This is a genomic window from Actinomyces sp. Z5 (genome assembly GCF_003287795.1).
Lineage (GTDB): Bacteria > Actinomycetota > Actinomycetes > Actinomycetales > Actinomycetaceae > Actinomyces > Actinomyces glycerinitolerans.
Genome location: NZ_QMIN01000071.1, coordinates 1 through 46,083, shown reverse-complemented (window position 1 = coordinate 46,083; position 46,083 = coordinate 1). Strand labels below are relative to the sequence as shown.

The following is a 46,083-nucleotide window of genomic DNA, read 5'->3' as shown; positions in this document are numbered from 1 at the left end:
GACATCCGCCTGGCCGTGTTCACGACGGACGACGTCGACCCCTACGCCAGCTCCGACACCGTCTTCAACGACGCCGTCCTCGGCTACGCGCTGAATCGGCAGCCGTCGTGGATCTCCACCGCGGACCCCGACGTCTGGGCCGACGGGCTGGTGATACTCGCGGTGTCCCCGCAGGGGCGGTGGGTCGGCTGCTACTTCGGCGAGGACGTCAAGGTCGGCAAGTACACCGAGGGAAAGATCCAGGACGCCGCGAGGGGCTCCTTCCGCATGTCGCAGTGGGAGGCCGGCCTGGAGGCCATGGCCCAGCGCACCGCCGAATCGCTCGGCAAACCCATCACCTCGGCGCGGGCGGCGGTACTCGTGACCTGCCTGAGCATTGCCGCCGCCCTCGCCCTGCTGGGACTGATCTTCTTCTGCCGCAACGCGGCGCGCGATTCCCTGCGGCAGGCCCGGCGGTGCTTCGCCCAAGTAACCGCGGACTACGACGCCACCCAGATCCGTGCCGGCACCGTCCCCGCCGACAACGCATACGGCGCCCAGGTGCTCGCCCGCTTCGCCTGGTTCGAGGAACGGTACGTGCAGTTGGTGCGTCTGTTCCGTGAGTTCGGCGAGCCCCGTGGGGCTCAGTGGTTCGCCCTGGGCTGCTTCAGGGATGCCGCGGAGTTGGAGGACAGGGCGAAGGAACTGGACCGGCTCGACGACGTCATCGCCGCGGCCTCTACCTTCCTCACCCTGGGCCCCGGCTGGGAGGAGGTGTGGGAGAACGAGCAGGGGCCGGTGCGCGAGGATCTCGGCTCCTACGCCGCGCTGTGCGCCTCCGTCGCCTTCAGCACGCAACGGGCCAAGGTGAGTTTCGATGTCGCGCCGGACCGCGATCTGGTCCGGGAACGCCGTGACCGGCTGGCGGCCATGACGAGCGAGCTGGTCTCCGGGGCCCTGACGCCGTTGGCGGCCCTGGACGAGCTCGACGCCATGGACTTGGACGTTCACCACCGCTGCGGCGACCTGGCCTGGCGGGCGCTGGCGGCGGACACCTCCAGTACGGGCCGCAAGCGGCTGGCCCGCTATGAGAAGGACTACGCGCAAGGCAAGTACGCCGGCGAGAGCGCCGACTATCAGGGCTGGTGGTCCTCCTCGGCGCGCAGCGAGCGCCACCACTACGACCTGGCCACCACCATCCGCATCAACTCCAAGTCGGTGGGCCTGGACGCCCCGGGCCTGTACGACGCGGCTGTGCGCCGATCAGGTGCCCATGACGCGGGGGCGTACGGCGCGAACTGGCCGTACTCGGGGTCCGGCGCCTCCGGCGTCGGCGCGGTGCCGCTGTTCTCCCGGCCCGTCGACGGCCTGGTCACCGGCTACAGCAATATCGCATCCCCCTCGTCCAGTTCCTCCTCCGGCGGGTCCGGCTCCTCGAGCGGCTTCGGCGGCGGCAGCTTCTCCGGTTCCGGCTCCAGCTCTCACTTCTGAGGCGAACGACGGCGCTGTGCGGTCGGCCGGGGGCGCGTGGAGCCGGCCGCCTTCGGTACAGGCGCAGTCCGCGACCGGCGGTTGCCTCGGCGCGCCGCGGTCCGCCGCCCGTGGCTGGTCCCACCCGGTAGGCTGGCGCGCATGTCGAAGAAGAACCGCCAGCGGCGTCGCGACGGCGACCGCAAGGCCGCCAAGAAGCAGCAGATCCCCTTCGTGGCTCGCCCCTTCGCCGGGCTGCCCGCCGAGCCGGACCTGGTGGCGATGATGCAGATCATCCCCGCCGCCTCCATGACGGTGCGCCTGGACGCCGACCACGGCGGCCAGGAGGTCCAGCTGGTCACGCTCCTGCCCGAACTGGCCCGCTCCCTCAAGCGCGCCGACGGCCGGGTGCTCGTGGCCATGCAGAGCACCGTCCGCTCCGGGGACGCCAGCCGAGACGTGGCCGCCGCCCTGCTGGAGGCGCTCGATCTCGAACCCGGCACCGGCCTCGCGCCCAGCGGCCTGCCCGAGCCGGGTGAGCGCCTCCAGGACATCCTCGACCCCGACTTCACCCCCAGCATCGACGTGCGCGAGTCCTTCGACTTCTGGCTCACCGCCGAGCAGGCCGAGGAACCCGAGGCGCTCCGGATCGTGGAGGACGCCAAGGAGGGGATCGCCCCCACCGTGCCGGTGCCCGGCGTCGAGCACGCCTACTGGTGCCGCATGAACGGCAAGGAGTTCGTCCGCTGGGTGCGCGGCGAGGACGAGGACGCCTTCTTCAACGCCTTCGCCCGCATCCACGCCGCCCGCGAGTCCGACCTGGAGGAGGGCGCCCGCTTCCTCGGCGCCTTCCGCGCCTGCGGCCTGGCCATCCCCGTGTGGGAGCTCGTGCCCGGCACCGAGGCCGAGGAACTCACCGAGCCCATGCGGGCCATGGCGCAGCGGCTCGAGGCCGCCCTCGCCGACGACGCCCCGCTCGACGCCGAGGCCCGCCGCGCCAAGGCCGGCATCATCTCCCGTCAGGTGAACCTGTAGGGCGAGGGCGCCCCGCCGGCCGGACGCCCCGCCGTCGTGAGGGCCGGCCGCAACGGCCGACGGCGCTCACGAGCCTGCGGCGGGGTGCCCAGAGCCGCGACGACTGGGCGTCAGCGCTTGCGCCGAGGCCCGGCGTCGGGTCAGGCGTAGCGGCGGGCGAGTGCCACCGCCTGGGGCCCGTAGCCGCCCCCGAACAGGAACACGTGAATCATCAGCAGGTGCAACTGGTGCAGCCCCACGCGCTCGCGCCAGCCTTCCGCCAGCGGTGAGACCTCGTTGTAGCCGGCCACGATCCGCTCCAGATACGGCTGCCCGAACACGCCCAAGGCCGCCAGGTCGGTCTCCGCGTGCGCACCCTGGGCGAGCGGGTCGATCAGCACGCCCACGGTTCCGCCCGCCCCGCGGTCCGCGCCGGCGGGAGTCCAGTCGGCCACTTCCGCCGTCGGCACCCACAAGACGTTGCCGGTCCACAGGTCGCCGTGCGTACGCGCCACGGCGACGCCGTCGCCCCGCTCGGCGGCGGCGCGGCGGGTGAGGCGGGGCTGGGCGGAGTCGAAGTCGCCGTCGGCCAGGCGCGCGCAGACCCGCTCCAGCAGGGCGGCATCGGCGGCGGAGAGCGTGCCCGCATCCCGCCCCGGCCCGATGTAGGGGGCGATGCGGTCCGCGGCGTAGAACTCACCCCAGCGGCGCGGCGTGCCGGACTCGGCCGCGTGCGGGCGCAGGCGGATGTTGCTGCGCCCCATCTGGGTACGCCCGTCCCAGCCGGGCGGGGCGCACCCGAAGGCCGGCGCCCCGGCGGCGTGGGTGACGGCCAGAGCCCGCCCGAAGGCCTCGGCCGCCGCCGGTGTCACCCGAGAATCGGCGAGCCGCGGCTCCTCCAGCCAGCCGTCGCCGGCGCGCGCGGGAACCACGCACGCGCCGCCGTCGGCCATGGCCTGGCCGAGCCAGGCCAGTCCCTGCGCCTCCAGACGGGTGGCGCCGGGCAGATCGTCCTGCTTGCGGAATACGGGTCGGATACTCACCCGCCCAGCATTCCACGCGGTCGCGCTCAGGTGGTCGAGGCCCGGTACACCTCGGCGATCGAGGCCTCCAGAGCGGCGTCGAACTCCGCCTGGGTCTGCGAGACGTCCAGACCCTCCAGCAGGGCGCGGGAGAAGCTGGCGATCAGGCCGCGGTTGCGGGCCAGGCGCCGGACGGCCTCGGCGCGGGTGTAACCGCCGGACAGGGCGGCCACACGGGCGACGCGCGGGTGGCGCATGAGTGCGTGGTAGAAGTCGGTCACCGAGGGGATGGTCAGCTTGAGCACCACATCGCGGCCTTCAGGCAGGTCGTCCAGGTGGGCGTTGAGCGAGGCGAGCAGGAGCAGCTCGATGCCGGTCTTGTCCGGGGCGTGGATGTCCACCTCGGGCTCTATGATGGGGGTGAGCCCGGCGTCGAGGATCTTCTCCGCGATCTCGAACTGCTGATCGACGACGGCGGCGACGCCCTGAGTGTCGGCGTGCAGGATGACCGAGCGCATCTTCGTGCCGAAGACATGCTTGTCCACGGCCTTGGCCAGGGTGTCGTCCAGGCCCGGGATGGGCTTCATGACGCGGGCGCCGTGAGCCTCCTCGGCCAGGCCCTTGTCCACCTTCAGGAAGGGAACGATGCCCTTGACATCCCACAGGTAGTCGGCAGTGGGGCGGCCCTCGACCTCGGAGTCGAGGGTGCGCTCGAACAGGATGGCGGCGAGGATCCGCTCGGAGGTGAAGGCGGGGCTGGTCATGACGCGGGTGCGCATGGCGTGGACCAGATCGAACATCTCCTCCTCGCTGCTCCACGCGTCGGGTTCGATGCCGTATGCCTTCAGCGCGCGCGGGGTAGAACCGCCGGACTGGTCGAGGGCGGCAATGAAGCCGGCGCCGTGCCGGATCCGGTCCATCTGGGCGCGCTGGTCGGGGCGCGATTGGGTGGGCATGATGTGCCTCCTGGCTGGATTGTGCGAGTGCTCGGGACGACGTTGTCGCGGCGTTGGCGGCTGGGCCAGCTCGGGCACAAACAATTATATGCGAGAACGGTTCTCATAAAAAGAGTCGATTGCGGGCAATAGTGGTCGGCGTGGCACCGGCGGCGCGGCGGCGTGGTGCCGCGTTTGAGTCGGTCCGCCGGGACTCCGCCCCTGCCGACCCCGACGGCTTGCCGCGCCCGGCACCGCGCGCCGGGAGTGCCGGGCTGCCGTGCGACGTCGTCTAGGCCGCAGCCGACACGGTGCGGTCGGGTAGTACCTCGGCGGCGAAGATCTCCCCCGGATGTCCGAGCGCGCCGTCGCGCCCGCAAGCGCCCAGCGTGAACCAGATGGCCTCCACCGCGTCAGCCAGCTGCTCGCTTGCGGAGGATTGCTCGGAGTCCCGGGAGGCGCGCGCCGCACGCCGCCAAGCCAGATACTCGGCGGGCTCACCGTTGGGACCACCGAGAAGATCTGGTGCGTGCTCCTCCGGGGTCTGTCGCACGGCGTCCTCGATGCCGTTCCACGCGCCCGTCGTGCTCTGGCTGCTCGCCCTGCCCCCCTGCGTGGGCTCCCAGTAGGCGCCCAGGGCGGACACGAATCGCGGCACGGCTGGATCGGTGTTGATCCGACTCAGTCCGCGCCCGGCGGCGCGCGTGAGTCCGTGGGGAGCCAGGCTGAGGAAGTCGAAGACCGCGTCGTGCATGGACAACAGATCGAGGCGGGTCTCCGGGTAGGTACTGCCGGTATCACCCGGTTGCGGCGCCCACCGCCCGTACAGGTTCAGATTGCGCAGGCCCAGGACGATCTCGTACAGGCGGCCGAGCCCGACCGCGAGTGTGGTGGTCACCGAATCGCGGTTGACCTCCGACAGGCCGCCACTGCGCGCTACGCGTACTCCGGTGGCCAGCAAGTCGCGCACTACTGCCGATCGGTAGCGGAGCTCGAGGTCTTGCTGCCGGGAGAGCGCCGAGTTGAACATGACCCAAATGTTATCGGCCCGATGCGAAACCGTGGCGAGGCGCGCTGGGTGACGGCACGTTGGCGCGGGAGCAGTGCCGTGAACCGGCGCGGCGCATGCACTTTGCGGCCCGACTCATGCGCTTTACGACCTTGGGGTACGAAATACGACCCCGGGGTGGTCGTGAAACGCACCCCGGGGTCGTAAATCGCAGGCTGAGTGGCACGACGACGGCGGCTACCCCTATGCCGGCTCCGCCGCGGCCTTTGCCCGGACCTCGCTGCCCTCCCGCAAACGATCGTTGGCGCGCTCCACGTCCAGCCGCGAGAGCAGGAACAGGATGATGCCGTTGACGATCGCCGGGATCCACAGGTACATGAAGTACAGCATGTTGATCGCCGAGTCGGGCTGGACCGGCGCGTTGGCGATGTAACCGCTCGCGGCCAGCAGCCAGCCCGCGAGCGCTGTGCCGAGACCGCCGCCGATCTTCACCCCCAGCGAGGTGCAGGAGAACATCAGTCCATCGATCCGCTTGCCCGAGCGCAGGAGGGTGTGCTCGGAGGCCTCCGCGATCAGCGCGTTGACCGTGCCCTGCAGTGGGCTCATACCGATGGAGGCGATCCCGGAGCAGATCAGCATCAGTGGCAGGCTGCCCGCGTAGGCCGCCGCGACCACCCCCAGCCGCCCGAGGACCGCGATGATGTAGCCGACGATGTTCACCCGGTACATGCCGCCCACCCGGGAAACCACCCAGGGGGTGGCCAGCAGGCCCGCTATCAGCGGGATGTTGATGGCCCAGGCGAACACACCCAAAAGGTTCGCGTTGCCCAGGATGTAGGTCATGAAGTAGATGCCCATGTTCAGCGTGGCGGTGAAGATCTGGGTCATCAGGAAGACCACCAGGATGATCAGGTAGTACTTGTTGGCCAGCAGCAGCTGCATGGACTCCTTGAACGGCAGCTTCTCGTCGGCCCCGCCTGAAGCCGCGGCGTCGGCGGCCGCGGCGCGCTCGGCGTCCTCGGCGGGCATGTCGGAGCGGTCGGCGAGCTCCTCGGGGGACAGCTCCCGCACGGACATCACCGACAGGGTGTTCACGGCCAGGCCGATGAGCGCGTAGATGATGGCGATCGTCCGCCAGCCCTCGGCGCCTCCACCCAGCAGCTCCACACCCTTAACCGTGAAGGTCTGGATCAGCAGGCTGGTGCCGAAGGCGAACATGAAGCGGATGGAGCCCATCTGCACCCGCTCGGCGCTGTTCTTGGTGATCAGCGCGGTCAGCGAGGAGTAGGCGATGTTGTTGGCCGTGTAGAACACCGAGTTCAGCAGCGTGTAGGCGATGAAGAACCAGGCGTACTGGGCGGTCTCGCCCAGGCTGGGGGGAATGGCGAAGACGGCGATGATCATCGCCGCACAGCCCACGAAGCCCCACAGCATCCAGGGTCGGGCCTTGCCCATACGGGTGCGGGTGCGGTCCAGCAGGGTGCCGAAGAGGATGTCGGAGAAGCCGTCGAAGAACTTCGACAGCATCATGAGCGTGCCGATCACGCCGGAGTTCAGCCCGACCGTGTCGGTCAGGTAGATCATGACGAACGCGGACAGCAGCGCGTACACCACGTTCCCGGCCACGTCACCGGAGCCGTATCCGACCTTGTTGTACCACTTGAGGTACTTCTTCTCTTGCATCAGTTGACCTCGCTGTGAGTCGAGCCCGCGAGTACGGAATCGCCGCGGGCGGGGGTGATGGATGGGAGGAGGAAGAGACGAATGCCCAGGTCGGTCAGGCGCCCCGGGACCACCCGGTAGATGTCCCGCAGGGCGGGGCCGCAGGAGGCGGAGCCGATCCCGGCCATGGCCCGGTCCAGGCACAGCACCGTGGCGCCGCACGGCCGCAGCTCGACGTCGTGGCGGGCGCGGGTGAGCTCCTCCTGGGTGTACCGGGAGGCGTTGAAGGACAGTGGTCCGAAACCGGCCGCGGTCAGGGAGGCGACGTCGTCGCTGACGGTGACGTAATCGCAGTCGGCGTGGGAGCCGCCCTCCTGCGGACGCAGGTAGGGCACGTGTAGGGCGTCGACGTCGCTGCGGAAGGTGCCGTGGTAGCCGGCGCGGTGCTTGTCCACGTAGCTCTCGTGCGGGCCGAGCCCGTGGTAGGCGACAGCAGTCATGGACGGCGGCAGGAACAGGCGCAGGCCCAGGCGCGGCAGCGGCGGGAAGTCCGGGTCGAGCATGACCCGCGCGTCCAGCTCGATCAGCCCGGAGGGGGTGATGGTCCACGTGCCCGCCGCCCGCAGCACCGGCTGCACCGCGGGCGCCCCGACCGACAGCTCCGTGTGCACGACGACGGCGTCCGCGCGCTCCTCGGCCTCCACCCGGTAGGCGCGGGTGGTGGTGCGGTGGTATTGGGCGGTCTCCCAGTCCTTGCGCACCTCGGCGTCGTTGTCCGTGGGGGCCCGCCAGGTGTTGATCTCCATGGGGCGGGTCAGCAGGCTGCGGCCGCCGACGACGAGCCGGCTGAGCAGGCCGGTGCGGGTGTCGAACTCATAGTTGAAGGACTCCCCGGCCACCACCAGCCCGGTCGGGCCCGCCGTCGTGACCGTGGGCGTGGCCGCCGTCGTGCCCGACGACGGCGCACCGGCCAGTGCGGCCAGCCGGTCCAGTACGTGGTGGCGCGAGTGGGCGTTGCGCAGCGGCACCTCGTCAAAGCCCAGCTCGTGCCCGGCCTCCAGCAGCGGCGCCGCGGCCTTGAGCCGGTAGGAGACCAGTAGGTGGCAGCGGCCGGACTCGGGCACCCTCGCGGCGCAGGGGATGGTGACGGCGGTGTGCGGCGGCACCGAATCCGGCAGCACCAGCTCACCCGAGTCGACGACGACGCCGTCGCGCCGAACCTCGTAGCGGACCTCCAGGTAGCCGGCCAGGTCGGTGGCGTCCAGGTCGTTGCGCAGCGTGAGGGTGCCAGCGTCGGCGTCGAAGGCGAGCACGCGCGCGGGCCGCTGCACGTTCTTCAGCTCCAGCAGGCCGGTGTGGGGGACGCGGTCGGGGGACACCAGACCGTCCACGCAGAAGTTCCCGTCGTGCAGTAGCTCCCCGCTGTCTCCGCCGTACAGGTAGACGGGGCGACCGTCGTCGGCGGTCCCGGCACGGATGGCGTGGTCGCACCACTCCCACACGAAGCCGCCGCACATGCGCGGCTCGGCGAGGATCAGCTCCCAGTACTCCTCCAGGTCGCCGGGGCCGTTGCCCATGGCGTGGCAGTACTCCACCAGCAGGAAGGGCTTGTCCGGATCGGCGTCCAGGTAGGCGTGCACCTCGTCCAGCCCCGGGTACATGCGCCCGTACAGGTCGATGTCGGAGTAGTCGTAGGCGCGCTTGGAGTCGCGGTAGAAGGCGCTCTCGTAGTGAGTCACCCGGGTGGGGTCGGCGGCCTTGATCCAGGCCAGCGCCGCCTCGAAGGTGCAGCCGTAGGCGCACTCGTTGCCGGCCGACCAGGAGATGACGCTGGGCCGGTTCTTCTCCCGCTCGACCATGGCGCGCACCCGGTCCAGGGTGGGCTCGGTCCACTCGGGGTTGTCGGCGATGGGCTCGTTCCAATGCTCCACCTGGCTGTCCCAGGAGGAGTCGGCCAGCACCCGCACCTGGGTGCCGTGGGACTCGACGTCCGCCTCGGACATGACGAAGAACCCATAGGCGTCGCACAGTTGGTAGAAGCGCGGATCGTTGGGATAGTGGGCCGTGCGCACCGCATTGATGTTGTGCTGCTTCATTAGGCGCAGGTCGCGCAGCATGTGCTCGACGTCGATCGTCGGCCCGGTGACCGGATCGGACTCGTGCCGGTTTACGCCGCGTAGGGTGGCCGGGGCGCCGTTGACGTACAGGACGGCGCCCGCGGTGGTGACCTCGCGCAGGCCGACCTGCTCGGTGATGACCTCTCCGGGGGTGGTCAGGTGCAGCGTGTACAGGTAGGGGTCCTCCGCGCACCACAGGTGCGGGGAGGCGACGCGCAGGGCGGCGGCGTGGGTGTACGGGGAGCCGGTGTCGGCGGGTTCCAGCTCGCCGTCGGCGACGACGGCGCCGGCGGCATCGCGCAACTCGAGGCGGGTGGGGACCGGCTGGCCGCGGAAACCGGCGCGGACGGTGACGGTGGCGGCGTCGTCGACTGCGGTGGTGATGGCGTAGTCGAACAGGCAGTCCTGCGGGCGGTCCAACAGGTAGACGTCCCGGAAGATGCCGGAGGTGCGGAACTTGTCCTGATCCTCCAGGTAGGTGCCGTCGCACCACTTGAGCACGAGCACGGCCAGCCGGTTGGTGCCCGGGATCAGGAAGTCGGTGACGTCGAACTCGCTGGTGGCGTGGGAGACCTGGCTGTAGCCGAGATAGCGGCCGTTGAGCCACACGTAGAAGCAGGAGTCGACGCCCTCGAACACCAGGTGGGTGCACGGCGCCGCGGCCGGGGCGGCGTGCTCGAAGTCGAGCAGGTAGGTGCCGCAGGGGTTGTCCTGCGGAACATAGGGCGGGTCCAGGGGGATGGGGTAGCGGTAGTTCGTGTACTGGTGGTGGTCGTATCCCTGGTGCTGCCAGCTGGAGGGGACCGGGATGCGAGCCAGGTCGGTGGTGGGGGCCGCTGGCGCCCAGAAGTCCTCGGGTACGGCGTATGGGCCCGGGTAGTAGGCGAAGGCCCAGTCGCCGTTGAGCAGCTGAAAGCGGTCTGAGGTCTCTCGCTGCCAGGGCGCACCGTGGGTGGGCGCGGAGGCGGGGACGTAGTAGGCGCGGTGGGGGAGGGTGCCCTCGTGCAGGACGGTGAGGTCCTCGTGGTGCCCGGGAAGGATCATCGTTGACTCTCCTGTGTGCGGTAGCGGACCGGGCGGGTCCGCCTGGGTTCGGGGCCGGACGACGCCGGTGGCGCCGGCGCGAAGTGCCTGGGCGGCGGGGCTCTGGCGCCCCACACATGTCGACGTTAACATAAGGGGGTACGGCTTGAGAAGGTGCGAGTTAGTTCAGTAATTGGTGGGGTAACTCGAAGGTGTCATTGAGGAGGCGTACATCTGCTATGATGACGTTATCACTGCCGTGGGCGTGGATTGGGCTGCCGCTTGCGCCCGGACGGGCTGCTAGGCTCACGAAGGTGGCTGGGAGAAAACGCGATCGAGGTGCACCGTCGGTCGCCGACGTTGCCCGCCTGGCGGGCGTCTCCTCCCAGACCGTGTCCCGTGTCTCGGCCGGCGCCACGAACGTGCGCCCGGACACCCGGGAGCGGGTGCTGCATGCCATGCAGCAGCTCGGCTACGCGCCCAACCGTGCCGCCCAGGCCCTGCGCAGCGGATCCTTCAAGGCCATCGGTGTGCTCACCCAGCAGATCCTGCGCACCGGCGAGGCTCAGACCACTAATGGCGTGTTACAGGCCGCCTGGGAAGCCGGATACACCGTGTCGATGGTGCAGGTGGACCGCCCCCAGTCCGAGGACATGGGGGCGGCCGTCCACCGGTTGGCCGCGCAGGCGGTGGACGGGCTCGTCGTCGTCCAGGCGGGGCGGGCGGGCCGTGAGCACCTGGCGCTGCCCGCCGGTATGCCGGTGGCCGTATCCGACTCGGCGCTCGTGGGCTATTACCCGTCGGCGTCGGCCGATCAGGTCGGGGGTGTGCGCGCCGCGGTGGGACACCTGCTCCAGCTCGGGCACCGCACCGTCCATCACATCACCGGGCCGGCCGACTCGCAGTCGGCGCTGATCCGATCGGCCGCCTGGGCGTCCTGCTTGGAGGAGGCCGGCCGGGAGGTGCCCGAGGCCATCTCCGGTGACTGGGACGCCGCCGCGGGCTATGCCGCCGGGCGGAAGCTGGCCGCCGACCCGGAGGTGACGGCCGTGTTCTGCGCCAACGACGAGGTGGCCATCGGCCTGATCCGCTCCCTCCATGAGCAGGGGCGGCGCGTGCCCGAGGACGTGTCCGTGGTCGGCTTCGACGGTCTGGAGCTGGGCGAGTACTGCTTCCCACCGCTGACCACCATTCGCCAGGACTTCCACCGGGCGGGCGTGGAGATGGTCAACCTGGTCCTCGAGCAGGTGGCCTCCGGCGTGCAGGACGGCAGCAGGCGCATCGTCATCCCCACCGAGCTGGTCGTGCGCGGCTCCACCGCCCCGCCCGCTCGCTGACGTCCGGCTCCGGCCCCACTTCGCCTGCTTGGACCGCCGGGCTGCACTTGGACCGCCCCAGACGCGCTTGGTTTCCAAATCGGCCCTAGGTCCTATTGTGTAAGTGCTTGGGTGGCGGTGTGTGGATGTTGAGCCTGTCGGTTGGACCCCTGTTCCCCCGTTGGACCCCTGTTCCCCCGTTGGACCGCCGTAGCCGCCGGTTACAGCGGTCCATCGGGGCGTGGGCGGTCCATCGGGGCGTGGGCGGTCCAACGGGGCGGTGCAAGACCCACTCGCCCCCTTCGACGGGCGCACACCAAGCCCACTCAAGCTGGGGCCCCGTAGCCACCAGATACGACGAACTCGCCATCCGCTACCAGACCACCACCCACATCGCCAGCACCGACCCACCAGCACACACGACTTACACAACACGACCTAGCCCTCGCCGGTGACGGCCTTTGTGCCGAATTCGGAGCATCATTCCGTCCCACGGCGGGGCGCCCGGGCACACACCAGCCACACCCAACAATCGGAAGAGCCCCTAAAGCACCGTGCTCACACCGATGCTCCAAAGAAGTCACGTGGCGAAAGCGAACGTAGTTTCGGCGTCGGCCAGCCGCTGCGCCCGACGAAGAGGAAGCGGAGTCCGACGTCGTCATTGCGCTGGGGATGGAGAATCAGCCTCGGTCATAGACGTGGTCGCGGTTGCCGACATCAAGCGCAAGCACCACCAGCCGGGAGTCCTGGATGTCGCAGATCACGCGGTAATCGCCTATTCGATACCGCCACAGTCCTGCCAGCCGCCCGGTTAACGCCTTGCCGCGGATGCGTGGATCTCCGGTGCGTACCACCGCCGTGAGGGCATCGCGGATACGGCGCGCCACCTGTGGGTCCGTTTTCCGCAGCCAGCGGACGACGTCGGGATCGTACTCGAGCCGCCAGTTCGTCATGAGATCGTGTCGATGGCGTCAGCGGCGGGGTCGCCCTCAAGCCCCAGTTGTTGATCGACTTCCTCGGCGGAAATGGCGGTTGCCCTCCCGGCGCGGTGCGCGGCCGCGCGATCCGAGATGCGCTGTTCCCATTCCAACGCGGCGAGATCGCGTTCGAGAACCTCACGCACGATATCGCCCTGGCTCCTGCGCGTCGTGCGGGCCAGGGCGGCTACGCGGTCACGTAGGTCTTTAGGGAGCCTGACGGAGATCGGGCTGCCGAGTGTCGAAGACATGCCTACATCGTATGCATTGTTTACAACGTAAACAACGTATACAACGTAGGTAGTTCGGTATCCGTGATCGCCCCTGATTCGTGCTGGACCACTGCTAGCCGACGGAACGGCCAGTGATGACCTTGCTCATGAAGCCGATGGGAGGGGCCTCGACACCCACGGGGTGCATGCCCCGCGCGGTGCGCGGCCGCGCGATCCGAGATGCGCTGCTCCCGGTGTCACATGGTCAACCGCTCGTCGAGCAGGTGTCGGGCGGGCACTCCCAACGCCCGGAGCGTGTGCCGCATCGCCAGTACCGCCGGTGCGGGGCCGACGACGACGAAGCGCCCGTGGGCGAGCAGATCGGCGTCCAGGAGCGCGGCGAGATCGGCGCGCGTGTAGCGATGCCTGTGATGGTTGTAGTGGAAGGTGGGGTTGTGTCGGGCCAGGGAGCTAAGCACGTCGTCGTAGTACAGGTCCTCCGGGCGGGAGACGGAGTGCAGCACCATCACCCGCCGGGAGGCGGCGTAGGCCTGGGCGAGTCCCACTAGGGGCGCGATGCCGGTGCCCATTCCCAGCAGGACCAGGGAACGATCCTCGGCGGCGATGACCCGGTTGAAACGGCCGAAGGGGCCCTCGAGCGTGACGTCTGCGCCGACCGGCAGCCGCGACAATTGGGAGGTGAAGTCGCCCGCCTCCCGGATTGTCAGGACCAGGGGCGCGGGGCTTGCGGTCGTCGGACTCTCCGCGGCCGCCGAGGCCCGGGCGTACTCCGGGGCGAAGGTGACCGAGAAGGGGTGGGCCTGGGCGGGCAGTCCGGGGGTGTGGAAGGTGACGAAGCAGAAGTCGCCGGGCTCGTACGCCGTCGCGCCCGCTGCCGGCGCGATCACTACCTGGCGGGTGGTGTCGTTCAGGGCGGTGTTGGCGATTACGGTGCCTTGTCGGCTCGGCGCCGCCGGGGCGATCAGCTTGCCCCACAGGTATACGGCCAGTGCGGCGAGGGTGTACAGGTCGAGGGCGATGACGAAGCCGGTCGCGGCGCTTACCCGCGGAATGACGTGGACGTGCAGCACCACCAGGCCGATCATCACGAAGTTGAGCCGGTGGATCCACACCGAGGCCTCATGGGTGAGGAAACGCCCGAGCCGTCTCTTCACGGCCGCCGCTAGGGGCAGGCGATCCACCAGCCAACCGCTCATGAGCAATGCCGCGTATACGACGCCGAAGATGGCCAGATACCAGGCCACGCGACCCGACCAGTAGATGATCGGGTGCATGGTGAACAGGCTGAGTACGTGGGCGGAGGCGAGCAGCAGGGCGAGCACACCGAGCACCCCGTGCAACTGGTAGAGGGCCGGCAGTCCGATGCGCCGATCCAGGGCCCGCGGGCGCGTGCTGAGAGCGACCGAAACCAGCCACCAGGTGTAGGCGGCCACGCCGCAGTCGTACAGGACCAGGTCCCGGGTGGGCGCCAGCAGCTGCGTGTTGAGCAGGAGGATGAGCGGCGCCGGCGCCGCCAGGCTGACCGCCCAGGCGGCCCACCAGGACGGTGGGCGCAGCGCGTCGCGCCGTCCCCGCCGACCGCGCGGCCGCGTCCGTTTCGGCGCGCCATCCTCCTGCCTCGGCGGTGTCATCGCGGCAGCCGGGCGTACGGGGCGAGTCTTCACAGACCGAGGTTTTCGAGCCACGCATCCACATCCGGCTGGGCGTCGGCCGCCTGACTGCCCCGTACCGCCAGGCCGTCCAGCACGGTGGCCTGCGGGTACTGGGCCTCAAGCTGCTGTTGGGTGTTGCCCAGGCCGGAGCCCTCGTGGGTGGTGAAGGGGATGACGGTCTTGCCGTTCAGGTCGACGGCGTCTAGGAAGGTGCGCACCACCATCGGGTACTCGCCCCACCAGATGGGGGCGCCGACGAACACCGTGTCATAGCCGGACACGTCCGGCAGCGGGTCGCGGATCTCGGGGCGGGCGTCGGCGTCGAGCTCCTCCTGGGCGACCTCGGTGGTCTCCTGGTAGTCACTCGGGTAGTCCGCGAGCGGGACGATCTCGTAGGAGTCGGCACCGGTGCGGTCCTGGATCATCTGGGCGATGCGGGCCGTGTTGCCGACGGTCAGGTCGCCCCCGTAGACGCCCTCGGTGCGGGAGAAGTAGACGACCAGGATCGAGCTGTCGCCCGCCGGGGTGTTCTCGGCGTCGGCGGTCGGCCGCTGGGAGGGCGCCGCCGGGGCCGCCGAGCGCGATGCGGATGTAGACGTCGTCGCCGAGGGCCTTACTGCCAGCTCATAGCCGACGACGGCGGCCACGACCACGGCAAGGGCGCTAACAAGCGCGACGATGCGGGCGCGCTGGGACATGGAATCACTCTCCGGTGGTGTTGTAGGAATGCCCATGGCCAGAGGGCCTATGAATGAAGACTATTGAGGGCCGGCCCAGTCAGGGAGGGCCGGTGAGGGCCTGGATGACCTGCATGACCCGCGCGGTGAAGCGCCCCTTGAACGCAGTTCTGCCGAACGCGCAGGGGCCGCGTCGCGACAGCGCCTTTTCGACGTCGGCGTCTTAGGCTGGCCCCATGAGCGAGTACTTCGGGGGCAAGCGGGGCCAGGCCGCGCCACGGGGACTCCCGGAGAGCGGGCGGTCAGAACCCTGGACTCCCTTCCCGGGGCGCCGACCGGATACGGTTTCCAGCGCCGACATTCCGGGCCGGTCCCGGCCGCGGGAGCGCTCGCACGGCCGTCATGTGGCACCGCCGGCGCCCGAGCACGTGCGCTTCGGGCTGCCGTTCAACGACATCCTGCCCCTGTGGCACGACGGCGCCGACATCACCTGGCACCGTCCCGCCGATGCCGTCGACTTCGCCTCCATCCTCGGCCTGGGGTACGTGCAGACCGAACCCGGCCCCACGGCGACGCCCAACGGCTGGCAGGAACTCGTCGAGACCGCCACCCTGCTGCCGGCCGCTCCCGACTCCGACGACGGCCCGGTGCTGCAGTTGCGTGCGGCCACGCCGGCGGGCCGCCGCGCCATCAACGACCCGGGTGACGGCGCCCCCATCCGCCTGTCGCCGGCGCTGCCGGCCCAGGAGGCCATGGGAGTGGCGAGCGGCCTTGACCACACCCGCTTCGCCGTCCACATCGGTCGCCTCATGCTGCGGGCGGCGCGCGACGGCGCGATCCTGCTGTTCACGCTGCGCGCCCCCCGCGATCCCGAGGCTCACCACCTGCTGTCCGTGCCCAGCGAGGTGGATGCGCGCCAGGTCATGCATTTCCACCTGGGTACCTTGTTGGACATGGACGACGGCGCCTGGGCGCACGCCAAGCGGGCCGACAACATGACCCTGCTGGATCTGGACATCCCCTACCAGAGCCTGCTGTCCAAGAGCGGTCAAGGGGGCCAGGGGCTGGAACTCGAGCGCCTGACCGACATGGCCCGTCCGGTCGTCGAGTGTCTGCTGCGCCCGGGCTTCCCCTTCGCGCTGGGGTTCTCCGTGATCCTGCCGATGGGGCGCTGACGGGTCTCGTAGCCGACCCCGCGCCCGCCAGGTGGAGCGACGTTGCAATTCCCCGCCTGCTCCACCAGGCTCGTGCTTATGAATACACATCCCGGCCCCGCAACGCGTGCCGGTAGCCCATTGGACTCTGACCCGGCTGACGCCGCACGACGTCTGCCTGTGCCGCGCGATCCGGCTGCCGCCTACCAAGTGGTGATGGTGTGTACCGGCAATATCTGCCGCTCCGCCATGGCCGAGGTCGTGCTCCTCGACCGGCTGCTCGCGGCCGACGTCCCCACCGGCGGGCCCGGCAGCGTCGTCGTCACCTCGGCGGGCGTCTCCGACGAGGAGTCCGGTAACCCCATGGACCCCCGCGCCCGGCGCATCCTGACCGAAAGTGGCTACGGCGTCGGCGCCGATCCGGCCGCGCGCGCCACCGCGGCCGCAATCGCCGAGCACGCCGCCCACCGCATCGCCGACGCCGAACTGCGCCGGGCCGACCTCATACTGGCCATGACCAGCGCCCACCGGCGTGTCTTGAGGCGCCGCAGCGAGCGCCTCGGCGTCGATCCCGCACGCATCCGCATGTTCCGCGAGTACGACCCGACGGCGGCGGCAGGCACGCCCGGCGCACCCGAACACGCGGCAAACCTGGACGTGCCCGACCCCTGGTACGGCACCATGGCCGACTTCGTCGACACCCTCGCCGTCGTCGAACGCGTCAGCGACGCCCTGGCCCCCGCACTCGCGGAGCTGGTGGGAGCGGCCGGGGCACGGTGAGCGGCCCCGCTGTGCGCTGGCCGGCCGGGCGCTCAGCCCAGCCGCTCGGACAGCCAGCCGGTGAGCGTGGACAGGTACTCCTCGCGCACGGGGGAGGGTGACAACACCAGGTCGTGCACGCCGCCGGGGATCTGCACCACGGTGACGTCCTCGCCCAGGAACCGCGACCGCTCCACGATCTGCTCCACCGACAGCACCGTGTCGCACCGCAGCGCCTCCTGGCGCGAAATACCCGGGCCGCCCGACGCCGTCGAGCAGCACACCAGCACCGGCACGTCGATACCGAGCCCGTGGTGCACTTCCCGCTGCAGGCGGCGGATACCGGCCAGGAATCCCGCCCGCACCGGGAACGACGGCGAGGGCTTCAGTGACAGGTCCCAGTCCCACTCCCCGCCCCAGCGGCGGTGCAGGGTGCGGGCGTAGATGTCCACCTCGATGGGGCCCGGATCCGTATCCACGGGGACGGTGGTGGCGGCGTCGGTGCCGGCCTGTTGTGGAGAGGCCGCCGGTGCGCCCTCGGTGCGCGACTCGGATGGGGCGGCTCCGGCCGGTTCGAGCGCCTTGAGCTCCGCGGGGTTGTCGATGATGCGGTCGGGGTCGCGGCGCGAGAGCAGATCGACGAGGGCCGAGCCGTAGGAGCGCACCAGGCCGGAGGAGTTCAGTTGCAGCCACGGGGAGTTCAGCGTGACCGCCTCGACCGACCCGGGGTGGTCTCCGGCCCAGATGACGGCTTGCAGCCCGCCGGTGGAATGCCCATTGAGCACCACCGTGGAGTGCCCGTGCTCGCTGCGGATGATCCGCAGTGCCTCGGCGATCTCCTCGTCGTGCACGCGCAGGTCGCGCACGTCGTGAGGGGACCAGTAGCCCACGCCCGCCCGACCGCAGGCGCGCAGGTCCAATGCGTAGAACTCGTATCCGGCGTCAAAAAACGCGTCGGCCAGCCAGGTTTGGAAGAAATAGTCGTTGCGACCGTGCAGGTACAGCACTGCGCGCTCATGCCGGGGTGTGCCCGGCCGCCCGTCGGGGCCCGGAGCCGGCACGGCCCCCCGTTGGTGGACGAGCACGGCGTGGTCCGCGCCCGGGGCGGCGGGGGAGTCGGTGACGGGAATGGTGCGCGCGACCCACGGCTCGCCCAGGATGTCGGGCACCGTCTCCGGCAACGGTTCCGGAGCCGACGCGGCTCCGGCAGGTGATGGGTGGCCGAGCGGGTCCGGCGTCGTTGTGGATGCCATGGCTGCATCCTGTCACGGACGGCGACGATCGGTGGCACACGAGTTCGTCTCGGATACACGAGTTTTGGAGGTTTGCACGTGTCCTGCACCTGCAAACCTCCAAGACTCGTGTTCATGGCACAAACTCGTGTACGCGCAGTGATGCGCGCATCGTTTTCGGCCGTCGGCTTGCTCCGGGCCCCGCCCGCCGCCTAACGTAGGCACCGACCATCCAGAGCAACCGAGAGACCTGGCTCATCGACGTTGCAGCAACCCCCGTTCGCGGTGAGGGTGCTACCGCCAGGACCGATGGAGGACCACGTGACGCAATCACCCGCATCCGCGCCACCCGCTTCGGTGGGGGCCGACGGCGCGCAGTCGCCAGCCGGCGCCGTACAGGCAGCGCCCGCGGAACCCATGATCTCCCTGCGCGACGTGCACAAGGTGTACAAGCTCCCGGGCGGGAACACGGTGCGCGCCCTCGATGGGGTGAACCTGGACGTGCATGCCGGCTCCATCCACGGCATCGTCGGAACCTCCGGCGCCGGCAAGTCCACGCTGGTGCGCTGCCTGACCAGCCTGGAGCGCCCCACCTTCGGGGAGGTGCGCGTCGCCGGCAAGAACATGACCGACCTGTCCGCCCGCGACCTGCGCGAGGCCCGCCGCGCCATCGGCATGGTCTTCCAGCACGCCAACCTGCTCGACTCGCGCACCACCGCCCAGAACGTCGCCTACCCGCTGGCACTGGCCGGCGTGCCCAAGGGGCAGCGCCACGACACCGTAGCCCGCATGCTCGACCTGGTGGGTCTGGCCGACCGCGGCTCCTCCTACCCCTCCCAGCTCTCCGGCGGCCAGCAGCAACGCGTCGGCATCGCCCGCGCGCTCGCGGACCAGCCCTCCGTGCTGCTGTGCGACGAGCCCACCAGCGCCCTGGACCCGGAGACGACCCGCCAGATCCTGGGCCTGATCCGGGACGTGCGCGACCGCCTCGGCGTCACCGTCGTGATCATCACCCACGAGATGAGCGTGGTGCGGCAGATCTGCGACTCCGTGAGCCTGCTTCAGGCCGGTCGCGTCGTCGAGTCCGGGCCGATTGAGAAGGTCGTCTCCGACGTCGACTCCCGGCTCTCCCACGAACTCGTCCCCACTCCGGAGATCCCCGACGGGGAGCTCGCCGACGGCGCTGTGGTCATCGACGTCGCGCTCACCTCCCACCCCGGCCAGCCCGCCGCCGCGCAGGTGCTCTCGCTCGCCGCCGAGCGGGGCGCCGACGTCGCCGGCGGTCTGTTCGAGACCCTCGGCACCGCCCAGGTCGGCCGCCTGGCGCTCACCATCCCCGCCGACCAGGCGCCGGGCGTGCTAACCGCCCTGCGTGAGGCGGGCGTCACCGCGGAGGTGCGCGCATGAACAGCCTGATCGCTGCCGCCGGGACTCTCTCCGCGACCGCCCGCGCCGGCGCCCTCGCCCTGGCCTCCAGCGGCGACGACACCTGGTTCAACAACCCCGCCATCCAGCGCAAGCTCGGCCCGGCCACGCTGGAGACCTTCCAGATGCTGGGCGTATCCGGCGCCCTGACGATCGTCATCGGCCTGCTGCTGGGACTGGCGCTGGTCACCACCGGCAAGCGAGGCCAGCACGCCAACCGGGCCGTCTACGAGGTGCTCTCCCAGATCGTCAACATCGGCCGTTCCATGCCGTTCATCATCCTGATGGTGGCGCTCATCCCCTTCACCCGCGCGCTCGTGGGCACCTCTCTGGGCTGGGGTGCGGCCTGCGTGCCCCTGACCATCGGCGCCATCCCCTTCTACGCCCGCCTGGTGGAGACCGCCATCAACGACGTCGACCACGGCAAGGTCGAAGCCGCCCTGATGATGGGCGCCTCCGGCCGCCAGATCACCTGGGGCGTGCTGGTGCGCGAGGCCATGCCCACGCTCATCCAGTCCGCCACGGTCACCCTGATCACTCTGCTCGGCTACACCGCCATGGCCGGCACGGTGGGAGGCGGTGGCCTGGGCGACCTGGCCATCCAGCACGGCTACCGGCAGAACGACCCCGACGTCATGGTGATAGTCGTCGTGCTGATCGTGCTCATCGTCGCCGTCATCCAGGTGTGTGGCGACATGCTCAGCCGGCTGGTCGACCACCGCTGAGCCTCGACCAGCCGGAGTCCTCGGAGCCCCCATGGCCCCAACGGCTCGGCTGCCCCATCCCGGGCCGGTCCCGCGGCGGCACGAGCCGTCCGCCGGCACCCACGTACCCAACCAACCGCAAGCCTTGCAGACACCTGCAGGCACCTTCACGGACAAGGAATCGCATCATGACCTCCACCATCACCCGCCGCAGCGTCCTGGCCGGTGGCCTCGCCTCCGCCGTCGCCCTCACCCTGGCCGCCTGCGGCGGCTCCTCCAGTGACACCTCCACCGACGGATCCGGCACCACGGCCGCCGTCGACGGCATCAAAGTCGACGGCGACACGGCCACCATCACCATCGGTGCCACCCCGCAGCCGCACGTCACCATCCTCCAGTGGGTGCAGGACAACCTGGCCGCCGACGCCGGGCTCAACCTCGACATCGTCGAGATCGACGACTACCAGACGCCCAACACCTCCCTGGACGACGGCTCCCTGGCGGCGAACTTCTATCAGACGCCGAATTTCCTAGAGCAGCAGATCGAGGAGAAGGGCTACGACTTCGTCGCCATCGCCGACGTCCACATCGAGCCCATGGGCATCTACACGGACAAGGGCTACAGCTCGGTCGACGAGGCCGCCGAAGGCGGAACCATCCTGCTCAACAACGACCCCGCCAACACTGCCCGCGGGCTGCAGCTGCTCGAGACCGCCGGGCTGATCACGCTCGCCCCCGACGTCGAGATCCCCACCACCCTGGACGTGACCGACAACCCGAAGAACTTCGATCTGGTGACGGTCGACGGCGCCCAGGTGGCCGCGTCGATGGCCGACGCCGAGCTGGCCGTCATCAACGGCAACTACGCGCTCGACGCCAATCTCAAGCCCAGCGAGGACGCGCTCGTCCTGGAGCAGGGTGAGGGCTCCCCGTACGCCAACCAGTTGGTCGTGCGCACCGCCGACAAGGACAACGAGTACCTGGTCAAGCTCGCCGAACTGCTGAACTCCGACGAACTGCGTACCTACATCGAGGAGACCTGGACCGACGAGTCCGTCATCCCCGCCTTCTGACGCCTCCGCGCCGACGCGACCGCTGCCGGGCCGCTCCGCTCCACGCCCGCAAGGGGTGGGCGGGGCAGCCCGTTCAGTCCACGATGCCGTACAGGCGGTCGCCGGCGTCACCCAGGCCGGGCACGATATAGGCGTGCTCGTTCAGGCGCTCGTCGCGGGCGGCGGTGACGACGGTGACGTCGGCGCGGTCGCCGACGGCTGCCTCCAGGGTCGCCAGCCCCTCCGGGGCGGCGATCAGGCAGATGGCGGTCACGTCGCGGGCGCCGCGCTCCAGCAGATAGTTGATGGCGGCCACGAGGGTGTGGCCGGTGGCGAGCATGGGGTCGACGACGAAGCACTGGCGGCCGGACAGGTCATCCGGCAGCCGATTGGCGTAGGTCTCCACCTCCAGGGTGTCCTCGTTGCGCTTCATGCCCAGGAAGCCGACCTCGGCGGTGGGCAGCAGCCGGGTCATGCCCTCGAGCATCCCCAGGCCGGCGCGCAGGATCGGCACCACGATCGGCCGCGGCTCGGCCAGGTGCCGGCCGGTCGTGGCGGCTACCGGCGTCTGGATGCGGATCTCCTCGGTGCGCACGTCGCGCGTGGCCTCGTAGGCGAGAAGGGTGACCAGCTCGTCAACGAGTTGACGGAAGACGGCCGAGGGGGTCTTCTCGTCGCGCAGGACGGAGAGCTTGTGGTCAATGAGCGGGTGGTCGGCAACGTGCAGGCGCATGGGCCAAGCCTACGACGCCCAAAACGAGCTGAGGGTGGAATAGGCCGGAGCCGGGCGGCGGAGTGTGGTCCCATCCGGATGCCGACAGCCTCACAACACTGGACACGAACGCGTTAGAGGATGAAATCTATGTGTAGTATTAGTGTCGGCTCGACGTCTCGTGAGCGAATTAAGAGACCGTTCGGAAGCCGCGCCATATTCGCATGATATGATGTATCCCACGAAGTGGTGGCGAGTAGTCCTCTCATCCGGAGAGACTCTGTTACGCAGGCCGCTGCGATATTCCCCCTTGGAGGTCGAAGATGAGTCCAACAGGGAAGGCGGCAGCGCGTGTACTAGGCGTGGTCGCGATAATTGCCCTTGCGCTGGCGGTGGCTCCTCAGCTGCATCAATCAGCGGCGCCCCAGTCTGCTGTGGATGCGGACGCGATTGTTGCAGCAATCGAGGAGTACCAGGATGGTTTGGACGATATGTGGACAGATCCGGAGGCCCCGACGGGCTCTGTTTTGACATCCGTGCAGTCCAGCATAATTGAAGTGCGAGACGGGATGAGTGATGACGGAACTCCGGTCACCTCCGCGGCCAGCGAGGTGACTCTGCTTCAGGCGACGGCTCAAGACGATGGTACGGTCCTGGCGGAGGTGAATGTATCCACAACCTTCACCTATGAGGGAGTGGATGATCCTGAGGCGCCCGGTGTTTAGAGTGACCGGCACTTCATCCAACTGACGGTCGATGATGCTGGTAATTGCAGCGTGGTCGAGGACGTTGTTGAAAGCACCGAAGTAGGTGCGGAAACGGGGGATATCCCAGACGACTACTCCCCGGAGCGCTCCTCGGATGCGCGCAGTAGCTCCGCCTCCATGGGAGGCGGTTCGGATACGGTGCCGGCCATGGCGCAGCCTTGGCTTCGGCCTCAGACGGTCTCGGCGGCGCCCAGGTACTCCAGCCAGCGCTCGTAGTGATCCAGGACGTCGTGGGCGACCTGCTCGCGCGACCAGTCCATCACGTCGTAGCCCTGACCGCCGCCGCGGGGACGCACCTCCAGGCGGACGGTGAGGTCGTCGGCCTCGTGGACCACCACGCCGAAGGCCGGCACCGGTGCCTGCACCATGCGCACCGCGTACCGGAAGTGGGAGCCGGTGCGACGCTCGCCCTGAGTCTCGGTCGCCTGCACCAGCGTGGGCGGGGGCGTGACCACGAGGGTGGCGGAGCCCAGGAAGTTGCGCTCGTCGTCGGGATCCTGCGCCTCGGGGCCGGCGACGACGACCTCGGCCACCATATCCTCCTTGCGCAGCTCGTCGGCGACCGCCTCCAGGGCCGGCACGACGCGGTTGGACATGGCGCGCTGGGCGCGGGCCGGGGAGACGACGTCGAAGGTGTGCGACAGCCGGTCGCGCCAGGGGATCCGGTTCATGCCGGCGGCGGTGCCCGTGGCCCCCAGCAGCCGGTTGCGGTTGGCGATGCCGCGGGCCTGCTCGCGGGTGGCCTCGGTGCGCATGGCGCGCCACAGCCCCGCCATGACGGCGATGATCACGAAGGAGAACGGCAGAGCCATGACGATGGTGGCCTGCTGCAGAATGGGGATGCCACCGGCCACGAGCATGGCGATGGTGAGCACCCCGGTCAGGGCGGCCCAGAAGATGCGCAGCCAGGCGGGGGCGTCCTGCGGGTCGCCGTGGTAGGTCGGCAGGGCGCGGCTGGACAGGTTGGCCATGACCAGGGCACCGGAGTCTGCGCTGGTGACGTAGAACAGGATGCCGATGAACAGGGACAGGGCGATCAGGAACTTCCCGCCTGGCAGGTAGCCGAGCAGCGTGTACAGCCCATGTTCCGGCTGCTCCACTGTCAGCTCGGCGAAGTCGAGGTTGCCCGAGCGGATCAGGTCCAAGGCGCTGTTGCCGAAGATCGACACCCACATGGTGACGTAGGAGAAGGGCAGCACCAGGGAGCCGACCACGAACTCGCGCACGGTACGGCCACGCGAGATGCGCGCCAGGAACATGCCGACGAAGGCGGCCCAGGTGATCCACCAGGCCCAGAAGAACAGTGTCCAGCTGTTGAGCCACTCGGTGGGACGGTCGTAGGCGTAGGTCTCCAGGGTCAGGCCGGGGAAGTGGGTCACGAAGTCGCCGATATTGCCGACCAGGGCGTCGATCAGGAAGGCGGTGTTTCCGGTCAGCAGCACCCACAGGGCCAGTCCGACTGCGAGCAGCACGTTGATATTGGACAGCACGCGCACGCCCCGGTCCACACCGGAAACGGCGGAGACGGTGGCCATGATGACGCTCAGTGCGATCAGGCCGATCTGGGTGGCGGTCCCCTGCGGGAGGCCGAACAGGATGGTGAGGGCGACGTTCAACTGGACGACGCCCACACCGAGCGAGGCGGAGATGCCGACTGCCCCACCCACCAGGGCGGCGGCGTCGACGACGTCGCCGAGCAGGCCGTCCACGCGGTCGCCGAGCAGCGGCCGCAGGGTGGAACGGACGGCCAGCGGCTGGTGCCTCCGGTAGGCGAAGTAGCCCAGTGCCATACCGAGGATCGAGTACAGGCCCCAGCCGCTGATGCCGTAGTGGAGCAGGGTCAGCACGATGCCGTTGCGCGCCGCCTCGACGGTCTGGGCGTCACCGGTCGGCGGACTCATGTATTGGGCCACCGGCTCCGCGACCGCGTAGAACATGATTCCCGTCCCCACACCCGCGGCGAAGAGCATGGCGGCCCAGGAGAAGGTGGAGAAGTCCGGGGTGGAGTTGTCCGGTCCCAGGCGGATCTTCCCGAACTTCGACAGCGCCAGGACGATCACGAACACCAGCGCAACTGTCACCAGCAGGATGTAGAAGGAGCCGAACCAGCGTCCTGCCCAGGACACGGCGGCATTGAAGGCGGCGGAGACCGTCTCCGGAGCGACGATGGCGGCGCCGGTGATGGAGGCGATAATGGCCGCCGAGACGGCGAAGACCACCGTGTTCAGACGGCGTTGTTCAGGGGCTTCGGATGTTGCTGGTGTCGTCTGATTGCTGAGTGAATCAGGCACTGGCACTCCTCGATGCATTGGGGATGCACTGGTGATGCATGGGCGCACACGTGGCCGCGTGCAAAAGGCCGTGGTGGCGTTTACAGGATTGTGAATCTTTCAGGGATCTCGCGGATTGGCAAGCGAAAGCGGTCGAAATGCGGGTGGCGGGGGGACTTGACGGCCGCATGAGGTCGGGGATGAACGGGTGTCGGCGAGATTCTTCCCACATTTCCCTTCCGCGCCTCGCAAGCCGCCCGATGTTGCGGTGTTTTCGGGCCGTCGGGTAGGACTTTGGTCCGACTGTGGGGTGGGTGGGTGAACTGTGGCAGGGTGGGTGCGTGAGTCTTTCCGGTCTGCTCCGCGAGCGCTACGACGCCGCCATGTGCCGCGCACTAGAACTCGCGCGGCATGCGGGCGCGTCCGGGGAGGTGCCGGTGGGCGCCGTCGTCCTGTCCGGGGAGGGCACGGTAATTGCCGAGGCCGCCAACGCGCGAGAGGCGGAGCATGATCCGACGGCGCATGCCGAGATCCGGGCCCTGCGGGCGGCGGGCGCGGCGCTGGGACAATCCCACCTGGACGGCTGCACTCTGGTGGTGACCCTTGAGCCGTGCACCATGTGTGCGGGGGCCGCGCAGTTGGCCCGCCTGGAGCGGGTGGTGCTGGGGGCCTGGGAGCCGAAGACCGGGGCGTGCGGAAGCGTGCGCGATGTCCTGCGCGATCCGCGCACCAACCACCAGGTGGAGGTGGTGGCGGGACTGCGTGAGCAGGAGGCGCAGGCGCTACTGCGGGAGTTCTTCGCTATCCGGCGGCCCGGCCAGTCGGAGTAGGTGAGCGCCTCCGCGCCGCCGTGAGCGACCTCGCAGGCCGCGGGGGCTGGGCATCGAGCGGCACGGCGTGTAACCTGTCCATCTGCTAGGTAGCGTGTCCGAGCGGCCGAAGGTGCAGATCTCGAAAGTCTGTGTGGTTCATAGCCACCCTGGGTTCGAATCCCAGCGCTACCGCCAAGCCGATCCCCGGAATCCAGACGAGAAGTCGGAGTCCGGGGATTCTTCCATGTAGCGCTTCCCCGCCGTGGGGTCCCAGTGGGTACAGCGGAACGAGCGTCGCCCGGGTGCGGGCCTGGGCCCGCGCGGTGGGCGGCGTGACCGCTAGTGCCCTGGAGCCACGCACACGCGTTTGCGTCAGGAACACGAGTTTCGGAGCTTTGCACGTGCCCTGCACCCACCAACCTCCAAGACTCGTGTCTTTGCGGGGAACTCGTGTACGAGCCGCGGTGTACCAGACGCACGCCCGGGAGCGGACTCGCGAGGGCCGACCTCGCCCACGCCGACCGTTGTCCGCACAACCTCGGGTGTCCTGCCAGGGCCTGGTTCGGCGTCGTCGTCAAGCCATAAAGTCCGGACTATGCCTGCGATGAAACCGCCCGTGCACCCGGCCGACTCCGAAGACGCGTCGATCCGGCTGTACCGCCTACTCTGCGATGCGATGGTTGCGGCGGACACGGCCGCCATCGACGCCCTGCTCACCGAGGACTGCGTCCTGACCCATATGACCGGCTACCCCCAGCCCAAGGTCGAGTGGTTGTCCGACATCCGCGATGGAACCCTGACCTACCACTCCTCGCAGCTCGTCTCCGCCGAGCCCGACACCATCGACGGCTTCCCCGTGGTGCGCGGCCGCTCCCGCACCAACGCAACGGTTTGGGGCACGCGCGGCACCTGGAATCTGCAAATCGTCGGGTACGTCGTCCCGGATCCCGCCGCCAGCACCGCGCGCAACCCAACCGGTTGGCGCTTCAGCCGCCTGGACGCCAGCCGCTTCTAGACGGTGTCATGAAATGCACCGCTTTACGCCCAGCCGTTGCCGCATCTGCCGACTCGCTCGCGGCGACACGCGGTTAGGCGTCACTTGACGGCGGTCGGCGCTCGGAAAGTGGTGCATTTGGTGACAAGGGCCAGGTCCAGAAACGAAGGGACGCCGCTAGTTCGGGCGTCGCCCGGTGCCGCGGATGGCCGGCGCCGTCCACGGGTCCTCCGGCCACGCGTGCTTGGGGTAGCGTCCGCGCAACTCGGCCCGCACCTGTGGGTAGCCCTGCTGCCAGAAGGAGCGCAGTTCATCGGTGATCGCCACCGGCCGCCGCGCCGGCGACAGCAGGTGGATGACCACACTCACGCGCCCGTCGACGATCCGCGGGGTGTCCGCCCAGCCGAAGCACTCCTGCACCCGCACCGCCAGCACCGGACGTTCCAGCGCCTCGCCCCGCTCACCCACATAGTCCACGCGCACGTGCGAGCCCGACGGCACCTGCAGCCGCTCCGGCACCAACTCGTCCAGTCGCGTCGCCGCCGGCCAGGGCAGCAGGGCGCGCAGGCACGCCGTCATGTCCAGTCGACTCAGGTCGAAGCGCCCGCCGGACCTGGCCGCCAGCGCCTTTACGGCCGGAATCAGCCACTCGTCGGCGCGCCACAGGAGCGCGGCGTCGTCGACCGCGGGCCAGGGCTCGCCCAGTGTCCGGTGCAGTAGCGCCAACCGCGCCCGCAGCTCGGCGGCACCACGCCAGGGCAGCACTCCGAGCCCTTCGCCGCGGCACCGCTCGACGACGGCGTCCGCCACCTGCGCCGGTGTCGGCGCCCCATCGGAAACGGATGCCAGCTGAATCGCGCCCAGACGGCGCACCCGTTCCACCCGCAGCCGGTCTCCGTCCCAGCGGGTGTGCGCGTCCTCGGACAGCCAGGCGTCGGCCACCGCCAGCGCGAGCGCTTCGTCGATCGGTGCGGCCGCCCGGATCGTCGCCTCGGCGGTTCCCGGGGCGCGGTCTACGTCGGACACCGCCAGCCACTCCGCCGCGGCCAACGGTGAGTCCGCGGGCAGTCGCAGCCCGGTCCCGCCGACGCTGGCGTAGCTGGCCGGACGCCCCGCGCCGGGCACGGGGCCGCGACGGCGGGCGATCCACTCCGGGTGGGCCAATGCCGCAACCAGCCCGACGGCGTCAGCCGCACTCGGACCGACCAAGCCGCCTAAGCCGGTGGCGGGGTCGTCGGCCGGCTTCGTGCCGGCCCCGCTGCGGTCGGCGCCGGGCTGGGTGGTGGTGGCATGCGGGGCGGCGTGTCTCCCGGCCGGGTGTCGGCGTGCAGCCTGCTCCAGACGTCGGGCCTCAACCCGCCAGGCCCGCTCCTGCGGGCCACGGCGGACGCTGCGCGTCAGCGCGGCCAGGTCGGCCTGGGGCGCACGCAGGTCGGCGGTCAGCAGCGCGGTCGCCTCGGCGGCACGGCGCAGGCCGATCACCTCGGCGGCGCCCAGCAGGGCGCGGGCCGGACGCACTTCGGCGGGGACGGCGGCCACGGCGCGGCCCAGCCCGGTAACGGCGTCGCCGTCGAGCAGACCCAGGCGTTCAAGCGAGTCGGTGGCGGCCGCCAGCGCGGGGCCGGGCGGCGGGTCGATCCAGGCCAGGCCTTCGCCGCCGGGCACGCCCCAGGCGGCCAGCTCCAACGCGGTGCGGGTCAGGTCCGCGATGAGGATCTCCGGGGTCGGTGCTGGGGTGGCCCGCGCCCAGTCCACCTGCGTGCAACAGCGGTAGACGACGCCCGGCCCGGTGCGCGCCGCCCGCCCGGCCCGCTGGGTCCCGGCCGCCCGGGACTCGCCGACCGTCACCAGCCCGGACATGCCGCGCGCCACGTCTAGGCGCGGCTCCCGGGCGAGGGTGGCGTCCACGACGATGCGTACGCCCGGCACCGTCAGGGAGGACTCGGCCACGTCGGTGGACACAATCACCCGCCGCACACCGGTCGACGGCGTCAGTGCGGCGTCCTGCGCCGGGCTGGGTAGACGCCCGTGCAGCGGCAGCACCTGAACGGCGGCCGCCGAGCTCCCGGCCCCGGGCCCGCCGCCCTGGACGGCCTCGCGCAGCCGGGTGACGACGTCGTCGACCTCGCGGGCACCGGGCAGAAAGACCAGCACGTCCCCCTCCCGCTCGGCCAGTGCGCGCATCACCGTGGCGGCCACGTGCGCGAGGAACTGGCGCGGCACCCCGCGCGGGCCGAGCCGGGAGGTGCCCGACGGCGGTGGCGCCCAGATCTCCTCGAGCGGGTACAGCACTCCGGGCACCTCAACCACCGGTGCCGGAGTGGTGGCGCCGCCGAGCAGGCCGGGCAGGCGCGTCAGGTCGGGAGTGGCGGACATGGCGACCACCGCCAGGTCCTCCCGCAGGGCGGCGCGCGCGTCCAGCAGGAGCGCCAGCAGCAGGTCCGACTCCAGGGAGCGCTCGTGCACCTCGTCCAGGACCACCGCGGCCACACCGGGCAGCTCCGGGTCGCCTTGCAGGCGGCGCAGCAGCAATCCGGCGGTGACCACCTCGATGCGGGTACGGGCCGAGCTCCGGTGCTCCCCGCGCACCGCGTAGCCGACCGTCTCGCCGACCTCCTCGCCCAACAGTGATGCGAGGCGGCGGGCGGCGGCCCGGGCGGCCACGCGCCGCGGTTGGGTGACGATCACGCGCCCGGGGGAGGGGGCGGCGTCAGGATGGGCGAGGACGTCGGCGACCAGCAGTGGCACCAGTGTGGTCTTGCCGGTTCCCGGCGGGGCGGTGACCACAACAGTCGGCGCGTGTGGGGGTTCGCCGGGGGAGACGTTGGCGGTGGCCTGTGCGACGTCGGCGTCAGAGGCGGCGTCGGTGCCGGGGCGCTCCCCCAGCAGGAGTGCGCGGAGCCCGGGCATTGCGGCGACGACGGGCAGGTCCGGCGGGTCGGCCAGGAGTCGGGCGACGGGGTCCGCGGTCTGCTTCACCCGCCCATCATGCCCGCACCGCGTTACCCACATGCCCTCACGCTCGGCCCGCCTACCCACCGCCCACGGGATAGCGGGTACTGGGGCGGGACGCGCCCGGGGCGTCCAGATGTGGCGGCGCCCGCCGTCTACTACGCCGGTCGGACGTTAACAACGCTACTTAACGGTCTGCTGTATACCCCAGGAGCCTTCAGCAAACCGTTAACAGGCGTTGTTAACCCCGAAGTGGCGTTGCAGACGCTGAAGTGGCGTAGCAGGCGGCCCCGCCTCCGGGCGAGGGGATGCCGGCAACCGCCTCGGGCGCGGGTATGCCGGCGGCGACTCGGGCACGGCGAACCAGTACGGCATGGGAGGTAAGCAAACTTGACGCGACCGCGGATGTAAAGCATGCTAGTCATGTCAAGGGTGCCGGACATTGGGTGTCGACTTTGACCGCGCGAGCGTGATGTCAGGCCCAAACGTATGAAAACCGATCCGAACGGAGACCCGCATGAACAGGTTGACTTCGCAAACGATGAGGACCCGTATGGCAGTGATCTTCGCCGCGGTGTTCCTGGTGGGCGTCGTCATTGCCGGCGCTTTCCCCGCTTCTCGCTCCTCCTTGCTCGGGATCTTCTTCGGACTGGTCGCAGGTAGTGCGGCGGTGGCAGCGGCCTATGGGCTTGTCCGCCGCCGGGTGCGGCACGGTGCGGGCGGTGCACCGTTGTCCATGGAGAGCCCCGCGATGGTTGGTCTATGGACATCCCTGCTCCCGATTGGCATGGGCCTGAGCGTGGTGGCTCAGAGGATTGACTCGGATGCCGGGGGGTTGGTGCTCGGGGCCGCGGCAATCGTGGTGCTTCTTGCCAGCGTCGCCGGCAATGCGACAGTCATTGCCGCCCGGGGCCGGGCGGCCGGAAAAGGGGAGGCGTGAACCAGTTTTGCCGCGGTAGGGTCGACCGCTCCCGCGGCGGCCGGCCGCGATCCCGGACCACGGTGAGTCCCGTCGTGCGCGATGCCGTCCACCACCGGGCTCTTCGCTACCATCGTGCTGGAGCTAAAGAGGAGTTAACGATGGAGAACGACGTGCGCGCCCTGCGTGAGGCCAAGGGTCTCACCCAGGCGCAGCTGGGCGAGGCCGTCGGCGTGTCCCGCCAGTCCATCAACTCCATTGAGAAGGGCCGCTATGACCCGTCCCTGCCGCTGGCCATTGCGATCGCCCGCTACTTCGACAAAACAGTCGAGGAGGTTTTCCATGCCTGATACGCCCGAGAACCCCTACACGCCGACGTGGCGGTAGCTCCTACTCACGCGCGCTCGACGGCACCCAGGACGAGCGCGACGAGCTCATCTGGAAGTCCGCGTGGGCGCTGACCGGAAGGGTGGCCTGGTTCGTGGTCCTGGGCGCGGTGATCGTCGCATTATTCGGTGTTGAGCTGGAGCTGGGCACGGCCGCCATCATCGCCTTGTGGGTCAACATCATCGCCCTGTACGGCTCGCGCTTTTATTACGAACGCACCATGTAGTGGCGAACGCCCGGTTCGCCCGGCACACCTGTGGCACGCTTTCGTCCTCGGGGCGGAGTCCGATGCCAGGTGGGCCGGGTAGGCTCTCCAGTTGGACGAGCACGACGAACGCGACAAGCAAGAGGGAGCACCCGTGGCCACACAGCCCGCAGCCGGAGTATGGGACGAAGACCCCGATGGCGCCTCGATCGTCCTGGCCACCGGTCGGCAGCGCCACGACCTGCTGGTAGTTGCCGAGCCCTCGCTGCTCACCGAACTTGACGAGACCTGGGGGCGCCCGACCTCCCGCGTGCGCCTGTCCTTCCTGCCCGGTGTCTCCGCCCCCGCGGGCCCCGGCCAGGAGGACGCCCTGTACTCCTACGACCGCGGTGGTCGCGGCGTGCTGGTGGCCCGCGGCCACACCAGTCTTTTCGAGGGCAAGCCCGCCCGCCGCACCACCGGGCTGGCCCGCATCGCCCCCGGCGCCGGCGTGCGCGCCGCCCTGCTGGTCGCCCGCGCGGCGAGCCTCGGCGGCTCCGCCCCGGGTGACTTCCTCGCCGTCGGCGACCACCTGAACCTGACCGGCTCCCCGCTCTTCCCCGCCACCGCCCCGCTGGACGCGGCCTGGGACGCGGAATTGACGGCCGCCGTCGCCGAGCTCGACGGCGTGCGCGCCCCCGGCGTCGTCGCCCTCACCCCCGGCCCGGTGCGTCCGAGCCCCACCGAGGCGGGAGTGCTGGCGGCACTGGGCGCCGACGTCGTCGTCAATGACATGGTCGCCGAGGCCATGGCCCTGGCCTCACGTGGCGTGCGCGTGGCCGGGCTGGCCTACATCGACGCCACCGCCGGCACGGCGCGTCGCACCCCGGGACGTCGCGCCGCGCCGAGCGCCAGCGCCGCCTTCCAACAGGCACCCGCCCCCGACGTCGTCCTCGCCGCGGCGGAGAAGCTGCTGACCTGTCTGTAAACGACAGTAGTGATACGTGAGACAAATGGGTGAACAGCCCCATGGCAGGAAATAGTCTCTGCTCTGTGAAACCCTTCCTCATGCTGGCCGCCCGGGCCGACGACGAGCCGGCCGACGCCGAATACGAGGCCTTCCTGCTGCGCACCGGACTCGACGAGTCCTCCCTGATCCGCCACCGCCTCGAGGCCGAACCCATGCCGGAGATCGACCTGGCGGACTGGTCCGGCATCATCGTCGGCGGCTCCCCCTTCAACGTCTCCACCCCGCAGGAGCGCAAGAGCCCGGTGCAACTGCGCGTTGAGGCCGAGTTGGACGACCTGGTCACCCGTCTCCTGGACGCGGACTTCCCCTTCCTGGGCGCCTGCTACGGGCTGGGCCTGCTCACCCGCCACGAGGGTGGCGTCGTGGACGGCACCTACAAGGAGGAGGTCTCCTACCCGCAGGTGGAACTGACCGAGGCCGGGAGCGAGGACCCCCTGCTGGAGGGTGTTCCGGCGGCATTCCCCGCCTTCGTGGCCCACACGGATGCCGTCACCGTTCCGCCCGCCGACGGGGTCGTGCTGGCCGGCTCGGCGTCCTGCCCCGTGCAGCTGCTGCGGATGCGCACCAACCTGTACGCCACCCAGTTCCACCCCGAGCTGGACGGCAACTACCTGGCCCACCGCCTGTCCTTCTACGCCGGCCACGGCTACTTCGACGACGATCACCTGTCCGAGGTTCAGGAGGACGTGCGCCGCCAGGACGTGTCCGACTCCTGGAAGGTGCTGTCCAACTTCGTGGCGCGCTATTCCCGCTGAGGGGCGCCGTTCGGCCGGGGCGTAACCGGCGCTCGCGGGTGTTCCGAGACGTGGACACCGGCTGTGGCGCGGTGACAGGATGAAGCGATACCCGTGGGTGGACGCTCACGGATTCCCGAGTGCGAGGAGGCATCACCCGCCTTCGAGCACGGAAGAAGGTTCAATCATGTCCCGCATCGTCATTATCGGCGGCCACGGCAAGGTCGCCCTCCTGCTCGCCCCGCTCCTGGTGGAGCGCGGCGACGACGTCGTCTCCCTCATCCGCGACCCCGCGCAGGCGGACGACGTAGCCGCCACCGGGGCCACCCCCCTGGTCGTGTCCGTCGAGGACGCCAGCCAGCAGGAACTCGCCGCGGCCTTCGACGGGGCCGACGCCGTGGTCTGGTCCGCCGGCGCCGGCGGCAAGGGCGGCCCCGAGCGCACCGAGGCCATCGACCGCGAGGCCGCCATCCGCTCCATGGAGGCCGCGAAGGCCGCCTCCGTGCCCCGCTACGTCATGGTCTCCTTCGCCGGCTCCCACGGTCAGGATCCGGTACCGGCCGACCACCCGCTGCGCATCTACGCCATGGCCAAGCTGGCCGCCGACCGCCACCTGGTCGCCTCCGGGCTGGAGTGGACGATCCTCGGCCCCGGCCTGCTGACCCTGGACGAGCCGACCGGCCGCATCGACGTCGGCCGCTTCGACGGCGGGTCGCAGGCGCCTACCTCGCGTGCGAATGTGGCCGCGGTACTCGCCGCGGTGCTCGCCGAGCCCGCCACCGTCGGGAAGGTGATCCCCTTCCGCGACGGCGAAACCCCCATTGCCGAGGCGATTGCCGACGTCCCGGCCGAGTACGCCGACCTGGACAGCTGAGCTCGACCGAGCCGATCAGCCAACGCCGTGTGAAGTGTTGCCGCCCGCGGGCCTGTGCGTCAGGCCGGCGGGCGGCACGCATGCGGGGCGCATCCGCGCGCCCCGGGCGGCTCGGTTCAGCCGATGAGCCGATCGGCCAGCGGAGTGAGGAACTCGCTGACACCACCCTCCACGCGCACCGATGCCAGCCCGTCAGCCGCCGTCGGGCCGCGGTTGATGACCACCAGTTCGGCGCCGCCGGCCAGCGCCTGCTGCACGATCCACAAGCCCGTGAGCACCGCCAGGCTCGAGCCCGCCACCAGCACGACGTCGCAGTGCCGGGCCGCCTGCATCGCCTCGTCCATGGCGGTCGGCAGACTCTCACCGAAGAAGACGATGTCCGGCTTGAGCAGGCCGCCGCACTCGTCGCAGCGCACCGCCTTGAAGTCGCACGCCTCGGCGGCGGCCCGGTCGGCCTCCGGGGTGATGGCCACGCGGGCCGGGTCGGTCTCGCGCGGGTAGTCGGGGTTCAATGCGGTCAGGCGCGTGTCCAGGTCCGCGCGGGAGATCATGCGCCCGCAGCTCAGGCACACGACCCGGTCGTAGGCGCCGTGTAGCTCCCACACGGTGCGCTGCCCGGCGCGTGAGTGCAGCCGGTCGACGTTCTGCGTGGCCACGCCGGTCAGCAGGCCGGCCTCCTCCAGCCGGGCCAGCGCCACATGCCCCGGCGTCGGCGTCAGCGGCTCCAACAGCCGCCAGGTGGCGTGGTTGCGGGCCCACACCCACCGGTACCACACCGGGTCGGCGACGAATTGCTGGAAGTCCACCGGCTCCACGGGTGTGGTGCCCACGCCCCGGTAGTCGGGTATGCCGGAGTCGGTGGAGATGCCGGCGCCGGTGACGGCGAGCGTACGGCGGCCGGCCATTACCTCAGCGACGGTTTCGAGTGCTGACTGCGTCACGGGTGGTCACGACCGATCCTTGAGTCTGAATGGTTGGGGTTGCTTACTCCTCGCGGGCGAAATGGCTCACGAAGTTGCGGATGACCTGGCCGGCCACGTGCTCCTGCGAGCTGCGGGCCTCCGCCAGGATGTTGTCCACCAGCCCCGGGTCTCCGTAGCCGGCGTCGGAGTAGACGGAGACGCGCTGGGCGAAGCGCTCGGCGTCGAGCTCCGGATTGAACTGGGTGCCGTAGACGCTCTTGCCGACCCGGATCATCTGCACCGGGCAGTCCGCCGAACTGGCCAGCAGGGTGGCGTGCGCCGGCACGTCGACCGCGCCCTCGTGGTGGCCGACGAAGGCGCTGAAGGTCTGCGGCATCCCCGCCAGCAGCGGGTCCTCGCGGCCCGCGGCGGTCAGGTACACGTCCGCGGTGCCGAGCGCCTCACCGAACTCGCGGGAGGTGGGGGTGCCCAGGTATCCGGCCAGCACCTCCAGTCCGAAGCCGGTGGCCAGCACGGGCACGCCCTCCTTCAGGGCGCGGGCCAGCAGCTCGCGCACCTGCTCCTCCACGCGCAACTGGGTGCGGGTCTTGGCCGATTCCGGCGTCGAGGTGTCGTAGGGACTGCCGCCGATGAACACGCCGGAGACGTCCGTGGCGTCGAAGGAGCCGGACAGGTCAATCTCCTCCAGCAGGATGTGCTGGAGGTACTCCGGCTGCAGCCCGCCCTGGGCGAGGAAGGAGTCGTACTCGTTTTGCGCGGCTTCCAACTCAGGACGCGTCGAGACCATGATGAAGGGCTTCACGCGATTACCATACGGGGTTTCGTGAGTGTGGGGCGCAGCGCGTCCGGGTGGGCCGCCCCACCCGGCGGTGAGGATGCCCCGGACTGTCCGCGGGACACGGCCCGGCCGGGTAAGCGGCGCTCAAGTGGTCTGCGTGATCAGCCACCACAGCCATAGCCAGCCGACGGTGACGGCGGCGCCGACGACGATCGCGAACCAGGCCTGTCCGTGGCCCGTGTCGTAACTGGAGCGCAGGCGTCGCAATGCGACGCAGCCCAGGATGAGGGCGACCAGGCCCAGGCCGGGGATGGGGCTGAGGATCGCGCATGCCAGGGCGCCGACGGCGGTCGGGTCGGTGCGCTGCCGCGGGGCCTGGTATCCGGGACCGGCGAACACCTCGCGCGGGTGGAGTTGCTCGGTGCCCGGGAAGACGAAGCCGGGCGGCACGATCCGGGTGGGGTCGACGGCGTCGGGCTGCTCGGAGGTCATGACGCCATCGTGCCACGGACTGACGAGAGTGGCCGCGGGTTGCCTTCGCCTCGTCGTCGGGCGTGCCCGATCCGTACCCGGCCCCAGGCCGTCTTGGTCGTCAGCCTTCTTCGGCGGCCGCCGTCTCCTCGGGGGCGGTGGTGGCGGCGACGCAGCCGGCGGGGGCGGAGATGGTCTCCCCGGATTTGAGCTGGCCGATCTCCTCCGCGGACAGAATGCCGGTGGAGTACTGGTCGCCCAGCACCACGCTGACGGTGGGGTCGGTGGCCTCCTGCGTCTCATCGATCTGCACGATCACGGTGCCGGTGAATGCCTGCCTGAGCGTGTAGGCGTTGGTCAGGCCGGCGGGGGAGGTGGTCAGCTGCACCTCGCCGGAGTAATCGCCCATGGGCCAGTCGGCCGTGCTGTTCACGGTCAGGCCGGCGTCTCCCAGGGTGTCTGCGACGCCGCCAGCCAGGCCGGTGGTGTCGGTGCCGTTGTAGACGTTGACCGGGATCGAGGTGATGTCCACGGTGGTGGCGTCCGTGGGCGGGCAGGGCTGCACCAAGGATTCGGTGTCATCCTCGGCGGTGGAGAAGCCCGGATCGTAGATGGCCGGCAGCAAGCCGCTCCAGATCATGAGACATACGACGGTCAACACAGCCATCACCGCCAGCACACCGCCGATCACGATCGTCTGCCGGTGCTTGAGGCGGCGTCGGTACTCGGCGTAGGGGTCGGCGGAGGTGCTCACCCTCACAGGGTAGTGGACGGCCCGGGTCTGCGGGGCGCCGGCGGCGCAGCGTCCTAGCCGACGGTGGCTGTGTATTCGTCGTCAGTTGAGGCCGCCTGCGTCGACGTTCCTGTCAGTGGGTGGGTCTGTCAACGGTGGCGCGCCGCCACTGCTCTTGGGCGGCTCGGGTGGGCCGCCACCGGCCCTGGTCGGTGACTCGCCACCACCACGGCTCCGGTACGGGCAGGATCGAGCCCTCGCTGACCGCTACGCCGTGGAACATGACGCCGACGTCGATGGGCACCTGGGTGAACACATCGCAGCGTTCCTCCCAGGGCACCAGGAACTGGTTGATGACGTACGGCGGCTCCCAGTCCCGTGGGAAGTCGACTTTGAATATGCGTGTGAGTTCGCGCGCGTCGGCGGCCAGGCTCGGTCTCACGATCTCCAGGCTGGGGCGGCGGTCGGAGAAGTCGCTGAAGATGGCGACGGCGGCGTTGTCCGCCGTGCGGGTGTAGGTGGCGGTGATGTCGCGGGCGAGCGCCAGGCTGACGACGTCCAGGACTTCCGGCACTTCCTGCGTGACGGCGGTGATAATGCGCGGCACTTCTACTACTCCTTGAAGTCCGAGTTGATTCGAGCTGACGTATAAAGGGCGAGTCAGGCCTGTTGCGCAGCCGGACCGCGGTCGGTGGACGCGCTGCTGTCCACCCCGAGGGCACGGGCCACGTTCCCGGCATCGCCATCCAGGGTGCGCACCAGGTCGAGCAGCGGGCCCCAGTCGGCGTCGAAGTTGGACTCGAGCGGCACCAGCAGCCCGCGGCGGCGGCCGTAACCGGTGGTCTCGCCGCCGTGTGCGGAGGCCACCTGCGCGGCGTCGACGCCCAGCTGACGGATGCCCGGGGCGCCGATGAGCACGGCCAGGGGGGTGGGCGGGCGCCGTACGGTCACGGGCAGGGAGGTGTCGGCGCGGGCGTAGGTGCGCATGGCGAGCGCGAACTGCGGCTTGGCCCGCTCCGAAACTGCCCGCAACAGTGCCATGGCCCGATCGCGGTACTCGGTGAATGGCGTGCTAGCGGCCACGTTGAGTTCCACGTACTCCTCGAGTCCGTTGGTAGTGCGGGAGACGGTGATGGTGCCGGTGAGGGTGCCGTAGACGCTGTGACCGGCCGCCACCAGGTGGACGGTGGGCATGTGCGCGCGGCTGAATCTGGTCAGGGCGTCACGGTCCCAGAAGGCGCCGGCCGGCTCGTAGCCGCCCCAGGACAGCTCGGCGTCGGGAAGCAGGTGCTCGGCGACCAGCTCGACGACGCCGCCCAGTTGCGTGGTCCGCCGGGCGGGGTGGTACGCGGAGATCGACACGGTCAGGACCGGGACCACGTCCGCTTGCACCAGGTGCCGCGGGGAGACCGTCAGCTGCGGCTCGGCGAGAGCCTCGAGGGTCTGCCCGATGTTCTGAATCAGGCGGCCGGAACGCAATTCCCTATAGGCGGTGCCCTCCTGCACCAGCACGATGGTGCCGGTCGCGTCGGTGAGCCGGTCGAATGCGGGGGTGACGGCACTGCGCTCGGGTACCACCAGGATGGTGCGCTGGGAACTTCCGGCGGTGCGATGCAGCAGGTCCGCCAGTGGCTCGGTCAAGGCGATCACGGGCCCGGGCAGCACGGTGATCCGGGCCCGATCGCCGATCTGGGCATCGAGCATGGGATGCGTCATCTTGAAGGTCGGGCGCTCGGCCTGCGACGCATCGGGCGGGGTAAACGTTCCGCGGGGCATGGGTGGGCGTGGCTCCTTCCGGGGACGGGCGATGAGAGATGGCGGTGGATGTCGCGGTGCGCCGCACCGGGCCAAGTTCGCACGGCTCGCCTGGTGCGCACCGACTCGCGAGAGACGTTACACTTGCGTGACCGAGCGCGGAGTGCCAAGCTGAGTCGCGTAGCCGTCCCGGCGGCTCGCGCGGTCCCGAATCGGCATATGTGGCAGGGGCTGCGTAACACCTGCAATTGATTCCTTCCTGAGGGGCACAGCATATGAAGTTCGACATGGGTGCGTCCACGCTGACGACGCTGACCAAGCAGACCTCCTCCTCCAACGAGGACCTGGGCGCGTTGGTCAAGGAACTGGTGGCGGCGGCCGAGCCGCTGGAGGGACGCTTCAACGGTAGTGGACGGGCCGCATTCGACGGATTCAAGGCCCGCACCGATGAGGTCTCGGTGGAACTGAACGCTTCCCTGGCGGCCGTTCTGGGCGGCATCAGCGGTATGGACACTGCTTTCACACAGGGCGAGCAGGAGATGGTTGACAGTACGCGTGCTGCCGAGGGTTCGGTGAGCTTCGACTCCGCCCGCTTCGGATCCGGTCGCTGACGCACTCGATCCCCGCCGCTCCGCGCACAGCGGCGCTGAGCTGCCGACATTTACCAACAAGACTTCCACGATTAAATGAGTTGTGTCCTCAAGGAGGGGACGAGTATGGCCAACCAGATCGACAAGCGCTCCTACGACGTCGGCGCCTCGCAGGAGGTGCAGGCGAACTTCGAGCGGGTCGCCTCCCGGCTCGAGAGCCTGATCAACCAGCGTGACAGCGACGTCAAGACGGCCATGGCCCAGTACCAGGCCGACGGCGTCTCGGACGAGTACCAGGCCAAGGAGCTGCGCTGGAAGAATGCTGCAGGCGAGGTGCGGGGGATCATCGCCACGCTGCGGCAGTCGATGCAGACCACGGATGAGGGCGCTCAGTCCACGCTGCAGCGCGCCCGCCAGGCCGTGGATGAGATCGGCTGACGGCGGTGTCGGCCTGGGATATCGACCCCGACGGCGTGGCGCAGGTGTTGTCTGATGAGCAGGCGCTGGTGGACTCCACCCCGGGACAGGAGGGCGACTTCACCACCGCGCTGAACGGCGTCGGCGATGAACTGAACAACGCGATCACGCCGTGCACCGAGGCCAGCGGCATGGGTACGAACTCCAATGGGGAGGAACTCATGCAGTCGGCGCTCGTGGCCAGTGCAATCGCGGATTGGTTCGATACGCACAAGACGGACTTCGAGTCCGTCACCACGACGATCAGCAACGTGCTGAACAACACCGTCAATGCTGTCAACGCCTACCTGCAGCACGACGAGGCGGCCGCGCTGGAGTTCCAGCGCAACGCGAAGTAGAACCCTGACGCAATGAATTGATCCAATGGCTACTCCCTTTGATGAGACGAAGATCCCCGGTCTGAACTTCGACGTGGACTCCCTGGACACGGCCGCCACCAACCTGGAAACCAAGGCCGGCGACCTGCGAACCAGCGGTTCGGACGTCAAGACGACGTGGGCGGGCATCCAGACCGTCTACAAGGCTCCCGAACAGGAGACCCTGTATACGGCCATGGATCCGGTTGCGACGGACACTGACACGCTGGCCACCGCGCTGGAGAGCATGGCCGGGTACTTGTCCACCTTCGCGGAGTCGATGTCCGGCATCAAGACGCGGGCACAGACCTTGAAAGCGGATGCGGTCGCCTTCAAGGCGAAGATCAAGGACAACCCGGAGTGGGACCACGATCAGGACCTGGTGGATGAGAACAATGGCCTGATCACCACTGCCAACGGCATCCAGGTGGACATGTGGGATGCGGAGAGGACCTGCGCCAACAGCATCCGCGCCCTGGACGGACTGGAGGGCTACCACGCCGACCCCACGGGGGATGACGACGAGCTGGGCTACGGCTACTCGGATATTCCCGAGGGCACCGAGGGCATGCCCTGGGGCAGCCCGGTGGACCGCCAGGATGCCTGCCCGAAGAAGGCTGCGGTGTCGACCAAGCGCTTCCTTTGGGACGGGCTTGTGTGTGAGGGCTTGGGCGGCATGGTCAATGGGGTGCTGAATCTGGGCGGGGTGGAGTTCGAGGGCAGCGACGGCTTCACACACGACTGGGATCGTTTATGGGCCACTTTGAAGGGTGTGACCATGCTAGGCGGCTTCACCTGGAATGAGGACGGCAGCTATGGCGGGTGGCATCCGTCGCCGACGGCCACGGGTGCCTGGAAGGAGACCTTTAAGGGTATCGTCTGCTGGGACGTGTGGGAGGAGGACCCGGCCCGCGCGGCGGGCGGGGCCGTATTCAACATCGCCTCGATCTTCATCCCTTATGTGGGTGCGGCTACTAAGGTCACCTCCGGCGCCTCGAAGGCGGGTAGGGCTGCGCGTTGGGCCGCTGCCGCTGGCAAGGTGCTGGACTACATGGACCCGCTGGGCAAGTTGGCGGATTTGACGCTGGGCAAGGGCGCCAAGCTTGTGCTGAGCAAGGTTGATTTGGACTTCAGCGGACTCGACTTGCCGTGGCGGAAGGGCCAGACGGATGGCGTCCCCGACGTGAATGTCGATGTCGACGCTCGCACCGATCTGCCTGACATGGGTGTAGATGTTGACGGCGGAGTGCGGAGCCCGCGCACCCATGGCGATGGGAGTAACCAGACTCCGGACCTGGACGGGGTTGATCTGGTCCGCAGTGACGTGGATGCGCCGGGAACGCGGCGTACCCCGGACGTGGACGCTGCTGCTGACGCACCTGATGCCCCGCGCACCCGCGGTGGTGATGGGGTCGACGTGCCGGAGGGCGGACATAGACCTGATGCCGATGCGACGCCCGACGGTGGCAGGAGTCCCGATGGGGACGTGACTCCGGACGGGCGCGCCCCCGAAGCGGATACACCTGATGGGTCGCGGCGGACGCCCGACGGTGATGCGGCTCCCGACGGTGGGCGCGCTCCGGATGCCGAGGCTCCAGACGCCTCTGACGGGGCCGATTCGCCGGAAGCCAAGGACTCGCCCGATGCCGGGGAGCGCATGCCGGACTATGACCCGGACAAGGATGCGTTCAACCAGGAGCACCGGCCGACCGCGGAGCGGTCCGTGAAGGTCGATGCCGACAGTCCGCTGGCGCCGAAGGCTACGAAGCCCTTCGGCAAGGGTGTGGACTTGGACCCGAACACCTGTTACGAGGTAGAGGGGCGCGGCAAGTACTACACCAACGACGCCGGTGAGATTGTGCATGTGGAGGCCGACTCAGCGGTGCAGCGGCAGACGTGGTTGGGTAGGACGTCCACGACGATGAATCCGGATTTGAAGGATCCGTTGCCGAATGCGACGTATACGGTGGATGGGAAGTTCCACTATACGACGGATGAGTGGGGTCGTACGGTGCGTCTTCAGGTGGATCGTCTGGATGTGGTTGATGCTGACGCGACGTATGAGTCGAAGGCGGTTCAGCGGCGTGTTGGTCACTACGGGGATGGCCTGGGTGGGGGCTATCAGGGTGGTCACCTGGGCGGTAAGCGGTTTGCTGCTCCGCCGGAGGACATTAACGTGGTGCCGATGTTGGAGGACGTGAACCGGGGTACTAATGGCACTTACGCGGAGAGCTTCAAGGCCTTGGAGGACGATATAGCTAAGAATCCGGACGGGTACCGCAGTATTGATATCACGATCGAGTACGACGGACCGCCCGCCAACGCTGGCTCTGTCACCAGGCTGGGGGACGTGAATCCGGTGGACAGAGTGCCAACAGAGTTCATTGTCAAGTGGGTGGACCAGGGCGGTGTTGTCCAGGAACGACCGTTTGTTAACAGGAACTGAGGGGGGTAATTGTGTTTACATGTGGAGGAGGTCGAGATGATGAATGAGATGTCTGCTGAGGAGATGCTCGGTGAGATCGAAGCTGGTCTTGCGGGCTGGCTGAAGAAGGTCGGTGGTGAGCGAGTTGACACTTACATGGTGGGCATTGGGCTGGTGCAGCATCGTAACTCATGGGTGGTGATCGGCGGTGTGAGGGAGTCCGCGGATATCGATTATGAGGTGACTCGACATATGAATCATCTTCGTGCCGCGCAGGTGTTGCCTGGTCGTGGGGCGTGGACGTGGTGTCGGTTGTGGATGGATGCGTCTGATGGGGTGTTGCATCAGGAGTGTGATTGGATGCGTGAGCCTACTTTTCCTCGCGCGTCTGGTGAGGTGCGTCCGGGTCCGCGGGATTGTTGGAGTGAGTTGAAGAGGTTCCCGCGTGATGATGAGTTCATTCCTGATTGGCTGCGTAAGGGGTATGAGGCGGAGTTGAAGCGGCAGGAGCGTAATGCCCGTCGTCGTGAGGCTCGTCGTCGGAAGCGTGAGCAGGAGCGCGGCGGTTGAGCCGTTCTGGGTTGTCAGTTTGCGTCCGGTTCGGTGATTTGCGGTTGGTGTGGTCGCAGCTGACGAGCGCCTCGGCGTTCCGCAGGAGGACATTAACGTGGTGCCGATGAAAGAGTCGGTGAACGGTAATCATCCGGGTAGCTTCTACGAGCTGGAGAAGGAGATTGTCAAGAATCCTGACGGGCATCGGAGTATTGATATTGCTATTGAGTATGACGGACCTCCGACGAACGCGGACTCGGTGACCAGGTTGGGGGACGTGAACCCGGTGGACAGGGTGCCGACGAAGTTCACCGTTCGTTGGGTGGATGAGCATGGTGTGACAAGGAGCCGGCCGTTCATCAACAGGTAGGTATGGACCTGTTGTGCGGGTGGAAGGGAGAGTTGTAAGTGTCTCGGGTGCTGAATGCTGATGAGCTGATGGCGCAGGCTGAGTCGAACATCCGTGTCTGGCTGAAGGGTGAGTCGCAAGTCGATCGTGTTGACATAGAAATTCAAGGCGTTGGTCTTGTTCAGGATATCCTCGTGTGGGTCACTGTCGGCGGAACGAAGAACCATGGCAGTATCCCGTACGGTGTCGCCGAGCCTACGATTTCTGATTTGCGTGCTGCGCAGGTTGTTCCTGGTCGTGGGGCGTGGACGTGGTGTCGGTTGTGGATGGATGCGTCTGATGGGGTGTTGCATCAGGAGTGTGATTGGATGCGGGAGCCGGATTTTGGGTCGGTTCCGGCGGGTGCTGGTGAGTATGCGATTGAGCTGGACATCTATCCGCGTGATCCTGAGTTTGTTCCGGATTGGCTGGCTGAGCGTGCTGCGGCGTATGAGAAGCGTAAGGAGCGTAATGCTCGTCGTCGTGAGGTGCGTCGTCGGAAGCGTGAGCGGGAGCGTGGCGACTGAGCTAAGTTGCGGCGGAATCCTGGTGTGTCTAAATCCATGACAAACGCGCCCGGGGGCGTTGATTTCCTGGGGGAAACGTTGGAATCATGCGGGCGCCGGATGGGCTCCGGCGGATATAGACGGTGTTTGTCATAGATTTCGACTGCGCCCCAGGCGCACGCGCCTCCACGGCCATTCCCCCTCGCACGGTAAGCGTCGTCGGCGGTGACGGGGACCAACGCGACCGCCGACCCGCTTTGGTGTCCGGATTCGGGACAAACGGCGGTGCTGGCCTCAGCCCGCGGAAGCAGAACCGCGTGATTTCAACGACTTCTGCGCGGGTGCCAGGTGTCCAGGAGTCGTTTGTCCCGGTCCCGGACACAAGCTCGCCCCGGAGCGGCTGGAACGCAGCTTGGAGATCGTTTCGGACGAGCGTGACGCGTGCGACTCCACTCGGGGCTGCGGTGCGATGTCGTTCGCGGTAGTGTCGTTTAGGTAAACGCCGATGCCAGTTTGACCCGAGCAGATTAGAGGCAGGAAATCATGACCGAGTGGTCCTTCGAAGCGCAGATGCAGGCCGTTGAGGCGCTGTCTGACGCCTGCGCCCGCTGGATGCGCTCCGCCCACGTGGAGGAGATGTCCATCGAGGTCCAGGCCGTAGGTGCCCGAGCCGGGGTGCGCAGCCGGGCGCTGCGCTCCTCCGGGCTGATGCGCCGCGGGGGCTGGGAGGACAACATCGTGCCCCGGGAGGTCGTCGAGCCTGCCGTCAAGGTGCGCATCGCCATGGCCCGGCCCGGCGGCGGCGCCTGGACCAGGGGCGTGTTCACCATGAACAAGCAGGACTACCAGCTCATCTCCGACTTCGACTACGACCACGAGCCGGTCCTCAACCCGCCCTACACCCCCGAGGACGTCGCCCAAGAGCTGGAGCTCTTCCCGCGCGACCCCAAGGCGACTCCGAACTGGATGAAGCAGAGCCGGTGAGCAGCCCTTACCCTGACTATCCCCGTTCTCCGCAGTACCCCCAGGCTTCGGCGCCGTACCCGCCGACTCCGGCTCAGCCCGTACCCGGCGGCCCATACCCAGCGAACCAGGCGCTGTACCCGGTGCCGCCAGGGACCCCGCAGCAGGTGCCGCCCCCGCCCTACGGCGGGCCGTACTACCCGCAGGCGCGGCCCCGGCCGACCGATGCGTATGCGTGGTGCATGGGGCTGATCGTGTTCATGATGATTCCCGGGCTCGGGTCCATTGTTGCGTCCATCGCTATGGTCGCCGTCGGCTTGCGTTGTAGGAGGCGGCCCGAGCCCATGCACATCAACGGGACCGCCGCCGCCAGCTGGGGAATCAACTATCTATTGGCTACTATCCTGCTCCTCGGTAGCTTCCTCGTGTACTTGTTCGCCATACTGCCTGATCACGGTTCAGACGACTTCCTGCCATGGGGGCTGCCATTCGTCATATGGCTGCTCATCTCCCTTCTCCACGTGATCATCTGCATCGCCTTCGGCGTCCGGGCGAGCCGCGGCAAGGTCGTGCCCTTCCGCGGCATCCCCTTCATCAAGTAGAAGCGGAGACCGATCATGTGCAGACTTCTCCGTTTGAATGCGTGGTAACAGGGCTCTTCTGGTTTGTGGGTGTGGTGGTTGGTGTTGGGGCTGCGGTGCGGGTGGTCGTTCTCGGGTTTACGCGGGCGTTCTTGTCGGACCAGGGTCGTTCTCGGGCAGGTGAGGTCGTTCTCGGGTGGGTGGTGTTGGCTTGTGACGATTCGTTGGGGTCGTTGGGTTCATCTGGGTGCCGGGCCGGGAGTGCGACCGTCGACGACGTACGCCGGTGATCTTGGTGCCCTACTCGACACGCCCCCGGGCCAAGGACATGACCGCCCGGGTGCGGACCTGACGTGTTTGCCCGGGCGCCACGGATGACGGTTCGGCACTTCGCGTGACGGTTCGGCACTTCCTGCGACGGTACGTACCTTCTGGTCAACGATTCGTACTTTCTGACGACGGTACGTACCTGTTATGTCTCAGGACATCGGTGACAGTTCTGTGTCAGGACATCGGTGACAGTTCGTGGGTTGTTGGG

45 protein-coding genes, 1 tRNA gene and 1 riboswitch are annotated in these 46,083 nt (G+C 68.9%); of the genes, 27 read left to right on the top strand and 19 right to left on the bottom strand.

Features of this window, described 5'->3' with window-relative positions:
* Both DRB06_RS09920 and DRB06_RS09915 read left to right on the top strand, forming a co-directional pair.
* A partial coding sequence (locus DRB06_RS09920; RefSeq protein WP_258522227.1) for a DUF5129 domain-containing protein occupies positions 1-1,470 on the top strand: 1,470 nt, incomplete at its 5' end.
* 141 nt (positions 1,471-1,611) lie between these two features.
* On the top strand, positions 1,612-2,484 hold the full coding sequence (locus tag DRB06_RS09915) for a DUF5926 family protein (RefSeq protein WP_111819842.1): 873 nt from the start codon (positions 1,612-1,614) through the stop codon (positions 2,482-2,484).
* 140 nt (positions 2,485-2,624) lie between these two features.
* Here the strand turns inward: DRB06_RS09915 and DRB06_RS09910 are convergent, their stop codons facing one another.
* From DRB06_RS09910 to DRB06_RS09890, 5 genes are all read right to left on the bottom strand, one after another.
* On the bottom strand, positions 2,625-3,506 hold the full coding sequence (locus DRB06_RS09910; protein ID WP_395994442.1) for a fructosamine kinase family protein: 882 nt from the start codon (positions 3,504-3,506) through the stop codon (positions 2,625-2,627).
* Positions 3,507-3,532: 26 nt separating this feature from the next.
* Positions 3,533-4,441 carry a fructose bisphosphate aldolase gene (locus DRB06_RS09905; RefSeq protein WP_111819841.1) on the bottom strand — a complete coding sequence of 303 codons (909 nt, stop codon included), beginning with the start codon at positions 4,439-4,441 and terminating at the stop codon, positions 3,533-3,535.
* 271 nt (positions 4,442-4,712) lie between these two features.
* A complete protein-coding gene (locus tag DRB06_RS09900; RefSeq protein WP_111819840.1) occupies positions 4,713-5,450 on the bottom strand; it encodes a hypothetical protein in 738 nt (245 codons plus the stop codon).
* 222 nt (positions 5,451-5,672) lie between these two features.
* Complete coding sequence (locus DRB06_RS09895; RefSeq protein ID WP_108965415.1) at positions 5,673-7,112, bottom strand: MFS transporter; 1,440 nt, start codon at positions 7,110-7,112, stop codon at positions 5,673-5,675.
* On the bottom strand, positions 7,112-10,252 hold the full coding sequence (locus tag DRB06_RS09890; protein WP_111819839.1) for a glycoside hydrolase family 2 TIM barrel-domain containing protein: 3,141 nt from the start codon (positions 10,250-10,252) through the stop codon (positions 7,112-7,114). Before DRB06_RS09890 ends, DRB06_RS09895 begins: the two co-directional genes overlap by 1 nt.
* A 293-nt stretch (positions 10,253-10,545) precedes the next feature.
* On the opposite strand from DRB06_RS09890, the gene DRB06_RS09885 reads away from it, so the two are divergent.
* Entirely contained in the window at positions 10,546-11,568 is a 1,023-nt protein-coding gene (locus DRB06_RS09885) for a LacI family DNA-binding transcriptional regulator (RefSeq protein ID WP_073329463.1), read from the top strand.
* Positions 11,569-12,227: 659 nt separating this feature from the next.
* On the opposite strand, the gene DRB06_RS09880 is transcribed toward DRB06_RS09885, so the two are convergent.
* The 4 genes from DRB06_RS09880 to DRB06_RS09865 form a co-directional block, all read right to left on the bottom strand.
* On the bottom strand, positions 12,228-12,500 hold the full coding sequence (locus DRB06_RS09880) for a type II toxin-antitoxin system RelE/ParE family toxin (protein WP_073329468.1): 273 nt from the start codon (positions 12,498-12,500) through the stop codon (positions 12,228-12,230).
* Positions 12,497-12,775 carry a ribbon-helix-helix protein, CopG family gene (locus DRB06_RS09875; protein ID WP_073329473.1) on the bottom strand — a complete coding sequence of 93 codons (279 nt, stop codon included), beginning with the start codon at positions 12,773-12,775 and terminating at the stop codon, positions 12,497-12,499. Before DRB06_RS09875 ends, DRB06_RS09880 begins: the two co-directional genes overlap by 4 nt.
* 218 nt (positions 12,776-12,993) lie before the next feature.
* Positions 12,994-14,421: an iron reductase gene (locus DRB06_RS09870; RefSeq protein WP_146750863.1), complete on the bottom strand. Its 1,428-nt coding sequence runs from the start codon at positions 14,419-14,421 to the stop codon at positions 12,994-12,996.
* A complete protein-coding gene (locus DRB06_RS09865) occupies positions 14,418-15,107 on the bottom strand; it encodes a flavodoxin (RefSeq protein WP_111819837.1) in 690 nt (229 codons plus the stop codon). Before DRB06_RS09865 ends, DRB06_RS09870 begins: the two co-directional genes overlap by 4 nt.
* Positions 15,108-15,322: 215 nt before the next feature.
* Here DRB06_RS09865 and DRB06_RS09860 point away from each other — a divergent pair, with 215 nt between their 5' ends.
* Both DRB06_RS09860 and DRB06_RS09855 read left to right on the top strand, forming a co-directional pair.
* A complete protein-coding gene (locus DRB06_RS09860) occupies positions 15,323-16,261 on the top strand; it encodes a hypothetical protein (RefSeq protein WP_258522226.1) in 939 nt (312 codons plus the stop codon).
* Between the two features lie 195 nt (positions 16,262-16,456).
* The gene (locus tag DRB06_RS09855; RefSeq protein ID WP_083565786.1) at positions 16,457-17,020 is read left to right on the top strand and encodes a protein-tyrosine-phosphatase; all 564 of its coding nucleotides are present in this window, start codon (positions 16,457-16,459) and stop codon (positions 17,018-17,020) included.
* A gap of 32 nt (positions 17,021-17,052) precedes the next feature.
* On the opposite strand, the gene DRB06_RS09850 is transcribed toward DRB06_RS09855, so the two are convergent.
* Positions 17,053-18,252: an alpha/beta hydrolase gene (locus DRB06_RS09850; RefSeq protein ID WP_108965423.1), complete on the bottom strand. Its 1,200-nt coding sequence runs from the start codon at positions 18,250-18,252 to the stop codon at positions 17,053-17,055.
* A gap of 204 nt (positions 18,253-18,456) precedes the next feature.
* Positions 18,457-18,547: riboswitch (SAM riboswitch) on the top strand.
* Between DRB06_RS09850 and DRB06_RS09845 the strand changes: the two genes are divergently transcribed.
* The 3 genes from DRB06_RS09845 to DRB06_RS09835 all read left to right on the top strand — a co-directional run bounded on the left by DRB06_RS09845 (position 18,541) and on the right by DRB06_RS09835 (position 21,433).
* Positions 18,541-19,638: a methionine ABC transporter ATP-binding protein gene (locus DRB06_RS09845; RefSeq protein ID WP_108965425.1), complete on the top strand. Its 1,098-nt coding sequence runs from the start codon at positions 18,541-18,543 to the stop codon at positions 19,636-19,638. It overlaps the preceding riboswitch by 7 nt.
* Positions 19,635-20,381 carry a methionine ABC transporter permease gene (locus DRB06_RS09840; RefSeq protein ID WP_111819836.1) on the top strand — a complete coding sequence of 249 codons (747 nt, stop codon included), beginning with the start codon at positions 19,635-19,637 and terminating at the stop codon, positions 20,379-20,381. Before DRB06_RS09845 ends, DRB06_RS09840 begins: the two co-directional genes overlap by 4 nt.
* A 167-nt stretch (positions 20,382-20,548) precedes the next feature.
* On the top strand, positions 20,549-21,433 hold the full coding sequence (locus DRB06_RS09835) for a MetQ/NlpA family ABC transporter substrate-binding protein (RefSeq protein ID WP_111819835.1): 885 nt from the start codon (positions 20,549-20,551) through the stop codon (positions 21,431-21,433).
* A 73-nt stretch (positions 21,434-21,506) separates the two neighbouring features.
* On the opposite strand, the gene upp is transcribed toward DRB06_RS09835, so the two are convergent.
* Positions 21,507-22,145, bottom strand: a complete 639-nt coding sequence (gene upp / locus DRB06_RS09830; protein WP_108965431.1) for a uracil phosphoribosyltransferase — start codon at positions 22,143-22,145, stop codon at positions 21,507-21,509.
* A 302-nt stretch (positions 22,146-22,447) separates the two neighbouring features.
* On the opposite strand from upp, the gene DRB06_RS09825 reads away from it, so the two are divergent.
* On the top strand, positions 22,448-22,849 hold the full coding sequence (locus DRB06_RS09825) for a hypothetical protein (protein ID WP_146750862.1): 402 nt from the start codon (positions 22,448-22,450) through the stop codon (positions 22,847-22,849).
* 212 nt (positions 22,850-23,061) lie between these two features.
* Here the strand turns inward: DRB06_RS09825 and betT are convergent, their stop codons facing one another.
* Complete coding sequence (gene betT, locus DRB06_RS09820) at positions 23,062-25,200, bottom strand: choline BCCT transporter BetT (protein ID WP_111819833.1); 2,139 nt, start codon at positions 25,198-25,200, stop codon at positions 23,062-23,064.
* A 344-nt stretch (positions 25,201-25,544) separates the two neighbouring features.
* On the opposite strand from betT, the gene DRB06_RS09815 reads away from it, so the two are divergent.
* The 3 genes from DRB06_RS09815 to DRB06_RS09810 all read left to right on the top strand — a co-directional run bounded on the left by DRB06_RS09815 (position 25,545) and on the right by DRB06_RS09810 (position 26,988).
* Complete coding sequence (locus DRB06_RS09815) at positions 25,545-25,991, top strand: nucleoside deaminase (protein ID WP_073330435.1); 447 nt, start codon at positions 25,545-25,547, stop codon at positions 25,989-25,991.
* 88 nt (positions 25,992-26,079) lie between these two features.
* Positions 26,080-26,168: transfer RNA gene (locus tag DRB06_RS16200), tRNA-Ser, on the top strand.
* Between the two features lie 400 nt (positions 26,169-26,568).
* Positions 26,569-26,988: a nuclear transport factor 2 family protein gene (locus DRB06_RS09810; RefSeq protein ID WP_108965437.1), complete on the top strand. Its 420-nt coding sequence runs from the start codon at positions 26,569-26,571 to the stop codon at positions 26,986-26,988.
* A gap of 156 nt (positions 26,989-27,144) precedes the next feature.
* Here the strand turns inward: DRB06_RS09810 and hrpB are convergent, their stop codons facing one another.
* Positions 27,145-29,946, bottom strand: coding sequence for an ATP-dependent helicase HrpB (gene hrpB / locus DRB06_RS09805; RefSeq protein WP_258522224.1), 2,802 nt, complete (start codon positions 29,944-29,946; stop codon positions 27,145-27,147).
* A gap of 526 nt (positions 29,947-30,472) precedes the next feature.
* Between hrpB and DRB06_RS09800 the strand changes: the two genes are divergently transcribed.
* The 6 genes from DRB06_RS09800 to DRB06_RS09780 all read left to right on the top strand — a co-directional run bounded on the left by DRB06_RS09800 (position 30,473) and on the right by DRB06_RS09780 (position 34,047).
* A complete protein-coding gene (locus DRB06_RS09800) occupies positions 30,473-30,859 on the top strand; it encodes a hypothetical protein (protein ID WP_146750861.1) in 387 nt (128 codons plus the stop codon).
* A 140-nt stretch (positions 30,860-30,999) separates the two neighbouring features.
* Positions 31,000-31,188, top strand: coding sequence for a helix-turn-helix transcriptional regulator (locus DRB06_RS09795; RefSeq protein WP_111819830.1), 189 nt, complete (start codon positions 31,000-31,002; stop codon positions 31,186-31,188).
* A gap of 119 nt (positions 31,189-31,307) precedes the next feature.
* The gene (locus DRB06_RS16195) at positions 31,308-31,451 is read left to right on the top strand and encodes a hypothetical protein (RefSeq protein ID WP_159097593.1); all 144 of its coding nucleotides are present in this window, start codon (positions 31,308-31,310) and stop codon (positions 31,449-31,451) included.
* Positions 31,452-31,584: 133 nt separating this feature from the next.
* Entirely contained in the window at positions 31,585-32,397 is an 813-nt protein-coding gene (locus DRB06_RS09790) for a purine-nucleoside phosphorylase (protein ID WP_111819874.1), read from the top strand.
* A gap of 65 nt (positions 32,398-32,462) precedes the next feature.
* Complete coding sequence (locus tag DRB06_RS09785; protein ID WP_073329536.1) at positions 32,463-33,194, top strand: glutamine amidotransferase; 732 nt, start codon at positions 32,463-32,465, stop codon at positions 33,192-33,194.
* Positions 33,195-33,360: 166 nt separating this feature from the next.
* Positions 33,361-34,047: an NAD(P)H-binding protein gene (locus tag DRB06_RS09780; RefSeq protein WP_111819829.1), complete on the top strand. Its 687-nt coding sequence runs from the start codon at positions 33,361-33,363 to the stop codon at positions 34,045-34,047.
* A gap of 116 nt (positions 34,048-34,163) precedes the next feature.
* On the opposite strand, the gene DRB06_RS09775 is transcribed toward DRB06_RS09780, so the two are convergent.
* The 6 genes from DRB06_RS09775 to DRB06_RS09750 all read right to left on the bottom strand — a co-directional run bounded on the left by DRB06_RS09775 (position 34,164) and on the right by DRB06_RS09750 (position 38,728).
* Positions 34,164-34,952 (bottom strand): Sir2 family NAD-dependent protein deacetylase, encoded by a 789-nt coding sequence (locus DRB06_RS09775; protein ID WP_111819873.1) that lies wholly within the window; start codon positions 34,950-34,952, stop codon positions 34,164-34,166.
* 79 nt (positions 34,953-35,031) lie between these two features.
* The gene (locus DRB06_RS09770; protein ID WP_073329542.1) at positions 35,032-35,772 is read right to left on the bottom strand and encodes a glutamine amidotransferase-related protein; all 741 of its coding nucleotides are present in this window, start codon (positions 35,770-35,772) and stop codon (positions 35,032-35,034) included.
* A 120-nt stretch (positions 35,773-35,892) separates the two neighbouring features.
* Positions 35,893-36,240, bottom strand: a complete 348-nt coding sequence (locus tag DRB06_RS09765; protein WP_073329545.1) for a DUF4190 domain-containing protein — start codon at positions 36,238-36,240, stop codon at positions 35,893-35,895.
* A 100-nt stretch (positions 36,241-36,340) separates the two neighbouring features.
* Positions 36,341-36,973, bottom strand: a complete 633-nt coding sequence (locus tag DRB06_RS09760; RefSeq protein ID WP_073329548.1) for a LytR C-terminal domain-containing protein — start codon at positions 36,971-36,973, stop codon at positions 36,341-36,343.
* A 112-nt stretch (positions 36,974-37,085) separates the two neighbouring features.
* Positions 37,086-37,559, bottom strand: a complete 474-nt coding sequence (locus DRB06_RS09755) for a hypothetical protein (RefSeq protein WP_111819828.1) — start codon at positions 37,557-37,559, stop codon at positions 37,086-37,088.
* A 53-nt stretch (positions 37,560-37,612) separates the two neighbouring features.
* Entirely contained in the window at positions 37,613-38,728 is a 1,116-nt protein-coding gene (locus DRB06_RS09750; protein ID WP_111819827.1) for a DUF6177 family protein, read from the bottom strand.
* 254 nt (positions 38,729-38,982) lie between these two features.
* Here DRB06_RS09750 and DRB06_RS09745 point away from each other — a divergent pair, with 254 nt between their 5' ends.
* The 9 genes from DRB06_RS09745 (at position 38,983) to DRB06_RS16385 (ending at position 45,566) form a co-directional block, all read left to right on the top strand.
* The gene (locus DRB06_RS09745) at positions 38,983-39,318 is read left to right on the top strand and encodes a hypothetical protein (RefSeq protein WP_108965447.1); all 336 of its coding nucleotides are present in this window, start codon (positions 38,983-38,985) and stop codon (positions 39,316-39,318) included.
* Positions 39,319-39,423: 105 nt separating this feature from the next.
* Positions 39,424-39,735, top strand: a complete 312-nt coding sequence (locus DRB06_RS09740) for a pore-forming ESAT-6 family protein (RefSeq protein WP_108965449.1) — start codon at positions 39,424-39,426, stop codon at positions 39,733-39,735.
* A 5-nt stretch (positions 39,736-39,740) separates the two neighbouring features.
* A complete protein-coding gene (locus tag DRB06_RS09735; protein WP_108965451.1) occupies positions 39,741-40,112 on the top strand; it encodes a DUF6507 family protein in 372 nt (123 codons plus the stop codon).
* 25 nt (positions 40,113-40,137) lie between these two features.
* Entirely contained in the window at positions 40,138-42,576 is a 2,439-nt protein-coding gene (locus DRB06_RS09730) for a DNA/RNA non-specific endonuclease (RefSeq protein WP_111819826.1), read from the top strand.
* Positions 42,577-42,612: 36 nt separating this feature from the next.
* Complete coding sequence (locus tag DRB06_RS15850) at positions 42,613-43,125, top strand: hypothetical protein (protein ID WP_146750860.1); 513 nt, start codon at positions 42,613-42,615, stop codon at positions 43,123-43,125.
* A 49-nt stretch (positions 43,126-43,174) separates the two neighbouring features.
* Positions 43,175-43,477, top strand: coding sequence for a hypothetical protein (locus DRB06_RS09725; protein ID WP_146750859.1), 303 nt, complete (start codon positions 43,175-43,177; stop codon positions 43,475-43,477).
* Between the two features lie 38 nt (positions 43,478-43,515).
* Complete coding sequence (locus DRB06_RS15845) at positions 43,516-44,022, top strand: hypothetical protein (RefSeq protein WP_146750858.1); 507 nt, start codon at positions 43,516-43,518, stop codon at positions 44,020-44,022.
* 522 nt (positions 44,023-44,544) lie between these two features.
* Positions 44,545-44,985: a hypothetical protein gene (locus DRB06_RS09720; protein ID WP_234416003.1), complete on the top strand. Its 441-nt coding sequence runs from the start codon at positions 44,545-44,547 to the stop codon at positions 44,983-44,985.
* Between the two features lie 122 nt (positions 44,986-45,107).
* Positions 45,108-45,566, top strand: coding sequence for a hypothetical protein (locus DRB06_RS16385; protein WP_146750857.1), 459 nt, complete (start codon positions 45,108-45,110; stop codon positions 45,564-45,566).
* Positions 45,567-46,083: the final 517 nt, after the last annotated feature.

What these genes read in the sequence shown, in the direction of transcription:
- DRB06_RS09915 (WP_111819842.1), top strand. Translation starts at nt 1,612, where the DNA reads ATGTCGAAGAAGAACCGCCAGCGGCGTCGCGACGGCGACCGCAAGGCC.
- DRB06_RS09905 (WP_111819841.1), bottom strand. Translation starts at nt 4,441, where the DNA reads ATGCCCACCCAATCGCGCCCCGACCAGCGCGCCCAGATGGACCGGATC.
- DRB06_RS09900 (WP_111819840.1), bottom strand. Translation starts at nt 5,450, where the DNA reads ATGTTCAACTCGGCGCTCTCCCGGCAGCAAGACCTCGAGCTCCGCTAC.
- DRB06_RS09895 (WP_108965415.1), bottom strand. Translation starts at nt 7,112, where the DNA reads ATGCAAGAGAAGAAGTACCTCAAGTGGTACAACAAGGTCGGATACGGC.
- DRB06_RS09890 (WP_111819839.1), bottom strand. Translation starts at nt 10,252, where the DNA reads ATGATCCTTCCCGGGCACCACGAGGACCTCACCGTCCTGCACGAGGGC.
- DRB06_RS09880 (WP_073329468.1), bottom strand. Translation starts at nt 12,500, where the DNA reads ATGACGAACTGGCGGCTCGAGTACGATCCCGACGTCGTCCGCTGGCTG.
- DRB06_RS09875 (WP_073329473.1), bottom strand. Translation starts at nt 12,775, where the DNA reads ATGTCTTCGACACTCGGCAGCCCGATCTCCGTCAGGCTCCCTAAAGAC.
- DRB06_RS09865 (WP_111819837.1), bottom strand. Translation starts at nt 15,107, where the DNA reads ATGTCCCAGCGCGCCCGCATCGTCGCGCTTGTTAGCGCCCTTGCCGTG.
- DRB06_RS09860 (WP_258522226.1), top strand. Translation starts at nt 15,323, where the DNA reads ATGAGCGAGTACTTCGGGGGCAAGCGGGGCCAGGCCGCGCCACGGGGA.
- DRB06_RS09855 (WP_083565786.1), top strand. Translation starts at nt 16,457, where the DNA reads ATGGTGTGTACCGGCAATATCTGCCGCTCCGCCATGGCCGAGGTCGTG.
- DRB06_RS09850 (WP_108965423.1), bottom strand. Translation starts at nt 18,252, where the DNA reads ATGGCATCCACAACGACGCCGGACCCGCTCGGCCACCCATCACCTGCC.
- DRB06_RS09845 (WP_108965425.1), top strand. Translation starts at nt 18,541, where the DNA reads ATGGAGGACCACGTGACGCAATCACCCGCATCCGCGCCACCCGCTTCG.
- DRB06_RS09840 (WP_111819836.1), top strand. Translation starts at nt 19,635, where the DNA reads ATGAACAGCCTGATCGCTGCCGCCGGGACTCTCTCCGCGACCGCCCGC.
- DRB06_RS09835 (WP_111819835.1), top strand. Translation starts at nt 20,549, where the DNA reads ATGACCTCCACCATCACCCGCCGCAGCGTCCTGGCCGGTGGCCTCGCC.
- upp (WP_108965431.1), bottom strand. Translation starts at nt 22,145, where the DNA reads ATGCGCCTGCACGTTGCCGACCACCCGCTCATTGACCACAAGCTCTCC.
- DRB06_RS09825 (WP_146750862.1), top strand. Translation starts at nt 22,448, where the DNA reads ATGAGTCCAACAGGGAAGGCGGCAGCGCGTGTACTAGGCGTGGTCGCG.
- betT (WP_111819833.1), bottom strand. Translation starts at nt 25,200, where the DNA reads ATGCATCGAGGAGTGCCAGTGCCTGATTCACTCAGCAATCAGACGACA.
- DRB06_RS09815 (WP_073330435.1), top strand. Translation starts at nt 25,545, where the DNA reads ATGTGCCGCGCACTAGAACTCGCGCGGCATGCGGGCGCGTCCGGGGAG.
- DRB06_RS09810 (WP_108965437.1), top strand. Translation starts at nt 26,569, where the DNA reads ATGCCTGCGATGAAACCGCCCGTGCACCCGGCCGACTCCGAAGACGCG.
- DRB06_RS09800 (WP_146750861.1), top strand. Translation starts at nt 30,473, where the DNA reads ATGGCAGTGATCTTCGCCGCGGTGTTCCTGGTGGGCGTCGTCATTGCC.
- DRB06_RS09795 (WP_111819830.1), top strand. Translation starts at nt 31,000, where the DNA reads ATGGAGAACGACGTGCGCGCCCTGCGTGAGGCCAAGGGTCTCACCCAG.
- DRB06_RS09780 (WP_111819829.1), top strand. Translation starts at nt 33,361, where the DNA reads ATGTCCCGCATCGTCATTATCGGCGGCCACGGCAAGGTCGCCCTCCTG.
- DRB06_RS09775 (WP_111819873.1), bottom strand. Translation starts at nt 34,952, where the DNA reads ATGGCCGGCCGCCGTACGCTCGCCGTCACCGGCGCCGGCATCTCCACC.
- DRB06_RS09765 (WP_073329545.1), bottom strand. Translation starts at nt 36,240, where the DNA reads ATGACCTCCGAGCAGCCCGACGCCGTCGACCCCACCCGGATCGTGCCG.
- DRB06_RS09750 (WP_111819827.1), bottom strand. Translation starts at nt 38,728, where the DNA reads ATGCCCCGCGGAACGTTTACCCCGCCCGATGCGTCGCAGGCCGAGCGC.
- DRB06_RS09745 (WP_108965447.1), top strand. Translation starts at nt 38,983, where the DNA reads ATGAAGTTCGACATGGGTGCGTCCACGCTGACGACGCTGACCAAGCAG.
- DRB06_RS09740 (WP_108965449.1), top strand. Translation starts at nt 39,424, where the DNA reads ATGGCCAACCAGATCGACAAGCGCTCCTACGACGTCGGCGCCTCGCAG.
- DRB06_RS09730 (WP_111819826.1), top strand. Translation starts at nt 40,138, where the DNA reads ATGGCTACTCCCTTTGATGAGACGAAGATCCCCGGTCTGAACTTCGAC.
- DRB06_RS15850 (WP_146750860.1), top strand. Translation starts at nt 42,613, where the DNA reads ATGATGAATGAGATGTCTGCTGAGGAGATGCTCGGTGAGATCGAAGCT.
- DRB06_RS09720 (WP_234416003.1), top strand. Translation starts at nt 44,545, where the DNA reads ATGACCGAGTGGTCCTTCGAAGCGCAGATGCAGGCCGTTGAGGCGCTG.